Origin of the sequence: Streptomyces sp. NPDC091682 (assembly GCF_044756625.1) — a bacterium.
GTDB lineage: Bacteria > Actinomycetota > Actinomycetes > Streptomycetales > Streptomycetaceae > Streptomyces.
This window is the reverse complement of record NZ_JBIVTH010000029.1, coordinates 1-55,650: the sequence shown is the minus strand read 5'-3', so window position 1 is coordinate 55,650 and position 55,650 is coordinate 1. Positions and strand designations below refer to the sequence as shown.

The following is a 55,650-nucleotide window of genomic DNA, read 5'->3' as shown; positions in this document are numbered from 1 at the left end:
GTCACGTCCCGACGGACGCCGAGGAGGTCATGCTCGGCCGTAGGTGGTGGGTGGTGTGCGAGGTCAGGCCGGCATGTCTGGCTCAGGCATGCTCTGGTGGGGGACCGGATTGGGGGTGTGCCGAGCCTTACCGGACAGGTGCACCTTAAAACGACTGATTCTCGACGCTCTGGGGGGAACGTTGCGTGGCCTCTTTTTGGTTCATCGGAGGGAATCGGGTCGAGTTCGTGTGATCCGTTTCGACGGGCAGACTGATGGCAAGGAGAAACTGTGCGCATACTTTTCACCGGACCGGCGGCAGCCGGCCACCTCTTCCCGATGGTCCCGACCGCGCAGGCCTTACGTGCTGCCGGCCACGAGGTGCTGTTCGCGGGTTCGCAGCCTCTCGACCAACTCCGCGAGAGTGGCTTCTCGGTCGTTGAGATCGGTGACGGCCGTAGTATCCGCGATGTTTTCGAGCAGTCCACGGGCGAGGAAGTGCGTTACGTCGCACCGGACATGACCACGGACCAGATCCTTGACCGGGCGGCCCACGGCTTTGCGCTGGTCTCCCGTTCTACTGTGGACGGTCTGTTGGAGGCTGCCGACAGCTGGCGTCCTGACCTGCTGGTTTACGACTCCTTCCAGGCTTCGGCCCCGCTGGTCGCAGCGAAACTCAAGATCCCGTCGGTGGTCCACAATTTCGGCGTCACCTCGGGCCTTGACATGGTTGCCCGGCTGGCCGCCCGCTTCACCGAGGCGTATGGGACGTATGGGGTGGCCGGTCCTGCCGAGCCTACCGCGCTGAACATCGTCCCGGCATCGCTGGGTGGCGATGCGGGCGGTCTGCGCATGCGGTACCTCCCCTACAACGGCGGCGGCGTTGTCCCAGCCGAATTGCTCCGGCGCGGTGGCCGTCCGCGTGTCGCCATCACCCTGGGTACCGTGCTCACCGCGATGGACGGTGTCCGTGCCATCGTCCGTCTGGTCGAAGCCGCCGCGTCGGTGGATGCGGAGTTCCTGCTCGCCGTCGGTGACGCTGACCTCGGCCCGCTCGGAACTCTCCCGGACAACGTCCGTCCGCTGCCTTGGGTCCCGCTTGCCGAGCTGTTGACCACCTCTGACGCGCTGATCCATCACGGTGGTTCCGGCACTTTGCTGACGGCCTTGCAGGCCGGTCTGCCCCAGCTCTTGCTGCCCCAGGGCGCCGACCACTTCACCAATGCCGCGGCGCTCACCGCCAGCGGCGCCGCCCTGCGCTGCGCCTCTGACGACGTCGATGCTCCGTTGCTGACCCGCCTGATCACTGACCCGGCGCTGCGGGAGGCTGCGGCTCGTCTCCGGGCGGAGAACGCGGCCTTGGCGACCCCGGCCGAAACGGTTCCCGCGTTGGAGGCCCTGGCCGCTTGCTGAGGAAGGTCCGCGACGTCGTCGGCTGGACGGCACGGCGGGGTCCATGGGGCCGTCGGGTCCGGCCTGACGGCTCTCGGACCTAGGGCGTGTATCGGCAGTGGATCTCATCACGTGTCGAGCGGAAGTTCCAGCAGTTCCTCTGGAGCCTGGAAACCGGAGCGCCGATACAGAGGGGTGCTGCGTTCTGACGGCCATACGATCAAGCCCTCGAGGCCGGCGCTGCGTGAGTGCTGCTTCAGCGCCTCCAGGAGTGCCGAGCCGGCTCCTTTGTTCCGTTGTGATGGCATGACGAAGAAGTTGGTGACATAGCCGACCGGGTTGTTGTCGCCATAGGGCTCCGGCATCCTCTCCACCAGACAGAGGAAGACGTGTCCGCAGATTTCGCCCCCGGTCTCCGCGACCCAGGCCAACCAGTGGCCATCGCTGAGCCGGGTGCGGATCCACTGCTCGGCCTCTTCCAGGAGGCGAGCAGGAGCCGGCGGTTGCCCTTCGTAGTCCTCCTGCTTGAACGTCCAACGTAGTTCGGCCAAGGTCCGCGAATCGGCGGGCCGGGCCGGACGCACGATGAGGTCTGCCGTCATGGGGACGAGCTTCAGTCCTGTAGCACGGTGATGCAAACCGATTACCGCGTCGGTCACAGCCACTCGTTGATGGCCGCAACGAGGACGGTCGCCTCATAGCGGACCGCGAGTGCGTCGTATCTCGTGGCCACCGCCCGGTTCCTCTTGAGGCGGTTGATGCCGCACTCGACTGCGTGGCGCTCCTTGTAGTCGGCCGGGTCGAACTTCGGCGGTCGGCCGCCGAGTGAGCCGCGCTTCTTGCGGTTGCGGGCCTGAGCGTCACCCCTCCACAGAAGTTGGACCAGAACCCGTTGTCGTGCGAAGCCAACCTGACATACGGCGCCGACCGCGGCACTCAGCCACAGTGAGGTGTTCCTAGAACTCGGTACGTTCCAGAGCCAGCCCAGCGTCGGATGATCCTGGAACCCGCCGACACTTGTTCTTGGTTCGCTTGTCGCCTACGCAGCCACACCAGGCAGCGCCCTCGGGAGACTCTTTTCCGGAGAGTCTCTACGGGTTCTCACGGTGCGGTTCATGAAGCTCAGCAAGGTCCTGTCCGTGTGGGGAGGGTCGAGTGACCGTCGTGCAGGTACACGGGACGCCCGATCTTGCTGGCCTGGACGGCGGCATCGAGCCGGTTCCGCGTCCGGCTGTGAAGAAGTATGAGGGCTTTGTCGATAGGGAGGAACGCGGCCTCGGAGAGTTCGTCGTCGTGGGGGCGGACCTGGGCGGCCTGGGCGTCGTCCAGGGTGCCGGCGTCGAATATGAAGGAGAGCTGGTCGTCCCATGGGCCGTGGGGCGGTACCCAGTCGACGACGAGGAGTCCGCTGAGGGCTGGGTCCAGGCCGAGTTCCTCTCGCAGTTCGCGTGTGAGTGCGGCTTCGGGTGCCTCGTTGGCTTCGGCCATTCCGCCGGGGAGGTCCCAGCCGGGCTTGTAGGTGGGCTTGACCAGGAGCACGTGGCCGGCCCGGTTGCGGATCAGTGCGTCGGCTGCCGAGCTGGTGGATGACGCGTACGGAGCTGAGGGTGGGGCTGGTGGTGAGGAGGTCGTGGCTGACTTTCACGGCGGAGTCGAGGTCGCCTCGGCGGATGTGGATGTCGGCCAGGGTGATCCGAGTCAGGGCCAGGGAACGAGCACGGCCGGCCTCGCGCAGGGCGAGGGCATGCTCGGCCTGGCCGAGAGCCTGGTCGTAGCGGCCGAGGTCTTTGAGGATCAGCGCGGATTCGCTGGCCAGCGCGGCTGTGTCGAACGGGCTGAGCCAGGGGTGTACGGCGTCCGCGGGTTCCGCGATGGCCGCTTCGGCCTGGTCGAGGGCGCGCCGGGCGGGGGAGCGCTGGGCTGCTGCGGCCAGCGCGCGGGCAGTCGTGGTGTGCAGGCGGGCGGTGAGGGAGGGGATGCGTGGGCCCTGGGCGGCGAGGTGGAGACCGGTCCTGGCCCAGCGGGCTGCTCCCGGTCGGTCGTCGGTGTGCAGGGTGAGGTGACTGGTGCTCGCGGCGATGTTGGCGGCGAGCGGCGCGTCGCCGGAGACACGGGCGAGCGGGAGCGCGCGGGTGAGGTGTTTGACGGCGAGGTCGTCGTGGGCGGAGTCGTGGGCCATCCAGCCGGCCATCTCCGTGAGGGCCGCGGCCGCCGCGAAGACGCCGGGACCGCTGGCCGTGTCGACGAGGCGGGGTGCGATCTGGTCCGTCAGATGCCGTGTCACAGCCGCGTAGAGACGGCCGCCACCGATTCGGCGGTCCGATCGCGGAACGCGTCGATCGCCTCAAGGTCACCAGTGTCCGCGGGCAGATCACTGATGGCCGGTGCTGAGGGCTTGGGCAAGGGTTCCCAGGGCCTGCGGGCAAGGCCGAGGAGGTGGCCGGGAATGCCGAGCCCGTCGGCGATCTGCTCGAAAACCGAGAGCTTCTCCACGCGGCAGTTGCCGTTCGTGTAGTCGTAGAGGCGCCCCTGGCTGACGTCCACGGCGGCGGCGAGCTTGCGTGTGCTCACGCCGCGGGAGTTGAGCAACGTGAACAGGGTGCCCATGTCACGCCCGGCCAGGGCCTTGAGAATCCGCTCGTCGTCGAGGAGACCGGCGGCGACAGTCGGCGACGGTCGGCGGATCCAATCCCTGACTGCCCATCATGAGCCCCTTTCACACGACTGGTTCGATGCTAGGGTCAGGCGCCGACAGCCGACTCCGGGTTGGAGTCACCTGCTGGAGTCTCTTGCACGGCGTGTGGAGGCGTTCACTGGCTGTCAGCCGCCGAATCCGGACGGCCTCCCCTTGAAGCAGCCGGCCGCTGGCCCCAAGGCACGGCGGTCCGATGCCCCCCGTTTCGTCCGAGGAGGGACACCCATGCCCGGACCGCCCTTTCCCTCTCCGCCAGGTCCCAGCGCGGAGTTGCTCGCCCGCGCCGAGGCCGGATGGGCCCGCTTCCTCACGCTCGACGACCCCGACGGCCCTGACCGGCTGGCTGCGGACGAGGAGGCAGTGATGCGGGGTGCCGGACCCGGGCCCATGTGCGGCGCTACGCAGCCGCTTCCCGCCCCCAGCGCGCCATTCGACGGCTGAGAAGGATCGTCCCCCACCGGTCAGAAGCGGGATGGCGGGCAGCGGCCTGCCGCACGACCCCTGCCGCACGACCCCTGTGGGACGCCCCCCATGGAACACCCCGGGCCAGTACCGGTCGGCGTCCCCGGCGCCGGCCAGCCGCCCCTCAGGGGTTCATCCGCGGCCGCGCGATCGGTGCGACCACCCTTGTCACTGCCCACCCGCTTCGGCCTGCCCGCCATAAACGGGCAGGCCTCGGAGGCTTCCGTGAAACAGGACGTCCACAGCACCACCGGCTACACGAACGCCGACGGCATCTTCGCCTCGTGCGGTGCGCCGTACGTCACCTACCGCCGCCCCCACCCCTCAGCCGTGGTCGACTACATCGCGAGCCAGTTCGGCAGCGCGACTGCGCCCCACATCCTCGACCTCGGATGCGGGCCGGGCACCTTAGCCCTCGACCTGGCCGAGCACGGCGCATCCGTCACCGCAGTCGGCGTGTCGGAGGAAATGCTGGCCGCCGGCCGCGACTGGGCGGACGTACGCGGCGTCCGGTCGGTCATCTGGTGCCAGGCCAACGCCACTGAAGCGGCGGCCCTGACGAAAGACACAGGGCTCTTCGACGGGGCCACGGTCGCGGACGCGTTCCACTGGATGGACCGGCCGCGCGTCTTGGCGGCCCTAGACCAGGCCGTCCGGCCAGGCGGGTTCGTAGCCGTCGTGGGGTACCGAGCTCCCGGTACACAACGCGAGTGGTGGCATCCGCTGCTCGAGCAACTGCGCCTGCGCTGGCTGGGATCAGTGAACCTCGCGGGCCCGGCCACCACGTACGTGGAGCCGGCCGGTGGCCACGAGGAGGTCATGCGCCAGTCCGTCTTCAGCCAGGTGTCCGTCCTGCGCGCGGACTACCGGCGGACCTACACCCTCGATGAGTTGGTCGGCCTGCAGCGCACGTACGCCTACTCGTCGGCGGCGACGCTCGGTGACCGGCAGAGCGCGTTTGAGGAGGACATGCGCGAGACGCTGACGGCCGCGCGCCCCGACGGCGTCTTCGAAACCGACCTCCAGGCCGCCGTGATCGTCGGCCGCCGCCCAACCAACGCCGGCTGAAACCGCGCCCGCCTACGGCGACCACCCCGCGATGCCGGATCTGGCATCGCCGCAACCACAACCCCGCGCACGGGTGCGGGATCACGGGAGAAACAGGATGAAGCTAACCGTCATCGGCATGGGCCGTTTGGGTGTGCCCTACCTGACCGCCCTGGCCGAGCTTGGGCACGACGTTCTCGGCGTCGACATCAACCCGGAGACGCTGGAGCAGCTACGGGCCGGACGCTGCCCGTTCGACGAACCGGGCGTCACGAACTACATCGCCAAGCACACCGCGGCGGGCCGGCTGCGCTTCACCGACTCCTACGACGATGCGGCGGCCCACGGCGAGGTGCTCTTCCTCGCGGTGCCGACGCCGCAGCACGAGGGGGCGATGATCATGGACCTCAGTGCGGTCGAGGATGCCATCGTCTCCGTTGCCCGCCGCCTGAGTCGGGACGCCGTGCTGATCGGGAAGTCGACGGTGCCGGTCGGGGCCGGTGCACGGTTGGCGGCGCTCGCGGCCGCCGAGGCCCCCACCTCAACCTCCTCCTGCAGGCCGTCGCCCTCCTGCGCGACCGCACCGCCGTACGCCCCGCGCTGCTCGTCCTGGGAGGCCACCCCGGCGAATGGGAGGGAGACCACCCCCACACCCTCGCCTCCCACCTCAGCATCACCGACGACGTCCACTTCGCCGGATGGCGCCCCCACCACGACCTCATCGACGGCCTCCACTGCGCCGACCTCTTCGGCCTGATCTACCTCGAAGCGATGGCCTCCGGCACCCCCGTGATGGCCTCCGCCAGCGGCGGCCCCCTCAGTTACGTCACCACCACGGGCCCTCACGCCACCGGCTGGATACCCACCCCCGGCGACCTCGCCGACCTCGCCGCAACCATCGAGCAGGCACTCACCAACCCCGCCGAGATGACCCGCCGCGGCCAGGCCGCCCGCCGGTTCGCCCACGACCACTACTCCTGGCGCTCCCTCACACCCCGCTATCACGACATCTATGACCGCGCCCTCGCCGACCGGCGCTGAACCACCCGGCAACCCGCACTCGCACCCTGCCGTTCCACACCCTGCGACGCGAATCCGGCAGTCCGAGCACAGCCGAGTAGCGTGTCGCCCGTGATCAGGGTGGCATCCGGGCAGATCAGAACAACTCGCCTGAACCGGCACGAAGAGAATGGACAGACCATGGCAGAGCGACGCATTGCGGTGTTCGGCGCCGGATACATCGGCCTGGTGACCGGCGCGTGCCTCGCCGAGCTCGGCCACCACGTCACCGTCCGGGACATTAACCCCGAACGCGTCCGCATCCTCCGCGCCGGCGACGTCCCGATCCACGAACCCGGACTTGGCGACATGATCGCCCGGAACAAGGAACGCCTCACCTTCACCGAGGACCTCGCCGAGGCCGTTGCCGGCGCCGAGATCGCCTACGTATGCGTCGACACCCCGCCATCCGCCTCCGGAGACGCCGACCTCTCCCGCGTATGGGCCGTCGTCCGCTCCCTGACCGACGCCTGCGACCTGAAGGCCGTCGTCATGAAGTCCACCGTCCCCGTCGGCACCGGTTCCCGCGCCCGCGTCCTGCTGGACGAGATCGGACTGGCCCACGTCGGCTACGTCTCCAACCCCGAGTTCACCGCCGAGGGCCGGGCCATCACCGACTTCATGGCCCCCGACCGCATCGTCATCGGCCAGGACAACGACACCGCCGGCGCCCTCGTCGCAGCCCTACACGCCGGCATCAACGCCCCCATGGCCACCATGGACGTCAAGTCCGCCGAGATGGTCAAACTCGCCTCCAACGCACTCCTCGCCACGAAGATCAGCTTCGCCAACGAGATCGCCACCCTGTGCGAGAACACCGGCGCCGACGTCACCGACGTCCTCGGAGCCGTCGGCATGGACCACCGCCTCGGCGCCCACTTCCTGCGCCCGGGCATCGGTTGGGGCGGCTCCTGCTTCCCCAAGGACAGCGAAGCCTTGCGCCAGATGGCCTCCAACACCGGCTTCCATCCCCAGCTCCTCACCGCAGTCATCAACGTCAACAACATCCAGAAGCGCCGCGCGATCCAACACCTCAAGGACGAACTAGGCGACCTCGCCGGCAAGCACATCGCCCTCCTGGGCATGGCCTTCAAGCCCGGCACCGACGACATGCGCGAGGCGCCCTCCACCGTCCTCGCCAGCCGCCTGCTCGCCGAAGGCGCACACGTACGTTCCTGGGACCCCCTCGCCCGCCCCGCCGCCGGGGAACCGTGGGACTCCGTGACCCGCGCTTCGACCCCACAGCAGGCACTCGCAGGCGCGGACGCGGCGGTGATCGTGACCGAATGGCCCGAGCTCACCGAGATTGACTGGGAACAGGCGCACAGCATGATGCGCATGCCGGTCATGTTCGACGGCCGCAACCTCCTTGACCCCGCCCACCTGCGCGGGATCGGGTTCCGGTACACCTCCGTCGGCCGTCCCTGAGCGCTCATCCGTCAACGGGGCCGCCAACCTCTACCGCCTCCATCGGATCACACGAAGGGCGTCACCCACCACGTGGAGGCGCCCTGCGGCCGCGAGTGGATCAGCAGCGAGTCGCAACAAGCCGATCTGGTTACGCTCATGGAGCAGTCAGGCGGCGTCGTCTGGACTGATACCGGCGACGTGCGGCCGCGATCCTCGTTTCCAGATGCATGGCCGGCGGTGGCGACGGGTCTGACCCGCAATCGGAGACTGCGGACCTCGGACTGACCGGTGACCTCCACCGCGCCGACTTCTGCACGATCGGGAGGCACGCCACAGCGGCCGGGAGACCGTCCCGATCTCCGACCGGCGGCTGCCCCTCCAAGTGTTCCGGCGCGCGCCCGCCGTCGCCGGCCCGGGCGCGTAACCGGCCGACGGTACAGCTGACCCACCGATCCCTGGGTCCGAGTACGCGGTACGGGTCCGGGCTCCCCGGGCCCGTGCACGGCGCCGGACCTTCAATTGAAGGACGACCCGTCGGCCTCCGCTGGGAACGTCAGCAGGAAACCGCAGGTAGGGACCGTGAACCCGGTTCGACCGGGTGCCACAGACCGGGCACGCGGCGCCGCCGGCGGTGCATTGCGCGTCAACGCGCACTTTCGCGATGTTCACGTCCACCGACAGCACCGTGACGTCCGCGATCGACGGGAACAACTATCCCTTGAGCCGGAGCAGGACTTCTTCCACGGCCCTGAACCTTCAGCCCAACTGCGTTGCCCAGGGATCATTTTCAGGCGACTTCACCCACAGCTCGAAGAGGTCGAGCGATCACTGACATTGACCGGGTCACAGAACTTGAGCCAGAGCCACAACCCGTGAATAGAGCCACCCGCCACTGGCGGGATGCCGTAGACCAGGGCGATCCATCTCCCAGCACTGGCCGCGCAGCGCGTCCGGGCGCCACAGGTACACGGAGGCTGTCCGCCGGCCGGAGTCGCCGATCCGACACGCGGCCCGCCCGGCCGGGGTCAGCTCCTCGCCAAACGCCCGCTGCAACGTCCGCAGCGTCACCAGCCGCCCGCCAGCCCATCCCTCGGCCAGGAGAGCGGGCACCGGCGCACCAGCCGTTGCGCCGTCCCCGGCAAGCGCAGCCTGACGCGCTCGGTGCATGGATGTGATCTTGCCCCGGTAGAACGTGAATGCCTCTCGGTCGGTGCCGCTAGGCTCGTAGCGGGCGCGGCCGGCTCGCTCGGCGACCTTAGCTAAAGACCGAGCATGCGCGAGGGTGGTTTCGACTGTCAGTTCACTTGCCGTCCAACGGAGAGTCGGCGATCTTGCCCTTCCGGGACGCCTTCTTCTCGACATCGGAGTCGCGGCTGGTAACGCGCGAGTTCTTGATTGAGCCGTGTGGCACCTGCCGCCGGACGGGGCAAAGAGCTCCGGCCCTCGACAGTTCGCTTATCTGCGGTCGGCGTCACGGAGAGCACAAGCGCCGGTTTCCGCTCTGGTGTTCCTCAACCCCGGACCGCGTGCACGCTGAGTGGGGCGCACCTTCGTGGGCCAAGGCCAAAGGCGCGCCGGCAGCAGAGGCGGGTTGCTGTTGGCGGCGAAGCCGAGGTCGGGCGGATCGCCAAGGCGCTGCACCTGCTGCGGTGGTCGATCCGGTGGACGACACCTACCGGCGCCAGATGAACCGCCAGCTCACCGTCCAGGAGTCGCGGCACAAGCTTGCCCGGGACATCTGCCACGGCAAGCGCGGGCAGATCTGCTCCCCTCCTCCGGGAAGTGGTGTTGCCGAGATCTGGGAACGCCCACGAGCTTGTGCCAGGACCATGGTTGTACTTGGCCCGGGGGGTCCTGGTTTGACTGGACATGGTGTCCACGGGGGAGGGTGCGCGGTAACCCGTTCGCGTGACGTGGTTCCGGCCGCGTACGTTCCGCGTATGACCAGGACAACGCCGGCGAGGCCGGTTGCCGTGGAGGCAGCGCCCCCGGAGCTGGCGGCATATCGGGGGTGGACGACCCGCCTGCACCCGCGGCCGGGCCAGCCCGGGCGGCACGACAGCCATGTCGGCGGGCCGCTGCTGTGGCCGAGCGACGAGCCGTGGCCGGTCTGCCGCGAGCTGCACGAGCCCGAGACCGAGGGGTACGCACCAGAGGAGATCCGCGCTGCCCGGGCCGCGGGCGTGTGGCCTCGGAGTCGTTCGTGGCCCGGCGCCGGCAGCCCGGGTACGGACGGGCCGGTGGCCTTCGTGGGGCTCGCCCAGTTCTTCGGCCGGGACGTCCCTGGGCTGGCCGCTGGTCCCGGCGGCGCTGACCTGGTGCAGCTCTTCCGCTGCCCGCACCCACGGCCGTTACCTGGAGCGCCGATACCTCCTGCAGTGGAAGCTGGCCGCGCAGACGGTGAGCACGTGCCGCTTCCTTGCTGCCGAGCCTGAAATGCCGTTGCTCCGGTGGGAGGACGAACTCCCCGAACCCTGTGTCGTGCACCCGGAGGAGGTGGACACCTATCCAGCGAGACACTCGCCAGGAGAACATGGCGGTTTTCCTCATTACCGTTCGCGTCGCATTTGAGTGCGGCACATAGCCGATCACTCTTTCTTAAATGGGGCGTTGACCGGTGCGCCCCTCCAATCGTGGGGGATGGAAATTGGGTCCGACGGCAAAGAAGGATGAGGATCGCCTGCAGTGGACATGGATCCCGCTGGTGGCTGTGGGACCTCTGGAGTTCGGGATGAGGCCGGACGAGGTTGCAGCAGCACTCGATGGGCCGACCCGGCGAGACCGTCTAGGCGTCAACGCGGACACATATTTTCCCGATCCGGGCGTTACTGCCTACTTCACGGATGCGGGCCATCTGGCCGCCGTGGCCCTGTGCGCCTCCACCGGTCCCCAGGTATCCCTGGAAGACGTGCCGTTGGTCGGTCAGGTGCCATCGGAGACAGTGGAACGAGTTTTCAGCTATGCCAACTGCCACGGTATCAAGGCAGCTTGGGGTCCATCCGGAGATCCGGAGCTAACAGACCTCGGCCTCTTCCTGCGTGCACAGAGAGTTGGCGATATCGTACTTTCCCGTCCTCTGTTCCTGTTCAGCGGATGGGCAGGAGACATGCTCGAGGAGTGCATTCCTGACAGTGAGTGGGTGGCAAGCTGCTGAAAGCTGGCGACGGAGCGCGACTGGAGGGGGTTCAGCGGCTGCTGACAGGAACCTGGAACCCCCGGATGTAAACGGAACGAAATGGGTCGGGCGTTGCCGTGCGTGGCGGCGGCGGGTGGTCGAGGCGAAGGGATCGACAGCCCCTCGTCGGTGGGGCGGCAAGTCATGGATGTGGGTGGGCGTGTGAACGGTGTGGTGGAGCCTCCTCTGATCGCCGCTGTTCGGGCGGGGGACATGTTCTTGGTGAAGCGGCTTCTGGAGGAGGACGGGGATTACGACGAGCGGGCCGCGGCGTTCGGTGTGGCTGTCCAGGCGTTCCGAGGGGGCATTGCTCAACTGCTGCTCATGCGTGGCGCCGATGCCAGCCAGTGCGCGCCGGAGGATCTGCTCTCCCTGCGCGAGGCGGTCGATTCGGGTTCGCCCGCGCTGGTCGGGGCACTCCTGGACAACAGCATCCGGGACAGGTACCCCGCGTCCGAGCTGCTGGAGATGCGGGATCTCGCGCGAAGCTGGCACGAGATGGGGGCCGAAGCCGAACTGCGGCGCCGCACGCGCTCCCAGGACGATCTCGTCCGTACCAGGGTTCAGGACGACGAGTACTACGTAGTCGGCGAGCTCACTCTCGGCGGAATGACTGTACGGGACGGACACGGGGCGATCCTCACGGACCTGGAGAATCGGCTCGGCATCCGTGCCTCGTGGGAGGAGCTGGCGGCACCCACGCAGCCAGCCCGTACTGCTGCGCGCGTGGGGTGGCGTCGAGGCGGGGTGTCGGTGGCGGAGGAGAGCATGGGGAGATGAGCGCCGGTATCGCGTCCGAGGGCTCGCACACGGCCGTCGGCGGGTTGTGCGAGGACATCCGGGGCGCCCTCGAAGGGTGGGTGCCCGGGATGCTCGGCGTCCACGTCCACTGGTCGGTGTCGGGGCCGGCCGAGGTGGCGCGGCTGGTCGGTGCGGTCGCGGACGCCGCCGAGATCACGGTGCTTCCCGGCGACGGTGCGACCGAGCGGGCTGAGCTGCACGCGGCGGCCGCGGGATCCTCCACGGCTGCGGCGGGTCGGGCGGGGACGGATGTGCGGGCGGAGCTGGCTGGTGTTCGCGCGGGGTGCAGGCGCGCGGCGGTTGCCATCGGTCTGCGCGTTCCCGTCGCCTCCTGACCTGGGCCGCAGGGCCGCCCCTGCCCGAATTGACGGAACCCCCCTGCCCGGCGCCCCGTACGTGGGCACCTACGCCGCAGACGACCGACTACCTGTAGGCCGCCCGAGGGAGGAGCGGGGCCGCCGTCGGCGGCCCCGCTCCTGTGCGTCAGGAGCCGGTTCGCCTCACCCGCAGGGGTGATTTTCGCCCTCGCGTACGCGTAGGCGGCTTGTGCGATACGCCCTCAACTCACCCTTAAATAGCAGCTATTGCAGCAAATGGGATCTTTCGGCATGTTTCGGGCGTGGCCCGGTCCTCGGGCCGTTCGGTGCGTGAGGTGTTTGACGAGTCCGCGGCGGCGGGCCGGCTGCGGGTGCGGGTGCGGGTGCGGGTGCGGGTGCCGGTGCCGGTGCCGGTGCCGGTGCCGGTGGCGGTGGCGGCGTGCGGTGGTGGAGGCCGCCGACCACGAGGCAGTGCGGGCGGCGCTGCGGGGGATCGAGGCCGGGGCGGCGGCGGACCGGCTGACCGAGGCCTTGGGCGTGCCGCTTCCGATCCTGCGGCCGCGGGTGACCGCCTCGGCGGTCGGCCGTCTCGTCCGTGCCGGCCTGCTGGTCTACCTCGGCGGGGACCCGCAGTTCCCCGTCGTCCATCCGGACCAGGTGGCCGCGCTGGCTCGCCGGTGGGACCTGCCCGCCGTCCTCGACCGGCACGTGCCCCTCGGCCCGGACCAGGCCGCGGTGCGCCTGGGCGTCCGCCGTACCGACTTCGATCAGGTGGTGCGGCTCGGGTGGCTGGCTCCGGTCGGCTCCACGGAGGTCGACTACAAGCGGCAGGGCGGGGTGACCACGGTCCCCCTGTACGACGCCCAGGAGATCGCGCTCCTGGAGGTGGTCCGCCCCTGCATGGACTGGCGGGCCGTGCGCACCGCCCGAGCGGGCCCCCGCTCCCCGCTCGCCGTCCTCACCCACCACCCCTCAAGATCGGAACGGCAACAGCTGCCAATGCGGACGGTACCGGTCCGCAAGGGTGATCAGTATGTGCGTGCGGCCGGGGAGACCGGCATCGGACGATGTGGAGAGACTGGCATGACGTTTCTGGTGGTGGGCGCGACCGGCACGGTCGGGTGGCAGGTTGTTGCGGCGCTGCGGGAGGCCGGTGCGCCGGTGCGGGCGCTGACCCGGCGGCCCGGGGCGGCGACGTTCGGTCCGGGCGTCGAGGTCGTCGGCGGAGATCTGACCGACGCGTCGTCGCTGGCATCGGCGCTGCACGGCGTGACCGGTGTGCACCTGATCAACTTCGGGGGCGACGACTACGCCCCGCTGGAGAACGGCAGGGATCTGGTGGCCATGATCGAGTCGGCGGGGGTGCGCCGGGCGACCATGCTTGCCGGCTGGTCGGAGTCGACTCTGGAGCCGGCCGTGCGGGCGTCGGGTCTGGCGTGGACTACGGTGTCGCCGACCGAGATCATGGCCAACGCCTTGGAGTGGGCGGACGAGGTGCGCCACGGACGGGTCGAGCGGCCGTACGGGGACTCGCGTACCGCGATGGTGCACGAGGGGGACATCGGCTCGGTGGCCGCAACGGTGCTGCTCGAGGACGGGCACGCCGGTGCGGAGTACCTGCTTACCGGCCCGGAGCGGCTCTCGATGCGGGAGAAAATCGCCACACTGGGCTCTGCGGTCGACCGGAAGGTGGAGTTCGTGGAGCTGACGCCGGACCAGGCGCGGGTATCGATGCGGGCGCAGGGCGTGCCGGAGCACATGATCGACTTCCAGCTGGAGGTGTTCGCCGACCCGCCGGCTGAGTACAACACCCCGAACGGCGTGGTCGAGAAGGTGACCGGAGGTAAGGCACGCACTTTCGCGCAGTGGGCCCAGCAGAACGCGGCCGTCTTCCGCTGAGCCTCTTTCGAGCTCGGCCTACATCCGGTCGGCTTCTTCACACAACCCGTCCACGCGACGGCGGGCGGCAAGCTCTTGCTGTTCCTGCAGTCCGACAACCACCGGCATCCACGACCTCCACGAGAGCGGCGAAACGACGATCCGAGTGGGGGAGGCCACCGCGAGCATCTCCCAGCGACGGGCGAGCGAACCGATCCGGCCTCACTCGAAGGCCAGAACCGCGTCACGGGTCCGGCACAGGTGGTAGGCCCGCGTTGCCACCGCAAGCAGCGGTCCCCAGGCGAGGATCGGGGCGTAGCAGGCCCACAAGGCCCATGCCCCCGGGCCGCTGGTGGGGAAGGCCTCACCGGTGTGGTTCAGCGGGGGAACGAAATGGAACTGGTAGTTCAGGGTGGCGTACGCGGCCAGGACGGTAGCCAGAAAGGCACCGACGCAGGCCGGGATGACGACCGCGCGGACTGGCAGCACGCGGCCGCCTGCAAAGGGAACCCAGGTGGACAGCCGTTCGCCCCAGGGCTGGACGAGCCCCAGGGCGAGCAGCGCCAGGCACTCGGCGATCAGCGAGAGCGAGAGGACGTACGGCCGTTCCCCCGGCAGTCAGTCGTGCCCGGCGTACCAGTCGGGCCAGCCGGTGACGAGCGTGATGCGCCACAGCCCCGAGGGGAGGGCGCACAAGGGGATGGCGTATGCCGTCCACTTGATGCGGCGCGGCACGTCGAGGTTCACGCTCGTGGCTCGCGTCTCGCGTCCTCCGGTGGTCCCGGCCGCCTCCCCCGAGTGGGGGAGGCGAGGGGTACCTGAGAACCGAACTGCCCCCAATCCGTGTGCGGAGCACACTAGGACCGCCCCTGTGCGGGGGCGCCGGACCGGGTAGTTCGGCGCCGTGACCATGGGCTTGGGACCATCCCTGCGTGCGCGGGCGCCGGACGACGGGGGGCCTCTGCGTAGCGGCGGGCGGTGGGACGCCCCCTGCGGGGGCGCCCGCGTTCTGGAGGGCCGCGCCTGTGCCGGATGGCGCGCTTCGACCGGCGCGTTGGAACACGCACCGCGCGCCGCCCGCGGGGGAGATGCCGCGGTCGTCCTCACCCTGCTGATCGCGCTTGTAGGGGCGGTGGAGGCCGCCGCCGTCCTGCTGCGCGAGGCAGCCGGCCTGGCCGGCAACCCGCTTCCGACGACGAAGCCGCGCACCGGTCGAGTGGTGCGCACGCCGGGCCGTGGCCTGCCCGCCGCCGGACCCGTTACCGGTGTACCGGCCCGCCCGCGCCCGGGGCAGGGTCCGCCGGACCGGCCAGGCCCGTCCCGTACGCGCTGACCCGATCCGAGGAAACTGCCGATGACGTACCCGCCTCAGCCCGAGCCGTTCTCCGAAGCCCTCGGGGAGGCCGCGCACACCGCGGCGATGGCCTACCGCCTGGTGCTGACCATCTCCGCCGCGGTCCGCCGCGCCGCCCAGAAACGCCTCACCGGCCGGGAGGAGGAACTCGGCGAGGACGCCGGGAAGATGGCACCGGGCTGGTCGGCCGACCAGCTGCGCGGCCACCTCGGCGACGACGTGATGGCTGTGCTGATGCGGGACACGGACTGGCCGCAGATGGCCCGCCACCTGGTGGGCACCCTGCAGAACGTCGCGGACCAGCGCCACTTTGGGTGGGACCAGCTATTGCTGGGCCGCGGAGGCTGTGTCAGTGCCCCCTGCGATCCTTCTTCGATGATCGACGAGTACGAGAAGTTGCTGGCGGGGCTGGACGATGTGGACTGGGCCGGCCTGTCGCACGCCTACCGGTCGGCGCATGACGTTCCAGGGCATATACGCGCCCTGTGCGGGAGCGACGACGAGGCGCGAAAGGAGGCGTTCAGCAGGCTATTCAGCAGCATCTTCCATCAGGGCAGCCGGTATTCGGCCTCCCCGTTCGCCGTGCCGTTCCTCGCGAGGATTGCCGTCGGGGGACCCGCGGCCGCCCGTGAGAACGCCATGTGGCTGCTCACTCGCCTGGCCGTGGACTGGCACGACGAGTACGACGTGACCACCGGTATCAACGTGGCCGGATGGCGAGCGGCCGCGGCCGAGGTCGGACCCGAGGTGTCCCTGCCGTGGTACGAGGAGCAACTGGCCGCCGAGCCGGATCCCGACAAGCGCGCAGAGCTTCAGGAGATGCGGGACTGGGTGGCCGCCGGCAACTCGCCCGACTCCCGGTGGTCGGCGCTCCAGTCATACGACGCGGTCCTCGCCGAACTCCCAAGCCTTCTCGTCCTACTCGATGATGCCGACGCCTGTCTGCGGACCCGGATCGCCTACCTCCTGGCCTGGTTCCCCGAATTCTCCGCCACCTCCTTGCCCCGCCTCCTCGCCCTCGCCACACACGAGAGGGACCCGGTCACCGCAGCCACCGCGCTGCTCGCCGCCGGCCTCCTCGGACCCTCTTCCACGGCAGAGGACATCACCCCGTACCTGGACGCCGCAGACCCACTGATGCGATGGGCTGCGGCCACTGCCCTCATCCGTCTCGCCGCCCTCGACGGAGCCCCTGTCGGCCCCAGCCTGCTCAGCCGGGCTGTCACGGAGCTCACGGCAGCTGCCCGCAACCCGTTCGATCGCGTAACCGACTACTGCGGGGGCGACCTTCACGGCCACATCGAGCGCACCCTGCACTCCCTGCCCGCCGGCTCGGACCCGGCCTCCGTGCGCGAGGCGCTCGACGCGTGCCTGCCCCGCATCGTCTGGGACTACTACGGGTCCCGCACCCGCAGGGCGATCGAGGCGCTCTTCCTCGCACCGCAGCCGCACCCCACACCCCGCTATGCCGACCTGACAGCGGCGCAGCAGCAACTGCTCGGCGATCTTGCCGGCCAACGGCACCCCTGGCTCATCCGCTCGTCCGCCGACCGGCTGCGGGACCTCGGCCTTCCACACACGCAGGAAGCCCTTCAGCACTTCGTCGGAGCGCACCGCACTGCCTGAAGCCCCATGCCCCGGCCCCGGGCAGCCCGCCCGACGGATCCCCGCCCTTACCCCCAGCCCGGCCGGGCGCGCCCCCGCTGCGCTGGCCGCCCCGAGCACCGGCTCCGCCGCGGCAGCGACGCCACCGGGCATGGCGGCCGTCGCAGCGGGCACGGGGCCTGCCCGATTGCCACCGTGGCGACTTGATCAGGTGGTGCGGCTCGGGTGGCCGGCCCCGGTCGGCATGGTGGAGGTCGACTTCAAGCGGCAGCGCAGGGTGACCGCGCAGCCCCCTGCACGACGTTCAGGAAGTCACGTTCCTGGAGTAGCTGGTCCCGGCCTCCGTGGACTGGCGGCGGGCACGGGCGCGTCCTTCCGTCAGGCCGTGGGCACGGCCCGTTCGGCGGGCTCGGCGAGGGCACCGCATCGCCTGGTCGAACTACGGTCCCCGCCGACACTCTGCTGGTGACAGGGAGAGATGATGCCGCCATGCCGAACAAGCCGAAGCGCCCCCTCAGCGAGCTTCACCCGGGTGAGCCCGTCCAAGCGACCATCACCAGCCACCAGCCATGGGGCATCACAGCGAAGCTTGACGAATACGAGCCGGTCGGCGCATCCCTCGACACCATCCGCCGCGGTGGCGAGCCAGGTGTGAGGCGACTGGCTCAGGACCTCCCGCCGGTGGGAACGGTCATCGAACTGGTCGTCGGCGAAGTGCGCTCGTGGGACCACGAACCGTGGGTGTGGGTGGACCTCACGAGCATGTGACGGGACCGCGGCCAACGCAGCCTACTCACGACAATCTGAGACGCGATGCCTGCAGTAGCCCTGTCGTTCTCGCAGCCCACCGCGCTACGCCGACATCACCGCCCTGAGCTGGCACGCCGATCAGGACGACCGTCGGGCGGCCGCCCGACGCAGCGCCAGTGCGTCGGCTCCGCCGCCGCCCGCTCACTGCCGAGGCCGAGAAGGCAGCCCGCCGAGGCCTGGCAGGGACCGCCCGCGAGTCCCTGCAGCGCACCGTCCGTACCGCCGCCGCCCACGCCCACGACGATGCGGATTTCCTCGACCGGCTCCGCGACACCGGCCTCCTCGTGCGCGAGCGCCTTGGCGAGGCGGCGCCCTGGTCGGGTATGCGGTGGTGTTGCCCGGGGACCGTGCGGACCGCTGGTTCCGGCCGGTGCGGTTCGCCGGCGCGACGCTCGCCCACGACCTGTCCCTGCCCCGGGTCCGTGAGCTTCACCCCGTACGCCGCGCCTGTGGGCCGGGTGTTGGCCGAGCGCCGGATCTGGGAGGTTTCCGCACGCCTTGACCGCGCCGTAGAAGCCGACGGGGCCGGGGATGTCGCCGTGCTCGGCGACCTCCTGGCTGCGGCCTGCCGCCCGCGGGCCCGTTGCCGGCATACCGGCCCGCCCGCGCACTGCGTCAGGCTGCACCTGCCTTGGAACTGCCAGAAGAAGAGGCCCTCGAGTTCACCCAGCTCGCCACACGTCTCGAAACCGAGGCCGCCAACGGCTCTCCCGACCCCAGCAGGCTCCGACGCGGGGGTGGATCCGTCGTTGGCATCCTCAACTCTCCCGTGGTCAGCTGAGCCCTGGGAAGCGTGCTCGCTGCGTACACCGGGACGGTGCTTCCGGGCCTACCTCCCGCGTAAGACCACAACCCAAAATGACCACGGGGTGAGGCTCAAGAGGAAACGCTTTCGGCCCACCCCGTGGCACTACGCACTCCCCATCAGAGAACTGCGGCATGTGCATCGAGCCTGCGCTCAGGCGCCGCTACACCGGCTGCGTCCGCTGCCTCCCGTTTCTGGGCCGATACTTCTCGCATGGGGGATCACGACACCGTCCGGGTACGTCTCCGCGCCGCTCTGTGCGCCGACGACCCGTGGACTGCGCTGTACGCGCTGCACTCGCCGAACACCGACCGGCCCGGCCCTCTCGCCGAGGCGGTCGAGGAGCTGTACCGATCGGAGACGGACCACACGGCCTTCCGCCCCTACCTCACCTGGTTCCTGCGAAGCCTCGGTGAGCCGGGCGACGCGGTGCTGCTGCGGTTGTTGGCCATGCCCGGGCTCGCCGGCGACGACGGCAAGGACCTCCTGAGGACCGCTGTGCTGCGCGGGCTGCGACTGCCCGCCGAGCTCCTGCGCACCTACGTGCAGGACGCCCCTGCATCCAGTGGGGGCAATGCCGGAACCGGCGGCTCGCCCGCCCCCGAGCTCGTCGACGCCATGGGGCTCTCCGGCGACCCGTCTTTCGCGCCGCTCCTCGGCGCCCTCCTAGAGGACTCCGCGGCGCCGCGCGGCCGTGCCGCGCTCGCGCTGGGCCGCCTCGGTGCCCGCGCGTGGACGGCGCCAATCGCCGGGAGACTGTCCGAGGTGACCGGACTCGACCACACCGCGTTCACCGTCGCCCTGGAGCTGATGGGCGATCCCGCCGCAGTACCGCACCTGCTTCGATGGCTGGCCGAGAGCGCCGAGGAACGCGTGTACGACGTCCACCACGCACTCGTACGGCTCACCAGCCGCGACCCGCTTTTGCCGGAGCGGGCAAGCGGAGCGGCGTACGCGGCGGCCGTGCGCGCCGCCTGGGCCGACGGCCGCATCGAGCGCGCGCCCGCAGCGGTGCGGGACCTCGTTGTCGAGTCCAGCGCGCGGGCCCGGTTCTCTGTCGACGAAGGCGCCGGCCGGATCCGCGTCGCCTTCGACCCACCGTCGCCCGGCTCCTCCTGGCCGCGCTGGGACCGGTGCCTGACGTTCGACCGAAAACCGCTGTACCGGGTCGGCTCGTTGTGCGACACGTGCGAGCTGGGCCTGACCTTGCTGGACTGGCCGGACGACGAGGCTGCCCGGATCGCGGCCCGCATGCGCGGGCGGCTGACTGACCTGGATCGGCTCGACACCGCGCTGCTCGCCGAATGGAGCCCCGTACTCGGCGAGTTGGAGACCGGCCACTACCGCGCCCTCCTCCTCGATCTCCCCCTGGAACGGGTGGCCGAGCCGACCCGGTCGTGGTGGTACCGCCGTGCGGCAGCCCGGTCGGAGGCGGACGGCGACGACGGCGACCGCCCCGAGTACGACCGCCCCGGGGACTACTGGCCCGGCGTCGCGCACTTCCAGCTCACCGCGCCCGTTCCGGGAGGCCGGGTGCCGTTCACCTATGGCGCCTTCCTGCCCTCGCAGCCGCCGGAAGCGCTCGACCCGGCGGCCGTCGCCCGGCACGCGACCGCTGTAGCGGCGGGGGAGCGGCCCGCCGCGGTGGTTCTCGGCTGGATCGACGACCGGTACGTGGACGCCCTGCACGAGGAGCGGTGGCTGGTCGGCGCGATCCTGGACGGTCATCACCGGCTTGCCGCATACGCGGCCGCAGGCGTGCCGGCCCGGGTGCTCCTGCTCGCCCGCGTGGGCGAGGGAAGCGGCGCGGACGGCGGCCTGGAGGGGCTGGCGGAGGTGGCCGCAGCGTACGGCTGCCGGGAGTGACGGCTGCGCAGCAGGCAGGCAGGAAACGGGCGAGGCCCCGTATCCATCCGGCCGCCGACCTGCCGGTCGACGCCGAGGGCCTGGACTCCGACGACCTCTCATGGACGCTGGTCGGCGCCCTGCGCCGCGCGGAAGCGGCGAAGAGCCCCGCGTGAAGGTGCTGTTCCGCCCCGTTTGCTGCCGCGCCCGCGGCGCCGCAGCAAACGGGCCCCGGGCTGCGGCATCCGTCCGGACCTCCCCGGCCTGGGCCACGGCGCCCTACCGTGACGGGTAGCACCTGCGAGGAGGAGCCGATGAGCGCCGAGCCCGACCACACACCTGCCACCGCCGCCCCGTACGCGCCCGCACCCGGCGCCGCGGCCGAACTCCTGGCCCAGCTCCGCGCGGACCGGCGTGCCGAGCAGTGGGTGCCAGCCTTCGAGCGGGACTGGACGAAGGCGCTTGAAGACGCCCGCCACGCGTTCAGCCTCACCCCCCTGCACGAGGTGGTCCGCACCTGGCAGCTGCGCGTGGCCGCGGCCCCGGACGTCGATGCCTTCATGGACTCCGGCCAGGACGACGCCGACTTCGTGGACCTGGAAGATGTCCTCGGCGGCCGCCCGTGACCGGAGAACAGCCGTGGGCGGTGCGCCTGTCCCCGCAGGCCGCTAAGACCCTCGCCGAGCTCCCCGAACCGGCCCGGGAGACGGTCCGCGACGTCCTCGATATCGCGGTGCGCGCCCCGTGGGGCTGGCCGCAGTGGAACGCCGGCGACCCGGAGGGCGAGAACGTCCGCGCCGCGTCCGTGGGCCGGCTCTCCGTCGTCTACATGGCGAACCGCCTCACCCGGCGGCTGTCCGTGCTGGGCATCGTCTGGCTGGGCTAGGCCGGATCGTCGCTGTGCCGGACGACCGGTGTCGGCGGTGGCTTGTCGCGGGCTGATGCTGGCCTGCTCCTGCGACGTCGTCGGCGCCGCGCGCCGGAACATTGGTCGCGACCTCGGACTCGGACACGAGGAACACCCGCTGCTCGGCCACCGGGTTCGCGACATCGCCTCCGGCACCGAGGGCGAACTGATGGCCGTCGTCCTCGAGGAAGTCGCCACCCACACCGGACCGCGCTGGACCCGCCGCGCCTACATCCGCCCCAAAGCCGGCGGCCGCGAACTACCGACCGCCCTGGACAACATCGAACCCCTCGGAACGCCCTGACCGCGCCGGGACCGCCCTCGGCTACGAAGGCGCCGCCCTTCCGATTGCGGAGTCCTCGCCGACCAGGCCATGGCCATCGGCAACCGGCCGGCCCTGTGGCTGCTGAACACCGTCTTCGGTAAACCCCACGCCGCGGCGACCACACCACTGCTCGCGGGCTCCTCGCCAGGGCCAGCGCATCTTCGACCAGACCGGGTCCCACGAGATGAGGAGCGGGACGCACACCGCTTTGGGAAACTCCATCCGTTCCCCGGGTCTGCCCGGGCTGGCTCAGGCCCCGACCAGCGGGCGCGCTTCTCGGCGGCGTGGGGGAGCCGCGACGTCCTCGACACCACCCTCGTCCAACCCGCCCTCGTTGCCGAGGTCAGTGCCGACCACGCCATCGACCACGGCGGCGTCTACCGCCACCCCTCCGCTTCCAGCGGCTGCGCCTGGACGTGACCACGCAGCACGTCCCACGGTTTGGGGCGGGAGGGGGGAGGGCCGCCGCCGGGGTGCGTCACTGAAGCGCCCAGTGGGGTCCGGAGTATCACAGTGCTGCAGGTCAGGGGCTACTTCGTTGGCTTTTCCGCGAGTGCTACTGGGATCCCGGCGGCTGCGACGCCTCGGCCGCGGGGTCTTCGAGCGCCCGGTGGCGCCCGACTGTGATTAGATCTATTGTCTATGTTTAGATAGTGCGTCTAGTGTGGGGGTGGCAGGACGCCCTGGTCGTAGGACCCCAGCGACAGCACGTCGACCAATGGAAAGCCGGAGACGCCCATGAACGTGGAACATCACTCGGCCGCCGCCGACCTCTACGACCGGTCCGGGGAGCGCTACCGCCTGGACGACCCCCGATGGCGGGGCGAAGACGGCAGCCCTCTCGCAGTCAGTGCGCTGCCGGGCCTGCGTCCCGAGCAGATCGACACCGGCGAACGGTCCCTGTGGCGCTACCACGCTGCCCTGCCTGTGCCCGCCGCCCGCCGGGTGAGCCTGGGTGAGGGGTGTACGCCGATGATCCCGCTCGACTGGGCCGGCCGGCGTGTCCACTTCAAGCTGGAGTGGTTCAACCCGACCTCCAGCTTCAAGGACCGGGGCGTATCGGTGATGATGTCTCACCTCGCAGCGCACGGCGCCACCCGCGTACTGGAGGACAGTTCGGGCAACGGCGGTTCTGCGGTGGCCGCCTACGCAGCCGCCGCCGGTATCCGCGCCAAGATCATCGTTCCCGCCGCCACCTCGGCAGCCAAGATCCTCCAGGCCCGCGCCTACGGAGCAGAGATCGAGTTCGTCGGCGGCACCCGTGACGAGGTCTCGGACGAGGCGATCCGCCAGTCGGAGCAGATCCCCTACGCCAGCCACAACTGGCACCCCATGTTCATCCAGGGCGCCAAGACCATCGCCTACGAGATGTGGGAGTCTCTCGGCTTCGCCGCGCCCGACAACGTGGTCCTCGTGGCCGGGGCCGGCAGCAACATCATTGGATGCGACCTCGCGTTCGGTGAACTGCTCGACGCCGGCCAGATCGACAGGCGCCCGCGCCTGTTCGTCGGGCAGCCCGAACACTGGGCGACCATCGCCGACACGTTCAACGGCATCGACCCGGCCAGCCGAGGCGAGCGGATGCCGACCATCGCCGAGGGCGCATCCATCGCCCACCCGGTCCGGCTGCCCGAGGCAGTGGCGGCCATCCGCCGCTCCGACGGCGCCGCCTACGCCGTACCCGAGACGGAAATCCACGCCGCGGTCCGCGCACTGAGCGCGCGAGGCTTGTACGCCGAGCCGACCAGCAGCGTCGCCGCGGCAACCCTCGACCACTTCATCGCGACCGGAAAGATCGCTCCGGACGAGACGACCGTGGTCGTGCTCACCGGTGCGGGGCTGAAGTCCGCCGAAAAGATGGCCGCGGTGTTCGCCGGACACAGCGACGGCGCTCCGGGACCGGGCAGCGCTCGATGACACACCCCACCGGCCGCCTGCCGGACGGCACCAGCGCTGGCCAGCCCGCCGTACCCGAAGACGACCGCGACGTACCGGAGGACGAGCACCTCCTACGGGAAGCGGAACGCATCGCTGTCGCCGTCGGGCGTATGTTCCCCGGTTTGTGCGAGGTCGTCCTGCACGATCTGCGCCGGCCCGACAACGCCATCCGCGTCATCGAGAACAACCTGTCCGGACGGCAGGTCGGCGACTCCGCCACCGAACTGGGCTTGCGCCGCATCGCGGACCCCGACTACCCCAGCGTCATCCAGAACTACAGCAACCAGTTCCCCGATGGACGCCCGGCCAAGAGCACCTCGATCGGCATCAAGAACGCCGAGGGCCGTTACGTCGCCGCCCTGTGCCTGAACCTGGACATCAGCGCACTGTCCCCGCTGGCCATGGTCATGGCCAACCTCGTCGCCACGGATGTCGAACACCAAGGTGAGGCCCTGGAGACACTGCGTGACCGCAGCGGACGCGAACTCCGATCGACCATCGACGCCTACGCGGCAGAGCGCTCCAGCACCCCGCGTGGTCTCAACCGTGACCAGAAGCGCGAGCTGGTGCGACAGCTGCATCGCGAAGGCTTCTTCGAGACCCGGAGTTCCGCACAGCTCATCGCCGACCAGCTCGGTGTCTCACGGGCGACCGTCTACAACTACACGAAGTAGCCGTACCGAGGAGCGCCCTCAAAACCGGCCGCGACATGCCCCAGGAAGAGCATCCATGACCAACTCGACGCACCGGACGATCGAATCCAGCACCATCCGCCTGGCCAACAGCACCGCCATGACCGCCCCACTCGGCCACTACTCGCACGTAGCGGTCCACAACGGCGTCGCCCACATATCCGGCCAGCTCCCGCTCCACCCGGACGGCACCCCCGCAGCGGACGAGCCATTCGACACCCAGGTGCGGATGGTCCTGCGCAATCTCGACAACTGCCTGGCCGCGGCCGGCACGGATCGTGACCACTTGATCTCCGTGACCGTCTATGTCACTGACATCGCCCAGTGGCCCGAGTTCGACACGGTCTATGCCGAATGGCTCGGCTCGTACCGGCCCGCCCGCGCGGTCGCCGGCGTGAGCAGCCTGCACTACGGTGCCGCCGTCGAGGTCCAGGCAATCGCGGCTGTGGGCACAGGGAGCCAGGAATGACCGAGCACGCGGCGAACGCCGCCGGATCGAAGGTCTACGTGCTGACCACAGGTGGCAGCATCGACAAGATCTACACCCTCCAAGGTGAAATGGAGATCGGGCCACCCGCCGCGCGAAGGCAGCCGACACCTCCGACGACCTCGACACCCGCGTGTGGGTCCGCGGCCGCGCTGCGATCGCGCTGGGCTACGAAGGCGCCGCCCTCCCGGTCGCGGACGTCTTCGCCGACCAGGCCATCGCCCTCAGCAACCGCCCCTTCCTGGGCCTGCTGAACGCCCTGCTCGGCAAGGCCCACGCCGCCGCGCTCCGCGGCGATCACACCACCGCACGCTCCCTGCTCGCCGAGGGCCGGCGGATCTTCGACCGGGCCGGCTCGCACGAGCAGACCTCCGACTACGCCGTCCCCCACTGGCGCCTCAACGTCTTCATCTCCCTGCTCGCCGCCCGCCTCGGTGACGAGGCCACGGCCGTCGCCGCTCAGGACGCCGCGACGGCGGAGCTCCCCGCGACCCTGCCGCGGTTCGCGACCCACCTGCAACTGCACCGCGGGCTGATGATCGCCCCTGCCGGCGACACTGCCGCCGGCACCGCGCACGCCCGCGCGGCGCTGGACGTCCTTCCGCCGGAGAAACATTCCCTGACCCTGCGCCTGCCGACTGCGGGCAGGACCCGGCTGCCGTCACACGTTGCCGGTTTCCGTCCCCGGTCGGCAGCATCCAGCCGGGACTTGGCCGGCCAGGCCGCCGTGGGGCGAGCACCCTTGCCGCCCTACACCCTGACCGCCTACCCGGCCCCCCGCCGGGTCTGGGCGCGGCCCCGACCCGGCCCTCCCCCCGGCCGGTCGGGGCCCTTGTGTCCTTCCGCGCGGCAGCAGCGTTTTGCCGCGCAGCCGCGGCGATCAGGTCGGGTGGAGGGGAAGGTGCTGCGTCAAGCGGCACGGCGCGCCGTGCCTCGTTCGGGGGAACCAGGCTGTGGTGGCCAAGCTGGTGGGCGGGCTGCGGCGAAGACGGCGTGTGCGGGGATGCCGGGAGGTCTCGTTCCCGCGCCGGCGGTGCGGGGTCTCCGCAGAGCCGAGGCACCTTTTCGGGAGGTAGTTGACATGGTTCGTGTGCGACGAGTTCTGGCGGTGGTACTGGTGGTCGGTGCGGTCGTGGTCGGCGGTGCGTCGGCGGCATCCGCTGACGCGGGCGCGCAGGGTGTGGCCGGGTACTCGCCGGGCGTGGGCTCGGGCAACCTGATCCAGGTGCCCATCCACATCCCGGTGAACGCCTGCGGCAACACCGTCAGCATCATTGGGCTGCTGAACCCGGCATTCGGCAACACCTGCGTCAATGCCTGATCCGGCACCACCTCGAAGGCCCCCGGTCCGCGCAGCCGAGTAGACGCGGCGGTGTGGACCGGTGACCCGCCGGATGCAGGACTGGGGCGCGTCTCGGGCGCACCCCCTGTGAGCCGTCGGGTTGGCTGTGGGTGGCTGTCGGCTCAGCCACCCACAGTGCCTCTCGCCGGGACGCGCTGATCACCAGGTGTGTGGGGCTTCGGGCCGAACCGCGGTGTTCGCGTTCGACCTCTGAAAGCGCCGGAATCGAGCAGGCCACTCGTTTGGGTGTCCGGCCAATCCGCCAGGTGGATGCTGCCGAACCCGGCGTGTGAACCAGGTCCGCAGCCCCCTGCCCCGCGCCGCCCTCGGCGGGGCGGCAGGCGTTGCAGCCGCTGTGATGGTGCTGGCTGTGACGGAGCTGGTTTGCCGGTCTGGTGCGGCTGGCCGCCGGGGCGAACAGGGCCGGAGCAGGCGCGGCTCGTCATCGCACCTGGCGCGGCCCACCACGAAACGCCGGTCCGGCAGCACCACCCCTGAATCCCACATGACAGACCGACAGAAGCTCAAGGGGAGCAACTGATCATGAACACCCTGAAGATCCGCCGTACTGCGATCGCCGTTGCCGCAGCCGCCCTGCTGCCGTTCACCCTTGCCGCGTGCTCAGACTCCGGTGACACCAAGGCCGCGCCTCCCGCGGCTGCCGGGGACCAGGCCAAGACTGGTGAGAGCACCCCGGCGGAGGAGTCGATGACCGGTGACAAGCCGTTCGGGGCGGCGTGTGCCGGTGTCCCGAAGGAGGGCGCGGGCTCGTTCGACGGCATGGCCAAGGACCCGGTCGCCACCGCCGCCTCGAACAACCCGGCCCTGTCCACCCTCGTTGCCGCGGTCAAGCAGGCCGGCCTCGTCGACACCCTGAACAACGCGAAGGACATCACGGTCTTCGCCCCGACCAACGACGCCTTCGCGAAGATTCCGAAGGCCGACCTCGACAAGGTCCTCGCGGACAAGGAGCAGCTGACCAAGATCCTCACCTACCACGTGGTCGGTCAGAAGCTCAGCCCGAAGCAGCTGGAGAACGGCAGCTTCGAGACACTGCAGAAGGGCATGGTCAACACCTCGGGCTCCGGCGAGGCCTACATGGTCAATGACACCTCGAACGTGGTCTGCGGCAATGTGAAGACAGCCAACGCGAATGTCTACATCGTCGACACCGTCCTGATGCCGAAGTAGTCGGCACACACGGCGACGGGAAACGGCCGGTGGCCCCGCCCTCCGAGTGGGCGGGGCCACCGGCCTGTCCGGGTGACATCACCGCGCGGTGATGTCCTGCCGGGCCCGGCCCTGGCGGTGCCCCGTCGTCGCCACGGGAGCAGCGTGCGGGCAGGACCCGGCAGGGGTTCGGTGGCTACTTCTGGTTGATGGGCAGGGCGAGGTCGATGACCTGGTATCGGGTCGAGAAGGCGCCCTTGTCGGTTGCCTTGCCAGTCAGGACATCGACCGCGTAGAGGCGGTAGGTGCCGGTCGTGCCGATGGCGGCGAAGCCGCGGTTCACCCCGGTGGCCGGGCTGTAGTGGATGTCGAACCCTGAGTCCAGGTCGGCGTTGACGCCGAGCATTCCGGTGGGGGAGAGGGTTCCGGCGTTCGCGGGGGACTGTAGAGAGATTCGGTCGGCCATCGTGTCCAGGTCGAACAGAGTGGTGGCCGTCGCAGCGTTCAGGTCGTTGTTGGTGTAGGCGGCGCCGGTGACACCCATCGCGGTCGACGGCGGCATGGTGGGGTTGGTCAGGGTGCCGTCGACGGTCGTCGTCAGCGGGGCGGCGGGGTCGTCGATGTTGTGGCGCAGGTTCTGGCCGGTGTTGGAGATGACCCGGAGCCGGTTCGCGGCCGGGTTGAAGTCCACGCCGAACGCGGTCCCGGCCAGCGCCACAGTCAGCTGCGACACCTTCACCGCCCGCGCGTTCGTAGTGTTCAGGGTGTAGACGCCGCCCCGGTCGCCTACGCCGTACAGCTTCTCGTTCTGTACCCGGAAGTCGATGCCGACCAGCTTCGTGTCGCCGGACAGACCCGAGACCCTGCCCAGCGACCAGGTCTTGGACGGCTTGTTCACATCGAACTCGACCAGGCGCTGATCTCCGGTCAGACCGATCGCGCTCAGGCCGCCCTTGCCCTCCATCGCGGGCAGGGTCTGCGGCGGGGTGTCACTGGCGGCGAGCGCGGGCGCCGCGCACAGGGCGGCCAGTACGACGGCGGTAGCGGCGGGGGTGGAGTGGTATCGCATGGGTACTCCCGGATCGGATGCATCGGCCGGGTCGGCCGACGTCTCGTCCCGGGTTCGTCACCGAGTTCACGCCAGACAGGTCCAGGCGCCGCAGGCCACTCGCATGGCTCACACAAGACGGCCCTGGTTACTCCAGCCGGGCTGCCCGCCGACTTCCGAAGCGCCCCAGCCCCAGGCCGGTCGTCGTTTGACCCGCAGCCGTCCCCGGGATCCGCTCAGTCACCGCTCGTGGCCTGGCTTCTGGCCCGCGACAAGATCGGAGTACCCACCGGACCGACGCTCGCCACGCTGGTGCTGGCCGGGGCCGGCGGCGCCGCGCACCGGTTCCGCCTTGATGACCCGTGGCTCACCCTGGCCGACGATGCCGGCGGCGAGGACGCGTTGTCCGGCTGGGCCACGGACGAGGACGCCGAAGCGGTGGCCGCCCTGGCGGCCGGGGAGTTCGCTGCGTCGGCTGATTGCGCCCGGTACCGGCCCGTTGGCGGCGCCGGGGGAGGTGCGGGTGATCGACCGGTTCCGGTCGGGGTCGGGGGTCCTGCGCCTGACGCTGGCCTGGCCCGCCGGCCTGCGCGGCACCGCCGCCCCGGGGCCGGCGGGCGGGGTGGTTCGCCACGGGGTTGCGTACGTGGGTCCGGGTGAGTCCTGCGTGTGTGCGCGGCACGGCTGCGGTGGCGTGGTCCCGGTGTCCTGGTGCGCCGAGCACGGCGACGCGGTGGGGCCGGTGTTGGAGTGGCACCCCGGAGGCGGGATCCGCTGCACCGACCTGTCCCGCGCACGCGGCCTCGCGGCCGCCCGGGGTCGGGCAGACTAACCGGCACGACGGATGACGAGAAGGCCGACGTCCTGCGCGAGGGCATCGAGGACTACCTGAGCGAGGTCGACGCCGAGGACTTGGACTCGGATGACCTGGCGTGGTCCCTAGTGGATGACCTGCGCCGTGCGGAAGTGGCGAAGAGCCCCGTGAAGGTGCCGCTGCCGACCTCGTTTGCTCCCGCGCCCGCGGCGCGGCAGCAAACGAGGTCCCAGGCTGCGCATCCGTCCGAACCTCCCCGGCCTAAGCCACCGCGTTCTACCGTGGCCGGTAGCACCCGCGAGGAGGAACCGATGAGCGCCCAGCCCGACCACACACCCGCCCCCACCGCCCCGTACGCACCCGCACCGGGCGCTGCGGCCGAACTCCTCACCAAGCTGCGCGCCGACCGCCGTGCGGAGCGGTGGGTGCCCGCGTTCGAGCGGGAGTGGGCGGCCGCGTTGGAGGAGTCGCGTCGAACGTTCTCCCTGACCACCCTCTACGAGGTCGTGCACGTCTGGCAGGCCCGTCTCGCCTCCGCTCCTGCGGTCGACGCGTTCACCGCTTCCGGCCGCGACGAAACGGGGTTCGTGGGCATGGCCGAGCTCCGCGGCCAGCGGCGCCGGCTGGACGAAGGCAGCGAATCCGACCCCTCCCACTGCCTCTGTCTCTTCGAGATGGACCAGGTCGCCGACGTCTTCGAGGAACACGGTGCCGAGAGTAACGGTCATGGGTGGGCGAATTGCTGCTGCCGGTGTATGGGAATCAGCGCATGGTTCCTGCTCACTGGTGGCTAGCGGCGGCCGTGCTGCATTCAGCTTTCACTTGGCTGTCGGGAGGATTGCCCAGTAGGTGATGGTGTGCGCGAGGATGCGGGTGCCGTGGGCGCTGGCGAGCAGGGTGATGATGGCTACGCCGCGGCCGTGTTCTTCCGGTGCGCAGCTCACGGTCCAGGCGCCCTCGTTGTGGGTGGGGCCGCCGTCGTCGACTTCGATGCGCAGGGTGTTGTCGTCTTCGGCCCGGTGCAGATGGAGGACGACTGGTGGCAGGGCGTGTTCGAGGGCGTTGGTGACGAGTTCGGAGACGACGAGCAGTGCGTGGTCGATGGTGTCGTCGTCCACGTTCCATGCGTGGAGGACGGTGGTGGCGATGCGGCGTGCGGTGCCGGCTGACTCGGGGCAGTGCGGCAGCCGCCAGGTGCAGGGAGTGTTGGCCCGTGTGCGGGTTATGGGCTGTCGGGGTGCAGTGGGGGAGGGGGCTGCTTCGGTGTGGGGGCTGGCGTCCATGGCAGGGTCCTGCCGGTCGGGTGTGTGAGAAGTACGGGTGAATTCCGGCTTGTGCGGCTCTGGGAGTTACCGCAGGAGCTGGTCGAGGACGGCTGAGGCGAGTGCCGCGTCGAGCGCGCCCACGCCGGTGAGGTCGGCGACCGTGATTGCTGTGTCGGGGCGGTCGAGGGGCGCTTTGAGGAGTTCACCCGCAGGGATGTCGCTGTCCTGGGCGGTGGCTCCGGCGCGGACGGCATGGCCGAAGTCTCCGTGGTCGATGCACTGGGCGTGGTCGTCCGTCGCGATGACCTGTGCGCGGCGGAAGAGCGCGGGTGGGAGCTCGTTCTTGTGGGGCATGTCCGTGCCGATGCCCGTCACGTGTGCGCCTTCGCGCACGTGGGTGGCGTCCAGTACGGGGGTTGTGGCCGCAGTCGTAGTGATGATCATGTCGGCGGCGGCCGCGTCCTGAGCTACCGCGGGTCGGGCGTTCAGTCCGTGTACGCGGAGCCGTTCGCACAGGGCGTTGGCTCTGTGCAGGGTGCGGCCGTGAACGAGCACGGTGCTGATGGTGCGGAGTTCGGCCAGCCAGGTGGCCTGGAGGCGGGCTTGTTCGCCGGTGCCGAAGACGGCCAGCGTCGAGGCATCGGGGCGGGACATGGCGTGGGTGATGAGCGCGCCCGCTGCCGCGGTGCGCCAGGCCGTCAGCAGACCGCGGTCGTCGAGGACCGCGCGTATCTGTCCGGTGCGGGCGCTGACGACGCAGACCAGGCCGTGGTTTGAGGGGATGCCGAGGGCGGAGTTGCTGTAGAAGCCGGTCGCGATCTTGACGGTGAAGTTGGTGGCGCCGGTGATCCAGCCGGCTTTCACGTGGCAGTCGCCGTCGGCTTCGGGGAATGCCATGTGCAGGGGGTGCGGCACGCCGGTGCGGCCTTCGGCATGGGCGATCAGCCCGTCTTGGACGGTGTCCAGGACCAGCCGCGAGGTGACCGTCCGCTCGATGGCGGCCAGGTCGAACACGGGAAGAGTCATTGACGGGTCCTCATCCACGAGGCGAAGGCGGCCAGGCCTTCTTCCGGGTTGCGCCGGCCGATTCCGATACGGAACCGGTCGGCGGGGGTGGCGGTGAGTTCGGAGTGGTAGATGCTCGCGGGCAGCAGCAGGACTCCGGCTTCCTCCACCAGACGGGTGCAGAACTCCTCCACCCCCTCGGCGCCGAGATAGCGGGGATAGGCCACGCATCCGCCGTCCGGGGCCCGCCACTCGAAGTCGTCCGCGAACTCGGCGAAGAACGCCTCGAACGCGGGCAGGTTGGCCGCGATCCGTCCCCGGTTGCGGTCCAGGAGTGTGGCGCGGGCCTTCAGCGCGATACGGGCCAGGACCTCGCTGGGCGCGGAGTTGCAGATGGTCGTGTAGTGCTTGGCGCGCTCCAGACGAGAGCGCAGCTCGCGGTCACGGCAGGTGATCCAGCCGATCCGAAGCCCGGGCAACCCCAGGGACTTGGACGTCACGTTCAAGGACAAGGCGCGCTCGGAGAGGTCGGTGGCCTGCGGCAGGGTACGGGCCGGGTCGTACTCCAGACCTCGGTAGACCTCGTCGCTGAACAAGTGGATGCCCCGCTCGTCGCACAACCGGGCCAGCGCGGCGAAGTCGGCGGCGTCGATGACCTTGCCGGTCGGATTGTTGGGGAAGTTCACCGAGACGACCCGGGTGTTCGGCCGTATCGCCGCCGCCACCTCGTCGAGATCCAGGGCCCAGTCCCGGTCCGGGTCCAGGGCCACCCCGGTGACTTCACACAGCGCCATCGGCACGGTTTCGGCGGCCTGGTAGTTCGGGGTCATCACCACCGCATGGTCGCCCGCGCCGAGCAGCACGTTCATCGCCAGGTAGAGGGCTTCCTCCGCACCGGCGAAACAGATGACGTCGTCCGCGCCGGCGCACTCGTACATCTGCGCGATCACTTCCCGCAGCGCCGGGTCGCCGAACGTCTCGGTGTAACCCAGGGACAGGTTCTCGAAGGCGTCCCGGTCCTTGTCGTCAGCCAGCGCGAGGAGCTCACTGAGCGTCATGGTCTGCACGTCGGAGGCGGTCAGGTGATGGTGGGCGGTGAACTCCCACCGCGAGAAGTACGTCTCCAGGCGGAAATCGGGGAGGCGGGTCATGGTGCATCAGTCCTTTGCGCTGGGTGCTCTGAGCTCGGCCAGCAGGCCGTAAACGGTGGAACGGGACACCTGCAGCGCCGCGGCGACGACCGGGGTGGCGCGGCGCACCGCGAAGACCCGGGCCTCGTCGAGGCGGCCGAGGACGACCAGGCGATCCTGGCGGGTCATGCGTTCGACGGGGCGGCCCGACGCGCGGACGTAGGAGCCGATCACATACTGGATGCGCTCGGACCAGTCCTCCTCGAACAGGGGCTCGGGGCGCTGCACGATCGGCGCGCCGAAGGCGGACAGGACCGCCGCGGCCTGTTCCAGCGGAGTGCGGTCGAGATTGATGCACAGGACCGCCGACGGCCGGTCCTGTGCATCCCGCAGAACCGCGCTGACCGAAGACAGGCGCCGGCCGTCCACCAGCATCTTCTCGTACGGCCCGTACACGTCCTGAGCCGACTGGGCGAGCGCGTCCAGCTCGCCGAGCAGCGAAGGATCTCCCGGGCGGCGGGTGGTCATCGGGTTCCAGATCTCCAGCACCCGGTCGGTTTCCGGATCGTGCAGGACCACCTCGGCATACGGGCCGAGGAGCAATGCGACGGCCTGGCACACCGGTCCCCACATCCGAAGACGAGGGTCGTGGTCCGCTTCTGTTCCACTCATTTCTGAACTGTACGTCCAGTCTGGACATAGTGTCCAGGCCGGCGGGGGGATTGCTTCCGCGGGCCCGAAAGTGGGGCCGCTCGAAGCAGGCCTCGTCGGCACGGCGGGTGCACGGCCCGTCCCTGAAAATGCACCAGAGCTTTCCGGTGGCAGGTTTCCCCTGGTCCTGACACATGACGGCCCCCGCTGGCCTGGCCTCGGTACAGGGCACCTGACACCGCACCCCGGTGCTGATGTCAGGGCTGCCCGCTCGGCGTCCGATGCCCTGCGTGCGCGGGCCGGGGCGGCATCACTCGGGTGATCTTGCCGGTGCGATCCGGCTGCCCCGTGCAATTGCCTTGTTGATTCACACCAGCCGCCGGAACCGTGGTGGACGCAGCGCCCGGTTGCCCGATCCGGACAGCCAGCGACCCTCACGTACGGGAAGCGGCCCCCTCACGCGGGTGGCCGTACGCCTTCACCCGCCGAAACGATCACCCAGAACGGAACCGGGCTGCCAAACCGGAGCCGGGCCGGCAGCTACGCCACCAGCGCCGTAGCTGCCGGCCCGCCGGGCAACCAACCGGGTGCCCGTCGACGGGATCACTCGCAGGCGACACCGTCACCATCACGGTCGAGATGCGGCCCGAAGCCAGGATCGCCACGCCGGATCGGAGCCGCCCCCGCCTGCCTGACCGCGGTGCAGTTCCGGTACGACACCGAACCCCCGTCCTCGGAGCCCGAGCTACTGCTTCCGCCGGTACCGGTGCGGGATGAGGATCCGCCGACGGCAGAAGCGCTGCCGGAAGTCCTGGCCTTGCCGTCACCAGCCTCCGCCTGACGCCCCGGCTCCGCCGCGCCCTCACCCTGAGGCGGCCGGGCAGCACCGGCTGCCCCCTCAGGCGCAACAGGAGCCAGCACCTCCGCTGGCGGCAGCACCGGTGGGGGCGCCGTCGGAGCAGTCGACGCGGAGATCGGTGCGGAAGCCGCCGGGGCGGGGGCAGTAACCGTGACCACGACCACCGGCTGCGCCTGAGGCTTCCGCTCGGCGTCCACGCCAGCGGGTTTCGGATTGGCACCGGCCACCAGCAGCACTCCGAACCAGACCGACGCCAACACGACCGTCACCGCCCTGCCGGCCTTGTCCCAACGCGCCATGAACGCCAGCGCGGCGCCGAGCGGGGGAATGACCAGCGTCGCGACGACCACGGCAGGAACCGCCAACGCGGGATGCCAACGGCGGCCCGGAACGGGCGAAGACAGGCTGGTGTCAGAGGGTGGGTACACGCGTCTCCAGACTGAAAGCACGAAGGAAGGGCGAGTCACGGGAAGGTGAACGACCACCGACCACCGGGCAGCGCCACGATCAGCCCCGCCCAGGGGCCGGGACACCCCCACGCCGCACGGCATCGGCACGCAGGGATACACCAGGTCAACGTCTCCACCCGCCCCTGGTCACCGGACAGCACCGAGTAATTCCCGAAGGACACCGCACTCGCCAGCCGGACTGCCGACCCGTGTCGGAGCGCTCGGCCCGCAGTGAGTACCACACCATTCGAACGGGACCCCCGCCAGCCGGGGCTTCCGCCTGGACGGTTGCGCGGCGGGAGGCGTACCGGTCTCGCTGCTGCCGAGTGCGGTGGCCACCTGCTCGAGCGGTACTTCCTCGACGGCGAGCTCGCCCGCGCCACGTGCCGGCCGGCCCGTGCAACTGCCTGTCCAAACCGGCTGCCGGAACCCTGGTGGACACACGGCCGTGCCGCCCGACCAGGAAACGACCGTGACGCGTCGCCAATGCCGGGACACCTGCCTGCCCGCGGTCTGGCTGGCCCCTTTTGAGAGGGTCAGCGGATCCCCGACTGCGTTCGATGGTGCGGGGTCAGGTGCGTGGCATCTGCTCCCGGACCCAGACAGCAATCTGGGTGCGGGAGGTGAACCCGAGCTTGGCCAGGGCTCGCTGGACATGCCCCTGTGCCGTGCGATGGGAGATGACCAGCTGAGCGGCTATCTGCTTGTCCGCCAGCCCTTGCGCGACTAGCTTGGCAACGGCCGTTTCCCGCGGAGTGAGGGGCGAGGCCGACGCTTGGGCCGCACCAGGACCGGGTACTGGCCGGCCAAGGGCACGGGCGACAGCCTGTTCCGTGGTGAAGGCGGCTCCCACCCGAACCCGGACGGTGAAGCGGGCACGGCCCAGTGCCTGCAGAAGCAGGTCCTCGCATTCGGTGCGGTGATGCAATAGCCGCCCGACTCCGGGAAGAGTGGCGCCTACCTGATGCCAGACGTTCTGAGCCGCCCCCAGAAGCTCGGCGCCTTCCTCACGGTGCCCATCACCAGCCCGGGCCCACGCCAGCACCTCCAGGCACTGAGCCAAGGCCAGACGGTTGTCTGTAGCACGTGCGATACCCAGCCCCTCCCGGAGAGCACTGACAGCCCGCTCAACGTTGCCTGTCAGCCAGAGACGAAGCCCTGAGATCCACAGTGAGAAGGCGCGGGACCACTGAGCATCGTGCGTCTCGCACAGAGCCAGGCCCTCTTCGCAGAGGGCGGCAGTACGCGGCTCTGCGGACAGGCAGCAGGACAGGCCGAGGAGGAACAGCGTCGACCAGGTGTCGCCCGGGTCGCCGTGAGCCCGATACTGCTGAAGAGCCGAGTCGAGAAGGGGCACTGCACGCGCGAAGTCATCCTGGAACAGGGCGATCAGGCCTTCGAACTGCGCGGCGTGCGCCTTCACCAGCAGATCGCCGAGCGAATCGGCCAGCGTGTGGCACTCCGCCAGCCGGGCATGCGCCGACGCGATGTCTCCGCGCAGCAGAGCCAGCCACCCGTCGGCCCACAGGGCTTTCACCCTCGCCGGGCTCGGCGTACGGTCCGATGCCAGATTCCGGGCCAGCCAGTGGCGCTCCTCCTCCAGACTCCCCGAACCCAGCCGGTGGCTCCACAGGCCTCCGCCCATCTCCAGCCCTGCACGGGCCTCACCGGTATGGGACAGGCAAAAGTCGAGGGCGGTGCGCAGGTTCGCCCGCTCTTGGCGGAGGCGGGCGAACCACTCGGTCTGCCTCCCGGTGAACCACTCGGCCTCGGCGAGTAGGACCTGGCTCCGGTAACGGTCGCGATGGCGGCGACGTACCCCCTCTACCTCACCCCGCTCGCCAAGCCTTTCGCGACCGTACTGACGCAGTGTCTCAAGCATCCGGTAGCGCGCACAGGTGATCGTCCTCCCGGTTCAGGACCGACTTGTCCACCAGGCCTGTCACGGCATCCAACGCCTCTTTCGCGGTGAGACCCTCGGCGGTACACACCGTCTCCACCGCCTCAAGGTCGAAACTGCCGGGGAAGACGGACAAACGGGCCCCACAGCAGCTGCTCCTGCGGCCCACACAGGTCATAACTCCAATCGACCGCTGCGCGCATGGTCTGCTGACGAGCCGGTGCGGCCTTGCTTCCACCCGTCAGCAACGCGAACCGGTCATCCAGCCGGTCCAGGATCTGCTCGCACGTCAGCACCCGCATACGAGCGGCAGCCAGCTCGACAGCCAGGGGAATCCCGTCAAGACGATGACAGATCAGAGCAGCCGCCCTGCCCAACTCAGACAGCGCGTGCTCGCCCAGAGTGGCAGCTGCCCGGTCCGCGAACAGCCGCAGCGCCTCACTCTGGCCAGCCGCTGTGACCTGCCCGGGATCGTCCGGATGCGGAGCAGACAGAGGGGATACCGTCAGCAGGTGCTCTCCGGCCACGCCCAGGGATTGCCGGCTGGTGGCGAGCACCTGCAGGCCCGGGGCTGAAGCCAGCAATGCGTGGACCAGCAGCGCACAGCCGTGCAACAGGTGCTCACAGTTGTCGAGCACCAGCAGGAGCCGCTTGCCCTGCAGGAAATCGGTGAGGGCGGCCAGCGGATGCTGCCCCATGTCGTGGCCCGGTTCGAGCGCAGCGAGCACGGCGTGTTCGAGCAGCTCCTCCTTCTCCACTGCTGCCAGGTCCGCCAGCCATGCCCCGTCAGGGAAGGAACGGCGCACTTGCGCCGCCACGCGCAGGGCAAGCCGGCTCTTTCCCATCCCGCCAGGTCCGGTCAGGGTCAACAGCCTTGTTCGGCCCAGCAGCTGCCGAGACCGTGCCACGTCGTGCTTTCGCCCGACGAAACTTGTCGTATCTCCCGGGAGGTTTCCGGATTCCTTGGGTATACGAGCCACCCGACGCCCTATCCATTCCGAGTACATTCGCCGACCCGATGGCTACTCAGGCCGTGCCGCTGGGCTGCGTACCAGCCTGCAATTCGCGGAGCATGTGGTTTGCAGGCCGTGGCCCCGCTATGGCCTAAGGGTTGTCCCGCAAATGATCTCCGAACGGGGGATCCGAGTCTTGCGACCATCAACGGCCGCTGCGATCGGCAGCTGGCTCCCCCGTATGGGGGATCGTGATCATCCGCACGGGCGACGCCCTGTCGTCAGAGGTTCGGCGACGTTGGATTCATGCCGATCAACCTTGCTCTGGGTGACACCGAGCGTCCGGTTCCGCGTTGGGCACTCCGGTTCGCGAAGGCCCTTCCGTTCGTCGTGCTGCCGCACTGCCTGTGGCGGCTGCCGTTCGCCTTCGACTTCTCGATGGGAACGGTAGATCCGTCGGCACCGCCCATGCCGTGGTGGGCCCCGGCCTACGTGTTCGGGTTGAGCGTGCTCACCGAGGCACTGGCACTGCTCTGTACCGGCCTGGTGAGCGGGTGGGGCGAGGTGGTGCCGCGCTGGGTGCCGTTCATCGGCGGCCGGCGCGTGGCGCCGCTCGTAGCGGTGATCCCGGCGGTCCTGGGAGGCCTGGCGCTGGTGGCGATGTTCGGCCTCTTCCCGCTTGCCTGGGCGGGCGTCTTGCCCGAGGTGGGGTACAGCAATGGATGGTGGATGGCTCTGGCCCGGGTCTGCGTCACTCCAGCGATGCTGTGGGGGCCGATCGTGCTGGCCCTGGCCTGGGCCTACTACCGGCGTTGCCGACCTGCCTGATGGGCTCGTCGTTCCAGACCGGCCGAGCCCGGATGGCTCCGTGCATACGAGCGAACGCAGGGCCGGACAGCATGATTCGCCGCGGCACAGTGGCCGCGATCGCCCGGCTCCGGGCAAAGGAGGATGAGATGATCTCGCGGTGTCTGGTGTGATCACGGCGTCGGAGCCGTCCTGGATAGCCCCGTTCACCGGGCTGAGCCCTCGCAACTTCGGCAAGCTCGTGACGGTGCTGCGGCGCGAGGGCGCGGATGCGGTCCGCAAGGGTCGGCCGTGGAGTCTTCCGCTGGAGGACCGGGCACTGCTCGTCGCGGCTTACTGGCGCACGAACCTGACCATGCGCCAGCTCGCCCCGCTGTTCGGGGTGTCCAAATCGGCGGCGGACCGCATCATCGATCACCTCGGGCCGATGCTCGCGCTCCAGCCTCGAGAGCGGTTCGCCAAGGACACTGTGCTCATCGTGGACGGAACCCTGGTCCCCACCCGCGACCACACCATCGCCGCCCAATCCAAGGACTATCGCTACTCCACCAACCACCAGGTCGTCATCGATGCCGACACCCGCCTGATCGTCGTGGTCGGCCGACCGCTCGCCGGCAACCGCAACGACTGCAAGGCATGGGAGGAGTCCGGCGCCAAAGCCTCAGTCGGCAAGACCCTCACGATCGCCGACGGCGGCTACCTAGGCACCGGACTTGTCATCCCGCACCGCCGTGAGCGTGGCCAGACCGAACTCCCGTACTGGAAAGGGGAACACAACAAGTCCCACAAGCAGGTCCGAGCCCGGGTCGAGCATGTCTTCGCCCGTATGAAGACCTGGAAGATCCTCCGCGACTGCCGCCTCAAAGGCGACGGCGTCCACCACGCCATGCTCGGCATCGCTCGAATGCATAATCTCGCCCTCGCCGGATAGGCCAGCGGGCCGCGCGGCGGCCAACCTTGTCCGAGGCGTCTCGGAGATCATTTGCGGGACAACCCTTATCCCCCCCGAAGGGGTGGGGAGCCACACGAAACTCGATTGAATGCATGCCGGTCACACTAGCCGGTTACCGATCCGGTGTACGGCCGCCTGAGCGGCCTGTTGAGTTGAGTACCGGCTACTCATGCGGATCATCCGGCAGTCGTGGTCGTCTGTGACCGGGCGTCGATTCGACCGGACGTGGAAGATCAGGCAGCAGGGGGAACGGCCATGCAGGAACTGCCCGTCGAAGCGGGACACATCCAATCGGTCCAGGTACATTTCGACGACCTGGATTTCCTGGGAATGGTGCACAATTCGCGCCATGCGCTGTTCGTCGAACGAGCGATCGCGACCTATTGGCGAGAACAGGGCTGGAGCACGGATCCTGATCGCTCACGGTATCGCGACACGCATCTCGTCGTGCGTGAATTCATGGTCACGTACGAGGAGCCGATTCGCGGCACGGGGGACGTGGGCGTGTGGTTCCGGATTTCACGGCTCGGCCGCACCAGCGTGATGTACGAGTTCCAGGTGAGATCCGGCGACGGCCGCTGTGTGCATGCTCACGGTCATCGGGTGCAGGTCCGGATCGACCCGGAGACCCTGAAGCCCCTCGCCTTCAGCGACGAGCTGCGGGAGACCGCGCACGGCCTCATGCGGGAGCCGGCCCGGTAGCAGGTCGGTTGCGCGCAGGCCGGCCGCTGGCACGGTGCGGAGCGCCGGGCTCCCGGCGCGCGCGGCGCCGGCCGACCGCAGCGCGTGCAGAGCGAACCGGCCGGCTCCGGCGAGGCTCCGCCTACTGGATCAAACCGCCCCTAACGGTCCGTGAACGCGGCGGTCCGGGCTGAGTAGGTGCTGCTCACGACACCCGGCCGGGTACGCGCAAGACTCCAACCGAACGCCTGGCGTTCACATCTTCCAACCCGTGCCGGCATTTTCAGGACAACCCTAAGGAGTGCGTTTCCCTCATGCTGAACAGTAAGTCCTCCGTAGCGGCTCTGGCAGCTGCAGCCCTCTTGGGGGAAACGTTCTCCGTGTATTCCATCGCCTCCGTCTCGTACAGTCCTGACATGGCCTGGTCGATGGGATGGATCGCCACGGTCTTCACGTTGAGCATCACGATCTCGGTGATGCTTGCCATACGCGGAACGACTGTGATGGGCACGGCATCCGTTGCCGCGGCAGGGCTGGGCCTGCTGGCGTCAGGCATTGAGCGCGGAGAAACCGTCTTCTCGACCACCGGGGCGGTATGCATCATCGCCGGTCTGGCGTTCATGTTCCTCCAGGCACGGTTCTCGCCTTTTTCCCTGTACGCGCAATGGGGGCTGGGGGCGGTCGCCGGCGAGGGCCCGAGGGAGCGTCACACCAGGCTGTGCCGCATTACCGAGCTCGATGAACGCCTCCTCCCCCTGCTGGAGGACACGGTGCACAGGTACTCGTTGGGGGATCTCCGCGCCGCTACAAGGCTGTGCTGCGAAACGCGGTATTCGGACAACGGCGTGCTCCCGCGAGGCGCATATGCCGGGCCGGCTCCCGTGATCGAGGCATGCGTTCTCACCGAGAACCTGGTCATCATTTTGATAGCGCACACCGAAGGGCGCGGAGTCGCTTTTGTCGGGAGACTTCAGCAGACCATGGTGAGCGAGACGCCTCGCCGGGAGGACAGTGAGGGGGAGCGTGAAATCTATGTGAGGTCGGCGTGGCTGGATTCCAGCGAGTCGTCCAGCTATCCCTTCCCCCTCGACGACGGTGCGGCCGGCCGGGAATTTGTGGAAGGGTTCCGTGAAATGCTCACGGCGACCCGGCAAACCTGACGGAAGCCTCGCTGCACGGTCACGGAAGCAGTCGGTCGGCCAGTTCCTTGCGCGTGGTGATGCCGAGCTTGTTGTAAATGCGTTGCAGGTGGTTGTCGACGGTGCGTACGGAGATGGTCAGCGCGGCGGCGATGTCCTTGCTGAGCATGCCCCGGGAGGCGAGCAGGGCGATTTCGCGCTCCCTCACGGTGAGTTGCACGACCTCCGCGCACGCCATGAGGGCAGGGGTTCTCGCTCCCTCGCAGCGGGCCGCGAGCTCGTCGGAGCGGACGGCGGCGGCGTTGGCCCGACGGGTCTGTCCGGCCGTTCGCAGGGCGGCGGCAGCGGTGCTCGCCGCCTCGGCTGCCAGCAGGTCCGCTCCCATGGCCTGCAGAGCGTCCGCGGCGGCGAGCAGCCCGTCCGGGTCGCGGGTGGACCATGCGACGGCCAGATCGGCGCGGGCCCGGTGGAAGCGCCCGGTGCGCTCCTGCGCTATCTCGGTCAGCCGCACGGCGGCTTCCCCGGCTTGCCCGAGGCGGACGAGGTCGGTCAGCAGAATCGCCTCGGACGCGGTTTCCCCGCGCTCGAACGCCTCCCTGGCGGCCGCCGTCAGGACCGTTCGAGCGCGGGTCAGCTCACCGCGGGCGACGTACAGCCAGGCCTCGCCCAGGCTCTCTTCGGGGAAGAACCCCGCGGCGGGAAGCCGATCGCGTTCGGCCAGGGCTGCTTCCGCCGCTTCGCAGTCTCCCTGCAGTGCGGCGGACGCCGCCAGACCCGCCAGCGCCATCGACAGCACGACGGGGGTGTACGGGCGGGACGCTCGGGCCACCTCCGCGAACCAGCGCCGCGCCTGAGCCGGGTGGCCGGCGGTCCATGTGCCACGGGCCAGATAGAAGGCCAGCAGTCGACGGTCCGCGGTCGCGCTCGCGTCCGTGAGGCCCGCGAAGGCCCGCTCACCGACCTCTTGCGCCTCGGCCAGACGGCCGCTCTCCGCCAGGGCGAGGACGAGAACCGCCCGGTGGGCCACCTCGTGCGTGGCCGCGGAGTGGGTTTCGCCCACGGCCGCGCTGAAGGCCATGACACGTCGGATCCAGCCCTCGGCCTCCTCCCCGCGACCCGTGACCGCAAGAGCCGTGGACCTGGTCATGGCGGCCCACAGCCATGTCTGGCCGTCGGGTGCGTGCGCGCCCTCAAGTTCGAGGTCCGCGCTGAGGGCAAGGCTGTGTCCGACGTCTCCCACGGTGAGCGCGCTGGCGGCTTCGTTGGCCAGCAGGACGCGGTGACCGAGGGCACTGGTGACCCGGCTGCGGACGGATGCGAGGAGGTCGAGAACCTCCTCGTAGGGTGTTCCCACGCCCCACAGGAGGTTCTGTATCCGGACCGGCAGTACGGACAGAACGTCCTGTTCGGTCGTGGCCATGACGTCGGCCCGCGACAGCGCGTCTTCCGCCTGCTGGTACTCACCGGCCTCGTACAGGGTGTTGCCCAGTAGCAGCTGGACCTGGAAGCTCTGGTGCTGCTCCGGGATCGCCCGCAGGAGATCGAGCGCGCGGGGGTACTCGCGGGCGTGCGCGGCCAGGGCTGCCGCGCGGACGAGCAGACCCGGATTGGCCGTGCCGGTGGCCGCGAGCTTGTACGTGGCGAGGTGGACCGCGTCCTCGCGGCGACGGGCCCCGGTGCGCTTCAGCAGATGGACCTGCCGGAGCAGGGTCTCCCTGCGGCGCTGGGCCGTCATGTCCGCGCGCAGCACCTCACCGTAGAGGGGGTGGGCCAGCCGGACCGCTGAGCGTCTTTCCTCCTGGACGACGACGATCAGCCCCGACTGCTCCAACTCGTTCAGCACCTGCGGTTCGGTGTCCATCTCCAGGTGGCCCAGGGAGAGCGGCTCGCACAGAGACAGGACGTCCAGTACCTGTCGGCCGGCGGGTGCGGCGACGGAGAGCCGGGACCGGATCAGATCGGTCAGGCGCCGCGTGCCCGGCAGCCGGTCCGCGGTCATGTCCCAGATCTCGCCGTCGCAGGTCAGCACTCCGGCGGCCACGGCTCCCACCACCAGCTCCCGCAGGTAGAGGGGATTGCCCCCGCTGTTCGTGAGGAGGTGGTTGACCGCGCTCCTCACGACCGGCCCCTCCAGGACCTGTTCCAGCACCGTCACGACCTGCCCACGGGTGAACCCGACGAGGTCCACCTGCCGTACGGCGTCCCCGTGTCCGAGCGCGGCCACCGCCAGCGCCTGGCTTTCCTCCGACCGAACCGTTCCCAGCAGGAAGATGACCCCGGCGTCCATCAACTGCCGCAACAACATGGCCGAGGTCGCGTCGAGCAGGTGGACGTCGTCGACCAGGATCACCATGCGGGGCCGCGCCGTACCCGGCCGCGACAGCAGCCTGGCCACACTGGCGAATCCGGAGACCGGGTCGGACAGATCGACGCCGTCGGGCAGCAGATGGGCGATGGCGCCCAGCGGAACCGACGCCGCCGCCGAGGTGGCAACCGCCCTGCCGATCCGGTGTCCGAGCACGACGGCACGGTCCAGGCACTCCTCGGCCAGCCGGGACTTGCCCACTCCGGCCGGCCCGAAGACCAGAAAGGCGGCGCTGCGAGGTTCCGACACGACCTCGTCGAAATCCTTCAGCTCGGCCTCGCGCCCGACCAGCGGCCACCGTTGCACGACACCGTTTCGATTCATTCCTCTGCCCCCACTGGTTGGCTCCTGCCCGGTTTCGCCGACGCCCGCGGCCTTCGCGGCCGAGCTCGCCGACGCGACCCGATCGAGCGCTGTTCACGTCCGACCGCCGGCGTGCGGCAGTTCTCGTTTGACACCACCGAAAGGGAAGGCGGAGGAGAATGCGCGAAACGGGCTGCTCAAGCACGCTGCGCCACGCGTTGATCACGAGGTGCGCCCATGGCCTGACGGCGGTCCGTGGCGCTCGCAGGCGGTGAGTTGCGGGCTGGCGTGCGGAACCGGGTTGTGGCGTCAGGAGAATGGATGGCGTATCGGCCGCTGAAGCGGATCATATCCGAACGCGAGTTGGCCGATGTCGCACGGGAGGGGGCGTCCGCGCGGGCCCGAAACCGCCGGGTTTTCCGCGCCGTACGCATGCCGGGCATCACGGCCTCGGGTGGACGGGATTCCCGGCCGCGCCGAGCGCTGGGCGTCGGAGCCCGGCGTCAAGGTCGGTTTCCCCACCGGCGCAAGAACCTGCACGACGAGAGTACTGAAACGAACCCACGTACATGAGGATGGACAGAGGATGACCTTCGGCATTGAATTCAGAATGCGGCTCACATTTCCCTCCGTCGAGAATTTCGAGGCGTGGCGCGGGCACATACTCATTGAACAGCGGGCACGACTTGAAACCCTTCCCCGGTTCTCGGAAGAGTTCGATGAGTTCGATGAGGACCTGCTGACGGATCTCGTCATCGAGGATGCCTCGACCCTGGAAGAAGCACTGGACGGACTTCGGAGCGTCGGCCATGAGATCACGGCGGAAGACGTCGTGGAATGGAGGCCGGCAGTGGACGACGAGGGGAATCCCGGCATCTACCTCCTGGAGGCCAGAAAGCTGAGGAGGGACTCTCGGGTCGAGGCCCTCCTGGATCATCTGCGCGTCAATCCGGCCCCGAGTCTGCTGCGGGTCCACGTCCTGTCACTGCACGATCATGCCGATGTCGTCGTGAGCGGAGCGTTCCGCGACCATGACACGTACTGCGAGTATCGTCTTCCCTTGATCTTCGCAGGGACCTCCGCCAAGGAGCTCGGCGGTGCAGGCCGTGTGTCGTTCTTCGGAGTCGAGGACATGGAGCCCGTGGCCCTGTTCGTCGACGTCCGTCAGAACGCTGTGGAAATCAACGGACCCGATGTCCAGGACGCGGCCGCCTGGAACGTTCCCGAACGTTGTGAAGCATCGGATTGACCAACTTTCGCGCTCTCTCAGCAGTCCTGCGACCATCAGGGAGACGACGACTGCCGCCGAACGTGCGCAGTCGATTCACCGTGGGCGGGCGCGAGACGGTGCGCCCGCGCAGAGGTACTCGCGGGACCTGTCGCACGGGTGTGCGCAGCGGCTGAGGGGCCCCGCCCGGCCTCGTGCCACACGCGTCCCGGACTCCTCCACGGACGACCCCGGTGGCACCGGGATGAGTAGTGCTTGCTCATGTGCCAAGGCTCCGGCGCTCGGTTGACTCTTCCGAGGCAGCCGGCCACCCGGTCGCGGTATGGCCGCTGCTTCCAGCCCTGAGCGCAAAGGACCCCCCTGTGCACGACCAGCAAGCCCCGCGTCGCCGTCTCACTCAGCTGACCGCCCCCGAGGTACGGTCCATCGACTACATCCCCGTGGACGAACGTCACGGCAAGCTCTGGCACCAGGGCCCGTTCTGGTTCTCCGGCAATTTCGTCCTGACCACCCTCGTCATCGGATTCATCGGCCCCTCGATCGGCCTCGGCCTGGGGTGGTCGGTGGCGGCTGTGGTCCTCGGTGCCTGCTTCGGCACGTTCTTCATGGCGGTCCACGCCAACCAGGGGCCCCGTATGGGCCTGCCTCAGATGATCCAGTCCAGAGCCCAGTTCGGGGTCCGGGGAGCCGTCGTACCGTTCACGGCCGTCGTCTTCGTCTACCTGGGCTTCAACGTCTTCAACACCGTGCTCGCGGCCCAGGGACTGACACAGATCGTCGGCGGCGGCCCCTGGCTCTGGTACCCCGTCCTGGCTGTGGTGTCGGTGGTGTTGGCCTTGGTGGGGCATGACCTGATCCACCTCGTACAACGCGTCCTGACCGGACTTCTCGTCCTGGTGTTCGGGATGCTCACCGCCGGAACGGTCGTTCAATGGTGGGACGCGCCGGTCGTCACCCCTGCGACCGGCAGCCCGTGGACCTCGTTCCTGACCGTCTTCGCAGCTGCAGCCGGCTACCAGATCAGCTACGCCGTCTACGTGTCGGACTACTCCCGGTACCTGCCCGCGGACGCCAACCCCCGCCAGGTCATCTGGTGGACCTACGCGGGTGCGGCCGGCTCCGCGGTGTGGCTGATGTCCCTGGGCGCGTTCGTCGGCAGCCGTATGCCTGCCGACGATGCCGTCGCCGGATTGCTCCGGACCGGCAACGGCATCGTCTCGGGCTTCGGCTCACTCGTCGTTCTGGTATCGGCTCTGGCCCTGATCAGTGTCATGGGCGTCAACACCTACGGTGCGATGCTCACCGCGGTGAGCGCGGTGGACGCCTTCCGGCGGGACCGGCCGACGAGTCGCCTGCGGACCGTCGTCGTCCTGTCCGTCGGCGCCGTGGTGCTCGCGCTGGCCCTGTCCCTGCCCGACGACTACGTGGCCAGCTTCAGCAGCTTCGTCCTGCTGATGCTCTACTTCCTGGTCCCCTGGACTGCGGTCAACCTCGTCGACTACTACGCCATCCGCAAGGGCCAGTACGTGATCCGGGACATCTTCGACGACCAGGGCATCTACGGACGCTGGTCCTGGCGCGGCCTGGTCTCGTACGGCATGGGTCTCGTCGCGATGGTCCCGTTCGTCTCGACCGGCCTCTTCCGCGGACCGGTCGCCGAGGCCATGGACGGCGCCGACGTCTCGTTCGTCGTGGGGCTGCTGGTGAGCGGTGCCCTCTACGCGGTGCTGGCCGGAAAGGGCGAGGTCACCGCTGCGCCTCGCGGAGGCCGTCCGTTGACGTCCGTAGGACATCGGTGAGCGGTCCGCGGCCCGGCGGGGCGAGAAGGAATCAGGCAATGCGCCCCTGTCCGTGCTCGCAGACGACTTAGAGGATTAGTGCGCGAAATGTTGATCAGTAAATGGCATTACGGGACAAACAACATCTATTCACTTCTCAAAACGGCTGCAATCGCCGCCGAATCAGGCGAAATGGAGCGCTTCACTGCCTGCTTGAAGCAGGCGGGCGAGTTCTCTAAGGACGGCCCGGGCCTGGGCGACTATTTCCTCGCCGGTCTGGCTGCCCGCCTCGGCCAGGACCGGCCCGCCAATCTCTACCTCCGTGCCGACGGCATGCCCCAGATCGACCTGTTCTACCTGATGCACCAGCACCTGCCGTTCCTGCGGGCGGGGAGGTTCGCCAACGATGCCCTGTTGAAGTACTGCGCGGACCGGCAGGAGGCGACCGTTCTCGCTCTCGGAATCGGTCAGGGCCGTCAGGAGCTGGACCTGGTGGCCCGCGCGGGGCTGGAGCGGGTGACCGTCATCGGTGCCGATGTCGCCGCGGAGAGCCTTGACGCGGCCGACCGGGCCCTGAACGGACCGGAAGTGCCTGAAGGAACCCGGGTCGACTTCCGTCCGATTCTCGCCGCGAGCGAGGACACGGACGAGAGCGTGTGGGCGTTGGTCGAGCATGCGCCCCGCCCTCTGCTCGTCACGGCCTCCTTCGCTCTCCACCACATGCTGAACCACTCAGGTGAACAGGACGCACGCGCCACACTTCTGCGGCGGCTGCGCGCCCTGGAGCCGGCCGCGCTGGCACTGTGCGAACCCGACAGCGATCACCACCTCGTCCCGTTGCCGGTCAGGCTGGCCAACGCCTGGCACCACTACGGCACGGTCTTCGCCGCGATCGACGCCACCAGCGCCACCGACGGGGAGAAGCGCGAGATGAAGCGCTTCTTCGGCCGCGAGATCGAGGATGTCGTGGGCGCCGTCTGCGAGACCTCCCGCTTCGAACGGCACGAGCCGACGCGCACGTGGATCAACCGTCTGACCGCCTGCGGATTCACCCCCGTCCCCCTGCCCCGACCCGCCGGCGAGCAGCCGGAAGGCTTCACGACCACCGCCCATCCCACCCACCTCGAACTGGCCTACAAGCAGACTTCCGTCGCCGCGGTGATCGTGGCCGAACCCACCCGCTGACCGGGGAAGCGGTGGTGGAGGTGCCGGCCCGCGCCGGACGGGACGCGACCGATGCCGCACGTCGGATGAGTACCGGTTGCTCACGCGCCTCGACGAGGCCGGCCGGTTGACTGGCCGCAGCAGCCGGCCGGGCCGGCTGCCCGCGCGGTGGGAGGCATGCTCCCGGGCGCGCACGGCGACGACGCAGCGAGGGCAACAGTGGACGACGGGGACATGGGCGCGACTCGACAGTGGGAGGTGCCCGGCTACATCCATGGCAGGGAACTGGGCGCCGGCGCCTGCGGGAGGGTCGTCGAAGCTCTGGACCAGGTGTCCGGCACCCGGGTGGCGATCAAGTATCTGACCCACGGCGCGCGCACCGCCTTCCGTGCCGAGGCCCGTCTGCTGATGGGCTTGCGGTCACCGTACGTGGTACGGATCGACGACTACGTCGAGCACCTCGAAGGCGCCGCGATCGTCATGGAACTGGTGGACGGGGTCTCGCTCAGGACGCTGCTGCGCCAGGAAGGTCCCACGGGTCCCGAAGCGGCCCTCACCGTGCTCAAGGGCTCGTTGCTCGGACTTGCCGCAGCTCACGAGGCGGGGCTGGTGCACCGGGACTACAAGCCGGAGAACATTCTGGTCGGCCTCGACGGCTGCTCCAAGCTGGTGGACTTCGGGATCGCAGTGGCCAGCGGGGACGCCTCCGACATCGCCGGCACCCCGCCCTACATGGCTCCCGAGCAGTGGACCGGGCACGCCGTCACCCCCGTCACCGACGTCTACGCCGCGACGGCCGTCTTCTTCGAGTGCCTCGCCGGCTCCAAGCCGTACCCGGGCACCACGGCTGCCGAACTGGCGGTTCAGCACATCGAGGCGCCCATACCCGACGACCGAGTGCCTGAGGCGCTGCGGCCGCTGATCCGCCGTGGCCTGGCCAAGCGGGCCGTGGAACGGCCGCCGAGCGCCGCCGCGTTCGTCCGGGAGCTGGACGCCCTGGCGTCCCGCGCGTACGGCGAGGACTGGGAGGTGCGAGGGCAGCGCAGAATGGCCGCGCTCCTCACACTCCTGCCGATGCTGGTGCGCTCTGCGGACGACGCCGTGACCGCGACGACGACCTTCGCGGACACCACGCTCGCCGAGACAACCACCACTGCGGGAACGGGACGTTCCGCAGCGGCGGCATCGGGTCGGCCGCGATCCCGCGGTCTCCTTGCCGGCCGACGCCCGGCCGCAGTCGTCGCCGCGTCTGCCGCCCTTCTGCTCACCGGGGTCCTCACGCTGTCCGCGATCGCTGAAGAGGACGGCTCGGAGGCCGGCGCCGCAGGCTCCGCTCCTCAGTCCGCCGACGCTCCCGGCGCTCCGGGCGCTCCCGATGCCGCAGGCTCGACCGTCTCGCCCGGCGCGCCGGGCTCCCCGACCGGCACCCGCCCCACAGGACCCCGCTCCACCACCGCCCCCGGTTCCGAGCAGTCGGGGACTACTGCCGGTCCCGCTGCCGACGGCGGAACCGGCACCGGCGGTGCCGTGGAGGGTTCCACGACGGCCGGGGGGCCGTCGTCCGCTCCGGGTGCGGGACCCGCTTCCACGGATGCGGCAGCACGGCCGACGCCCTCCACCACGACCGCGGCCCCTGGGTCACCACCCGTCGCACCGCCGGTCGTGTCCCCCACCGTGCGGGTGCTGGCCGTGTCCCTCTCCCAGTACGGCTGCTCCGGCAAGTTCGGCACCCAGGCTGTCGCATCCGTGAAGACCGACGGCGCCTCCACCGGAACGCTGATCCTCACCTGGTTCCACAGCAACACCCGTGGGCCGGGCCCCGCCGTGGCGACGGACAGGATCACCATCCCTGCCGGGCAGACCTCGTTCAGCAAGACGTACGCCCACACGTTCGGACCCTCCGACCCCTTCCCCTACTGGGGTGTCCAGGTGTCGAGCAGCCCGGCGGCAGCGACGGGTACCGGCACGTACAAGGTGCTCTACGCCGATGACTGCAACCCGATCCTCTGAGCCGGCCATGGACCACCGACCGCACGACGAGGACCTGACTGTCTTCCTCCCCCGCTCGCACCCGGCTGACGAGGCCACGAGCGCGACCCTCCTGGACGATGCCGCCTGGGGTATGCCACCCGCACAGAAGACCGTCCACGCCACCACACCGGACCCTGCGGCCGCACCGGCGTCGGCCGCTCCTCCGTCCGGCGGCCGGGACAACCTCACCGCGCTGTGGCACGGCACCCGCACCGACTCCTCGGGCGCGCCGTACACCGCCGGTGCCGAGCGCGGACGCGGCGTCCTTCGGGGCTGGCCGGTCGTGGCGGGGGCGGCGATCGTGGCCCTGCTTCTCCTCATCGGGCAGCAAGCCGGCGATCCTCTGTCGGTGACGGGAGTCACCGTACGTCCCGGTTCCCCAGCCGCCGGCTGCGACAGCGTCGTCACCGTGCTGGGGACGATCCGCAGCAACGGGGAAGGCGGAACGGTGAGCTATCGCTGGCGCCGCAGTGACGGCACGGGCACCAGCCCGGTGCGGCAGCGCGTCGCACCGAGAGCACGGCTGACCGAGGTCGCGCTCCAATGGGCCTTCCACGGGCCCGGCTCCATGCAGGCCACCGCCGTACTGGAGGTGCTGTCACCGAACCCTGCCCGCGCCGAGGCCACCTTCACCTACAGCTGCCGCCTATGACCCTGCGGCAACAGGGCGCACGAGACCGGCGGCAGGCTCGGACCCGGCCCGATCCTGGGGTCGGTCACCGGCGCCGTCAGCGGATTGAAGTGTCGTCCCGGCCGGCCCGGCGCAGGAACTCCGAGACGTCCCCGGGCGTGCAGGCCCGGCCGGGGTCCGTGTCCACGCCAAGGGTGGCGTGCACGGTGACTTCGCGCCCGACCCGCGGCGATGCGGGACGGAGCACGAACTCCATCCGGTCCGTTCTCCCGGCGTCCGGTGATGCCTCATGCGGGTGGTCCAGTAGAGTGGCGGCGGACGAGAGAAGCGATCCTCCGATGGACTCCCGGATATCGCGCATATGCTCCAAGTTGGCCAAGGTGCCCTACCAGGCGCGGCGCAGCCACTCGGCGGGCGCCGAGCGCCACGCATTTCGCCTTGGCCCACGCACCAGTTCCGTGCAGGCAGACGTCTTCGAGGGCGAACACCCACATCGAATTGCCCTTGGTCTACCGGGCGTTCCTGGTAGGACTCGGGGGCAGCGGTGCCAGCCCTTCTACGGTCTGCTTCCGCTGGAGAAGCGCAGGCTGTACACCATGGACCGCCAACCGCCGGACGGCAGCCCGCGGGGATTCCACCACGTGAAGCACCCGAACGCACTCCAAGGAGACCTGTTCCTCCAGGTCATCGAGATGGGCTGCACAGACCTGTGCCTCATCCGCGTGACCGAACCCCTCACGGGCCGCGTGCTCATCGGTAACTCAGACGGCTTCTGGCCCCCGAACGTCTCTTCGGCCCGGGACTTCCTGTCCTGGTACGAACGCTGGCTGGACCACATGCGGGACGGCAAGGACAACCGCGCACTGGGGCTCACCTCCGCCAGCCGCGAGCGCTTCATCGTCCGGGTGTGCGAATGCGGCGAGCAAGGACGGCAGGGGGGACTGTGCCATGGTTGGACCCTTCGAGAGAACTGCGGGCGGCGGCTGCCGGGGCCGTACCTGGCTCGTTGAAGGAGCGAGGCGGCGGCCTGAGCGGCATGGTGGTCACGGGGCTTGGACGCGTGTGGCGATCTCGATCAGGTTGGGCTGGTATCCGTCGGAGGTATCCACACGCACAACGCGTGCGTCGAGGGAGATCTCGGCGAAGGCCTCCGGGTCGTAGGCGCCGGTGGCGATGTCGGTCAGCAACTGCTCGTCGGCGTGCGCTGCACGGTGCCGGTCCCGGGTGGCGCGTTCCCTGATCCGGCCGACGAGGGTGCGGGCGGGGGCGTGGCAGCGGATGACCCACAGGTCGGCGATGTCGGCCAGAGGTTGCAGACCGGGACGCCAGAGACGGTCCTGGTAGGCGGCCTCGGCGACCACGGTGACCTGCGCACGGAGCAGGACGCCGAGGGTGCTGAAGTACGTCTGCATGACGGGCACGTTGAGGGCGTCGGTGTCGGTCGCTGCCGGGCCGAGGGTTGCCGCCATGCCCTGCTTGACTTCGTCGCGCAGGATGGCGGGGCAGCCCAGCTCGGCCGCAAGCGCCCGGGCGAGGGTGGACTTCCCGGCCCCAGGGGGGCCAGTGACAGCGATGAGACGGGGTTTCCGCATGTGCGCGCTCCGCGAATAGGGAAATTCCGGACAGGGTGACGCCGGATTGAGGCATGGGCCGTGCCAGCCCGAGGGTTACAGCCCGGCTACTCGGGTGTGGCGGCGAGGAGCCGGCCCGCACCGGCGTCCAGGAGGGCGAGGGCTGTCTTCCGGCCGGTCTCGGCAGCCTGTTCAGCGGGGCCGGATGCTTCGGCGCGCAGGGTCGGTCCGCCGGCCGGGGCGAGGACGGCTGCGCGGACGGTGAGGCACCCGGTGTCGTCGAGGGTGGCGTGGGCGGAAGCCGCGGTGAGGCATCCGCCGCCCAACTCGGCGAGGACGGCCAGCTCCGCGTCGAGGAGGGTCCGTGTGGCGGGGTGGGTGAGGGGCGCGAGCAGCTCGCCGGTGGCGGTGTCGTCGGCGCGGTGCTCGACGACCACGATCCCGGCCCCGGCGGCGGGCAACCACACGGTGGGGTCGAGCACCTCGCTGGCCCGGTCCTCGAGACCGAGGCGCCGCAGGCTTGCGAGTGCCGCGATCATCACGTCGGCGCCGAGCCGACCGTGATCGAGGCGGTTCAGGCGGCTGTCGGCGATCCCGCGGATCGGGATGGGAACGAGTCCGGGGTAGAGGGAGGCGAGCAGGGCGGCCCTGCGGGGAGCGCTGGTTCCCACTCGGGTGCCGGGTGGAAGCTCGGCGAGGGTGACGGAGCGGTGCCCTGCCGGCAGGACGAGGACATCGCGGACGTCCTCGCGGGGCAGGACCGCGGCAACCACCGCCCCCGGCGCCCGGTCGTGGGGGCTGGGCAGATCCTTGGCGCAGGCGATGGTGGCGTCGACCCGGCCGTCGAGAAGGTAGGTGTCCGCGCGGCGTGTGAACGCGCCCTTGCCGCCGATCTGGGACAGGGGACCGAGGTGCGCGTCGCCTTCGGAGGTGATCGTGCGGATGTCGAGGGTGAGCCGTGGGTGACGGGTGCGGAAGGCCTCGGCGAAGCGGCCGGTCTGCTCCATGGCCATGGCGCTGGGCCGGGTCCCGAGCCGGACGAGGTCTGGGGAGCGAGGGTCGTCATGGGACGGATCTCTGGGTTCTCAGGGGTGGGCGAGGTGGGCGCACCCCATCGAGTGCTCCAGAGACAGGCCCGCTGCCCACGAGCGCGCCTGTGGGAGCCGGCCACCTTCGGCATCGGCGCCCGACGGCAGGAGCTTGGGCATCCCGTGGCAGCCATGGTTACTACGGCTGGGCGGCGTGTGCAGGGGCACCCCGTCGCCGCCTGGCCGACACGTGACCTGCCTCACCGAAGTTTGATCAGTCTCAGCGAAGTTTGACGGGGCGGGGATTTGTCTCATCGGACGTTGACCACCGGCGGATCCGGGGGTGTCAGGGGTGGCGGCTAGGGTGCGTGGCTGTGGACGCTGCTGATCTTGATTACCGGGCCCGGACCTTGTCGGGCGGCTGCATTCCTTCATCGCTGGTGACCCGGCTTTTGGAGCTTGGCCATGAGCGGGAAGTGGAGTTCCAGGCCGGGCGTGGGGAGTGGTTCTGCGCGCTGGAGTGGGCGCGGCTGCTTGGCGACCGGCGGCAGTACCAGCAGGCGCTGGACGTGCTCGGTCCGTACATCGCGACGGGCTGGTGGCCGGCGGCTCGGGCCCGGGCCGAGCTGCTGGAGGACTGGGGCAGGGCGCAGGAGGCGATCGAGCTGTCCCGCCCGTACGCGCAGGACGGCGACCGGCTGGTCCTGGACTTCTTCGCGCGTCTGCTGGCCCGGCACGGCCGGGCCGCCGAGGCGCTCGTGCTGCTGCGGCCCGGCATTGAGGACTGGTTCATCGCCCAGGCCCTGGTCGACGTTGCCGAAGCCGCAGGCCAGGACGAGGAAGTAGCGGCGCTGCTGAAAGCCCGGATCGAGGCCGCGGTTCCGGCCTGTGACGCCCCCGACTGCCACCGACTCCGCATGGAACCGTCCAACGCCTTCGACCTGCTCGCCACAGTCCGGGAACGGCAAGGCCGCGTCGACGAGGCGATCGCTCTGCTGCGCCGCCGGGAGGTCACGTCGGTCAACGGCCGGGACGCGCTGGCCGACCTGCTGGCCAGGCATGGACGGCTTGAAGAACTGCGCGCGTACACCGACTCCGAGTACCACGGGCACGCCGCGCGGAGCCTGGCCGAGGTACTGGAGGAACGCGGCGATGAGGAGGCAGCGATCGCCGTCTACCGGACCTTCGCCGAGAAGCCTCACGACATGTGGCGCGTGGCCCATCTACTGTCCCAGCTCTTGGTCCGGTACGGCCGCGCCGATGAGGCGATCGCGGCGATGCGCGCCCTGGCAGATTCCCCGGGCGGCGCGGACGACTGCGTCGTTGACACGCTGTGCACCCTGTATGCCGAGCACGGCCGCGCCCAGGAGGCTCTGGCCTACCTCGACGCGCTCAAGGAGCGACGTGACGGTGAGGAGGCGTGGGACTTCTTCCGGATGCGGCTGCCGCTCATAGCCGACTGCGGCCTACGCGACGAAGCGATCGAGCAGGCCCGTGCCCACCCCGAAGGCGGCACCTGGTATGCGGCCTGGTCCCTCTCGGACCTGCTTGCCGAGGCCGGCCGCATCGAGGAAGCCGTCGCTGTCCTCGAACAGCACCCCGTTTCCAACAGCACTGTCCTAGCCCACCACCTCATCGGCCTCGGCCGCATCAAGGACGCCGTCCGAGTCCTCCAGGTCAGGCCAAGCGCAGCCCCGGCTCCCGACCCCTGGGGCGGCACCATCTCCAACGAACCACCGTTCTGACGCCTCCGCGTACCCGCTCCTGCTGGTGAAGGTCGCGGTCAAAGTCCGTTGGGACTGGTCAGACTTCATTGAGTCGGGACAACACGCACCACCCCACTCGCTCTCGTGCGATTTCTCGGTTTGGGGACGGTGGTGTGAGAGACAGTGGGGTGTGAGTGTGTTGGTGCTGGTCGGGGGCTGTTTAGGCGGGGGAGGGCACTGTCATGGCAGTGAGAGATTGGTGGGAGATCGCTGTCGTAGGTCTTTATCGCGGAAGGTGTGACGCTGTCTCAGTTTCGTGAGTTCTGATCCACCGGCCGGCCTGACGCAGGCTGCCGTCGCCCAGGCCCTCGGCGTACGCATCCCCAGCATCCAGGCCTGGGAGGAAGGACGCGCCGAGCCGAAACCCGAACGCCTCCAGGCCTACCGCCGCCTCCTCGACGGCCTGGCCCAGCGCTACCCCGCCCCACCCCAGCCGTACGCCACGCCTCCCACCGCCCCCGCCCACCGTCCAGCCGCGGCCACAGACACCCTCCCGGCCCCCGACAGGCCCAGCCCGAACACCCAGGAGCCCGCCACCCCCTCGCCCGCGCTGGCTGTCCCGTCAGCCGAGCCCAGCGGTCCGGCTGTTGCCGAGGACCCGGCCCGTCCGGCGGCGACGTCACGGCGTCCCGCCGCG

The 55,650-nt window shown here is 69.7% G+C and carries 53 protein-coding genes and 5 pseudogenes (1 of these 58 only partly in view); 38 read left to right on the top strand and 20 right to left on the bottom strand.

The window, feature by feature from the left end; all coding sequences use genetic code 11:
- On the bottom strand, positions 1–278 hold the beginning of the coding sequence (locus tag ACIQK6_RS38560) for a cytochrome P450 (protein WP_402697125.1). 457 nt of this gene lie to the left of the window's left edge; only the first 278 of its 735 coding nucleotides appear in the window; it begins with the start codon at positions 276–278; the stop codon falls past the left edge of the window.
- On the opposite strand from ACIQK6_RS38560, the gene ACIQK6_RS38555 reads away from it, so the two are divergent.
- Complete coding sequence (locus ACIQK6_RS38555) at positions 271–1,392, top strand: nucleotide disphospho-sugar-binding domain-containing protein (protein ID WP_402697123.1); 1,122 nt, start codon at positions 271–273, stop codon at positions 1,390–1,392. The two genes, ACIQK6_RS38560 and ACIQK6_RS38555, sit on opposite strands and share 8 nt — an antisense overlap.
- 107 nt (positions 1,393–1,499) lie before the next feature.
- Here the strand turns inward: ACIQK6_RS38555 and ACIQK6_RS38550 are convergent, their stop codons facing one another.
- The 3 genes from ACIQK6_RS38550 to ACIQK6_RS38540 form a co-directional block, all read right to left on the bottom strand.
- Entirely contained in the window at positions 1,500–1,973 is a 474-nt protein-coding gene (locus ACIQK6_RS38550) for a GNAT family N-acetyltransferase (protein ID WP_402697122.1), read from the bottom strand.
- A gap of 520 nt (positions 1,974–2,493) precedes the next feature.
- A complete protein-coding gene (locus tag ACIQK6_RS38545) occupies positions 2,494–2,910 on the bottom strand; it encodes an NUDIX domain-containing protein (protein WP_402697121.1) in 417 nt (138 codons plus the stop codon).
- A 741-nt stretch (positions 2,911–3,651) separates the two neighbouring features.
- Positions 3,652–3,978, bottom strand: a complete 327-nt coding sequence (locus ACIQK6_RS38540) for a helix-turn-helix domain-containing protein (protein ID WP_402697119.1) — start codon at positions 3,976–3,978, stop codon at positions 3,652–3,654.
- A 775-nt stretch (positions 3,979–4,753) separates the two neighbouring features.
- Between ACIQK6_RS38540 and ACIQK6_RS38535 the strand changes: the two genes are divergently transcribed.
- The 4 genes and pseudogenes from ACIQK6_RS38535 to ACIQK6_RS38520 all read left to right on the top strand — a co-directional run bounded on the left by ACIQK6_RS38535 (position 4,754) and on the right by ACIQK6_RS38520 (position 8,062).
- On the top strand, positions 4,754–5,596 hold the full coding sequence (locus ACIQK6_RS38535; protein WP_402697118.1) for a class I SAM-dependent methyltransferase: 843 nt from the start codon (positions 4,754–4,756) through the stop codon (positions 5,594–5,596).
- Positions 5,597–5,627: 31 nt separating this feature from the next.
- Positions 5,628–6,092 (top strand): annotated as a pseudogene (locus ACIQK6_RS38530) (NAD(P)-binding domain-containing protein); the annotation flags it as partial.
- Positions 6,093–6,127: 35 nt separating this feature from the next.
- Entirely contained in the window at positions 6,128–6,616 is a 489-nt protein-coding gene (locus tag ACIQK6_RS38525; protein WP_402697162.1) for a glycosyltransferase family 4 protein, read from the top strand.
- A 159-nt stretch (positions 6,617–6,775) separates the two neighbouring features.
- The gene (locus ACIQK6_RS38520) at positions 6,776–8,062 is read left to right on the top strand and encodes a UDP-glucose dehydrogenase family protein (protein WP_402697117.1); all 1,287 of its coding nucleotides are present in this window, start codon (positions 6,776–6,778) and stop codon (positions 8,060–8,062) included.
- A 147-nt stretch (positions 8,063–8,209) separates the two neighbouring features.
- Here ACIQK6_RS38520 and ACIQK6_RS38515 read toward each other — a convergent pair whose 3' ends face one another.
- A complete protein-coding gene (locus ACIQK6_RS38515) occupies positions 8,210–8,698 on the bottom strand; it encodes a transposase family protein (protein ID WP_402697161.1) in 489 nt (162 codons plus the stop codon).
- Positions 8,699–9,652: 954 nt separating this feature from the next.
- On the opposite strand from ACIQK6_RS38515, the pseudogene ACIQK6_RS38510 reads away from it, so the two are divergent.
- The 5 genes and pseudogenes from ACIQK6_RS38510 to ACIQK6_RS38490 all read left to right on the top strand — a co-directional run.
- Positions 9,653–9,807, top strand: a pseudogene (locus tag ACIQK6_RS38510) (Tn3 family transposase); the annotation flags it as partial.
- 968 nt (positions 9,808–10,775) lie between these two features.
- Complete coding sequence (locus ACIQK6_RS38505; protein ID WP_402697115.1) at positions 10,776–11,198, top strand: hypothetical protein; 423 nt, start codon at positions 10,776–10,778, stop codon at positions 11,196–11,198.
- A 183-nt stretch (positions 11,199–11,381) separates the two neighbouring features.
- A complete protein-coding gene (locus ACIQK6_RS38500; RefSeq protein ID WP_329094728.1) occupies positions 11,382–11,999 on the top strand; it encodes a hypothetical protein in 618 nt (205 codons plus the stop codon).
- Positions 11,996–12,355, top strand: coding sequence for a hypothetical protein (locus ACIQK6_RS38495; protein WP_329094727.1), 360 nt, complete (start codon positions 11,996–11,998; stop codon positions 12,353–12,355). Before ACIQK6_RS38500 ends, ACIQK6_RS38495 begins: the two co-directional genes overlap by 4 nt.
- A 1,065-nt stretch (positions 12,356–13,420) precedes the next feature.
- The gene (locus ACIQK6_RS38490) at positions 13,421–14,236 is read left to right on the top strand and encodes an SDR family oxidoreductase (RefSeq protein ID WP_402697159.1); all 816 of its coding nucleotides are present in this window, start codon (positions 13,421–13,423) and stop codon (positions 14,234–14,236) included.
- Between the two features lie 201 nt (positions 14,237–14,437).
- Here the strand turns inward: ACIQK6_RS38490 and ACIQK6_RS38485 are convergent, their stop codons facing one another.
- Together ACIQK6_RS38485 and ACIQK6_RS38480 are read right to left on the bottom strand one after the other, a co-directional pair.
- Positions 14,438–14,704 carry a hypothetical protein gene (locus ACIQK6_RS38485; protein WP_329094724.1) on the bottom strand — a complete coding sequence of 89 codons (267 nt, stop codon included), beginning with the start codon at positions 14,702–14,704 and terminating at the stop codon, positions 14,438–14,440.
- 129 nt (positions 14,705–14,833) lie between these two features.
- Positions 14,834–14,962 (bottom strand): hypothetical protein, encoded by a 129-nt coding sequence (locus ACIQK6_RS38480; protein ID WP_329094722.1) that lies wholly within the window; start codon positions 14,960–14,962, stop codon positions 14,834–14,836.
- Between the two features lie 307 nt (positions 14,963–15,269).
- Here ACIQK6_RS38480 and ACIQK6_RS38475 point away from each other — a divergent pair, with 307 nt between their 5' ends.
- The 8 genes from ACIQK6_RS38475 to ACIQK6_RS38440 all read left to right on the top strand — a co-directional run bounded on the left by ACIQK6_RS38475 (position 15,270) and on the right by ACIQK6_RS38440 (position 21,845).
- Positions 15,270–15,548 carry a hypothetical protein gene (locus tag ACIQK6_RS38475; RefSeq protein WP_329094720.1) on the top strand — a complete coding sequence of 93 codons (279 nt, stop codon included), beginning with the start codon at positions 15,270–15,272 and terminating at the stop codon, positions 15,546–15,548.
- 21 nt (positions 15,549–15,569) lie between these two features.
- Positions 15,570–17,195 (top strand): hypothetical protein, encoded by a 1,626-nt coding sequence (locus tag ACIQK6_RS38470; RefSeq protein WP_402697112.1) that lies wholly within the window; start codon positions 15,570–15,572, stop codon positions 17,193–17,195.
- A gap of 468 nt (positions 17,196–17,663) precedes the next feature.
- The gene (locus ACIQK6_RS38465) at positions 17,664–17,942 is read left to right on the top strand and encodes a hypothetical protein (RefSeq protein WP_329094716.1); all 279 of its coding nucleotides are present in this window, start codon (positions 17,664–17,666) and stop codon (positions 17,940–17,942) included.
- Positions 17,943–19,002: 1,060 nt separating this feature from the next.
- Positions 19,003–20,655, top strand: a complete 1,653-nt coding sequence (locus tag ACIQK6_RS38460) for a HEAT repeat domain-containing protein (RefSeq protein WP_402697110.1) — start codon at positions 19,003–19,005, stop codon at positions 20,653–20,655.
- A complete protein-coding gene (locus ACIQK6_RS38455) occupies positions 20,652–20,810 on the top strand; it encodes a hypothetical protein (protein ID WP_329094711.1) in 159 nt (52 codons plus the stop codon). The genes ACIQK6_RS38460 and ACIQK6_RS38455 overlap by 4 nt, the downstream gene beginning before the upstream one ends.
- Positions 20,811–20,948: 138 nt before the next feature.
- Positions 20,949–21,260 (top strand): DUF6247 family protein, encoded by a 312-nt coding sequence (locus tag ACIQK6_RS38450; protein ID WP_329094709.1) that lies wholly within the window; start codon positions 20,949–20,951, stop codon positions 21,258–21,260.
- A complete protein-coding gene (locus ACIQK6_RS38445) occupies positions 21,257–21,520 on the top strand; it encodes a hypothetical protein (protein WP_329094707.1) in 264 nt (87 codons plus the stop codon). Before ACIQK6_RS38450 ends, ACIQK6_RS38445 begins: the two co-directional genes overlap by 4 nt.
- A 37-nt stretch (positions 21,521–21,557) precedes the next feature.
- Positions 21,558–21,845 (top strand): hypothetical protein, encoded by a 288-nt coding sequence (locus ACIQK6_RS38440; RefSeq protein WP_329094706.1) that lies wholly within the window; start codon positions 21,558–21,560, stop codon positions 21,843–21,845.
- 270 nt (positions 21,846–22,115) lie between these two features.
- Here the strand turns inward: ACIQK6_RS38440 and ACIQK6_RS38435 are convergent, their stop codons facing one another.
- Positions 22,116–22,253: a hypothetical protein gene (locus ACIQK6_RS38435; RefSeq protein WP_329094704.1), complete on the bottom strand. Its 138-nt coding sequence runs from the start codon at positions 22,251–22,253 to the stop codon at positions 22,116–22,118.
- A 351-nt stretch (positions 22,254–22,604) separates the two neighbouring features.
- Here ACIQK6_RS38435 and ACIQK6_RS38430 point away from each other — a divergent pair, with 351 nt between their 5' ends.
- The 6 genes and pseudogenes from ACIQK6_RS38430 to ACIQK6_RS38405 all read left to right on the top strand — a co-directional run bounded on the left by ACIQK6_RS38430 (position 22,605) and on the right by ACIQK6_RS38405 (position 27,516).
- On the top strand, positions 22,605–23,783 hold the full coding sequence (locus ACIQK6_RS38430) for a pyridoxal-phosphate dependent enzyme (protein ID WP_402697106.1): 1,179 nt from the start codon (positions 22,605–22,607) through the stop codon (positions 23,781–23,783).
- Positions 23,780–24,478, top strand: a complete 699-nt coding sequence (locus tag ACIQK6_RS38425) for a PAS domain-containing protein (RefSeq protein ID WP_329094700.1) — start codon at positions 23,780–23,782, stop codon at positions 24,476–24,478. Before ACIQK6_RS38430 ends, ACIQK6_RS38425 begins: the two co-directional genes overlap by 4 nt.
- A 55-nt stretch (positions 24,479–24,533) precedes the next feature.
- Entirely contained in the window at positions 24,534–24,965 is a 432-nt protein-coding gene (locus tag ACIQK6_RS38420) for a RidA family protein (protein WP_329094698.1), read from the top strand.
- Between the two features lie 112 nt (positions 24,966–25,077).
- Positions 25,078–25,617, top strand: a pseudogene (locus tag ACIQK6_RS38415) (XRE family transcriptional regulator); the annotation flags it as partial.
- 447 nt (positions 25,618–26,064) lie between these two features.
- Positions 26,065–26,304, top strand: a complete 240-nt coding sequence (locus tag ACIQK6_RS38410) for a chaplin (RefSeq protein WP_329107380.1) — start codon at positions 26,065–26,067, stop codon at positions 26,302–26,304.
- Positions 26,305–26,868: 564 nt separating this feature from the next.
- Positions 26,869–27,516, top strand: a complete 648-nt coding sequence (locus tag ACIQK6_RS38405) for a fasciclin domain-containing protein (protein WP_329094696.1) — start codon at positions 26,869–26,871, stop codon at positions 27,514–27,516.
- 175 nt (positions 27,517–27,691) lie between these two features.
- Here ACIQK6_RS38405 and ACIQK6_RS38400 read toward each other — a convergent pair whose 3' ends face one another.
- Positions 27,692–28,564: a DUF4394 domain-containing protein gene (locus ACIQK6_RS38400; RefSeq protein ID WP_329094694.1), complete on the bottom strand. Its 873-nt coding sequence runs from the start codon at positions 28,562–28,564 to the stop codon at positions 27,692–27,694.
- 502 nt (positions 28,565–29,066) lie between these two features.
- Between ACIQK6_RS38400 and ACIQK6_RS38395 the strand changes: the two genes are divergently transcribed.
- Positions 29,067–29,375, top strand: a complete 309-nt coding sequence (locus ACIQK6_RS38395) for a hypothetical protein (RefSeq protein ID WP_402697103.1) — start codon at positions 29,067–29,069, stop codon at positions 29,373–29,375.
- A gap of 293 nt (positions 29,376–29,668) precedes the next feature.
- A pseudogene (locus tag ACIQK6_RS38390) lies at positions 29,669–29,977 on the top strand (DUF6247 family protein); the annotation flags it as partial.
- A 198-nt stretch (positions 29,978–30,175) separates the two neighbouring features.
- On the opposite strand, the gene ACIQK6_RS38385 reads toward ACIQK6_RS38390, so the two are convergent.
- The 7 genes from ACIQK6_RS38385 to ACIQK6_RS38355 form a co-directional block, all read right to left on the bottom strand.
- A complete protein-coding gene (locus tag ACIQK6_RS38385; RefSeq protein ID WP_329094691.1) occupies positions 30,176–30,640 on the bottom strand; it encodes an ATP-binding protein in 465 nt (154 codons plus the stop codon).
- 66 nt (positions 30,641–30,706) lie between these two features.
- Positions 30,707–31,648, bottom strand: a complete 942-nt coding sequence (locus ACIQK6_RS38380; protein WP_329094689.1) for an ornithine cyclodeaminase family protein — start codon at positions 31,646–31,648, stop codon at positions 30,707–30,709.
- A complete protein-coding gene (locus tag ACIQK6_RS38375; RefSeq protein ID WP_402697101.1) occupies positions 31,645–32,778 on the bottom strand; it encodes a pyridoxal phosphate-dependent aminotransferase in 1,134 nt (377 codons plus the stop codon). Before ACIQK6_RS38375 ends, ACIQK6_RS38380 begins: the two co-directional genes overlap by 4 nt.
- Positions 32,779–32,784: 6 nt before the next feature.
- The gene (locus ACIQK6_RS38370; protein ID WP_329094685.1) at positions 32,785–33,429 is read right to left on the bottom strand and encodes a PAS domain-containing protein; all 645 of its coding nucleotides are present in this window, start codon (positions 33,427–33,429) and stop codon (positions 32,785–32,787) included.
- 582 nt (positions 33,430–34,011) lie between these two features.
- Entirely contained in the window at positions 34,012–34,617 is a 606-nt protein-coding gene (locus ACIQK6_RS38365) for an excalibur calcium-binding domain-containing protein (protein ID WP_329094683.1), read from the bottom strand.
- Between the two features lie 670 nt (positions 34,618–35,287).
- Positions 35,288–36,598, bottom strand: coding sequence for a LuxR C-terminal-related transcriptional regulator (locus ACIQK6_RS38360; RefSeq protein WP_402697098.1), 1,311 nt, complete (start codon positions 36,596–36,598; stop codon positions 35,288–35,290).
- A 122-nt stretch (positions 36,599–36,720) separates the two neighbouring features.
- The gene (locus tag ACIQK6_RS38355; RefSeq protein ID WP_402697096.1) at positions 36,721–37,623 is read right to left on the bottom strand and encodes an ATP-binding protein; all 903 of its coding nucleotides are present in this window, start codon (positions 37,621–37,623) and stop codon (positions 36,721–36,723) included.
- Between the two features lie 252 nt (positions 37,624–37,875).
- On the opposite strand from ACIQK6_RS38355, the gene ACIQK6_RS38350 reads away from it, so the two are divergent.
- The 4 genes from ACIQK6_RS38350 to ACIQK6_RS38335 all read left to right on the top strand — a co-directional run bounded on the left by ACIQK6_RS38350 (position 37,876) and on the right by ACIQK6_RS38335 (position 41,169).
- Positions 37,876–38,397, top strand: a complete 522-nt coding sequence (locus tag ACIQK6_RS38350; RefSeq protein WP_402697095.1) for a hypothetical protein — start codon at positions 37,876–37,878, stop codon at positions 38,395–38,397.
- Between the two features lie 139 nt (positions 38,398–38,536).
- Entirely contained in the window at positions 38,537–39,307 is a 771-nt protein-coding gene (locus tag ACIQK6_RS38345) for a transposase (RefSeq protein WP_402697094.1), read from the top strand.
- Between the two features lie 276 nt (positions 39,308–39,583).
- A complete protein-coding gene (locus ACIQK6_RS38340; protein ID WP_402697092.1) occupies positions 39,584–40,030 on the top strand; it encodes an acyl-CoA thioesterase in 447 nt (148 codons plus the stop codon).
- Positions 40,031–40,323: 293 nt separating this feature from the next.
- A complete protein-coding gene (locus ACIQK6_RS38335) occupies positions 40,324–41,169 on the top strand; it encodes a hypothetical protein (protein WP_402697090.1) in 846 nt (281 codons plus the stop codon).
- Between the two features lie 19 nt (positions 41,170–41,188).
- Here the strand turns inward: ACIQK6_RS38335 and ACIQK6_RS38330 are convergent, their stop codons facing one another.
- Positions 41,189–43,837 carry a LuxR C-terminal-related transcriptional regulator gene (locus tag ACIQK6_RS38330; RefSeq protein WP_329094664.1) on the bottom strand — a complete coding sequence of 883 codons (2,649 nt, stop codon included), beginning with the start codon at positions 43,835–43,837 and terminating at the stop codon, positions 41,189–41,191.
- A 565-nt stretch (positions 43,838–44,402) separates the two neighbouring features.
- Here ACIQK6_RS38330 and ACIQK6_RS38325 point away from each other — a divergent pair.
- From ACIQK6_RS38325 to ACIQK6_RS38305, 5 genes are all read left to right on the top strand, one after another.
- Positions 44,403–45,065 (top strand): hypothetical protein, encoded by a 663-nt coding sequence (locus ACIQK6_RS38325; RefSeq protein WP_329094662.1) that lies wholly within the window; start codon positions 44,403–44,405, stop codon positions 45,063–45,065.
- Positions 45,066–45,406: 341 nt separating this feature from the next.
- Positions 45,407–46,843: a cytosine permease gene (locus ACIQK6_RS38320; protein ID WP_329094660.1), complete on the top strand. Its 1,437-nt coding sequence runs from the start codon at positions 45,407–45,409 to the stop codon at positions 46,841–46,843.
- A gap of 87 nt (positions 46,844–46,930) precedes the next feature.
- A complete protein-coding gene (locus ACIQK6_RS38315) occupies positions 46,931–48,007 on the top strand; it encodes a GRAS family protein (RefSeq protein ID WP_329107378.1) in 1,077 nt (358 codons plus the stop codon).
- Positions 48,008–48,220: 213 nt separating this feature from the next.
- Positions 48,221–49,996 carry a protein kinase gene (locus tag ACIQK6_RS38310; RefSeq protein ID WP_402697088.1) on the top strand — a complete coding sequence of 592 codons (1,776 nt, stop codon included), beginning with the start codon at positions 48,221–48,223 and terminating at the stop codon, positions 49,994–49,996.
- Complete coding sequence (locus ACIQK6_RS38305) at positions 49,974–50,669, top strand: hypothetical protein (protein WP_402697087.1); 696 nt, start codon at positions 49,974–49,976, stop codon at positions 50,667–50,669. The genes ACIQK6_RS38310 and ACIQK6_RS38305 overlap by 23 nt, the downstream gene beginning before the upstream one ends.
- A 76-nt stretch (positions 50,670–50,745) precedes the next feature.
- On the opposite strand, the gene ACIQK6_RS38300 is transcribed toward ACIQK6_RS38305, so the two are convergent.
- Complete coding sequence (locus ACIQK6_RS38300) at positions 50,746–50,904, bottom strand: hypothetical protein (RefSeq protein WP_329094654.1); 159 nt, start codon at positions 50,902–50,904, stop codon at positions 50,746–50,748.
- A gap of 340 nt (positions 50,905–51,244) precedes the next feature.
- Here ACIQK6_RS38300 and ACIQK6_RS38295 point away from each other — a divergent pair, with 340 nt between their 5' ends.
- Positions 51,245–51,658, top strand: coding sequence for a hypothetical protein (locus ACIQK6_RS38295; protein ID WP_402697085.1), 414 nt, complete (start codon positions 51,245–51,247; stop codon positions 51,656–51,658).
- 33 nt (positions 51,659–51,691) lie between these two features.
- On the opposite strand, the gene ACIQK6_RS38290 is transcribed toward ACIQK6_RS38295, so the two are convergent.
- Together ACIQK6_RS38290 and hemC are read right to left on the bottom strand one after the other, a co-directional pair.
- Positions 51,692–52,240 (bottom strand): AAA family ATPase, encoded by a 549-nt coding sequence (locus tag ACIQK6_RS38290; RefSeq protein WP_329094651.1) that lies wholly within the window; start codon positions 52,238–52,240, stop codon positions 51,692–51,694.
- A gap of 86 nt (positions 52,241–52,326) precedes the next feature.
- Positions 52,327–53,247, bottom strand: a pseudogene (hemC, locus tag ACIQK6_RS38285) (hydroxymethylbilane synthase); the annotation flags it as partial.
- 476 nt (positions 53,248–53,723) lie between these two features.
- Here hemC and ACIQK6_RS38280 point away from each other — a divergent pair.
- Positions 53,724–54,992: a hypothetical protein gene (locus ACIQK6_RS38280; RefSeq protein ID WP_329094649.1), complete on the top strand. Its 1,269-nt coding sequence runs from the start codon at positions 53,724–53,726 to the stop codon at positions 54,990–54,992.
- A gap of 277 nt (positions 54,993–55,269) precedes the next feature.
- On the top strand, positions 55,270–55,650 hold a 381-nt coding region (locus ACIQK6_RS38275), incomplete at its 3' end, for a helix-turn-helix domain-containing protein (protein WP_402697082.1).

Excerpts from the sequence above, each read along its gene's own strand:
- ACIQK6_RS38340 (WP_402697092.1), top strand. The coding sequence starts at position 39,584 with ATGCAGGAACTGCCCGTCGAAGCGGGACACATCCAATCGGTCCAGGTA.
- ACIQK6_RS38405 (WP_329094696.1), top strand. The coding sequence starts at position 26,869 with ATGAACACCCTGAAGATCCGCCGTACTGCGATCGCCGTTGCCGCAGCC.
- ACIQK6_RS38490 (WP_402697159.1), top strand. The coding sequence starts at position 13,421 with ATGACGTTTCTGGTGGTGGGCGCGACCGGCACGGTCGGGTGGCAGGTT.
- ACIQK6_RS38400 (WP_329094694.1), bottom strand. The coding sequence starts at position 28,564 with ATGCGATACCACTCCACCCCCGCCGCTACCGCCGTCGTACTGGCCGCC.
- ACIQK6_RS38465 (WP_329094716.1), top strand. The coding sequence starts at position 17,664 with ATGCCGAACAAGCCGAAGCGCCCCCTCAGCGAGCTTCACCCGGGTGAG.
- ACIQK6_RS38430 (WP_402697106.1), top strand. The coding sequence starts at position 22,605 with ATGAACGTGGAACATCACTCGGCCGCCGCCGACCTCTACGACCGGTCC.
- ACIQK6_RS38315 (WP_329107378.1), top strand. The coding sequence starts at position 46,931 with ATGTTGATCAGTAAATGGCATTACGGGACAAACAACATCTATTCACTT.
- ACIQK6_RS38290 (WP_329094651.1), bottom strand. The coding sequence starts at position 52,240 with ATGCGGAAACCCCGTCTCATCGCTGTCACTGGCCCCCCTGGGGCCGGG.
- ACIQK6_RS38470 (WP_402697112.1), top strand. The coding sequence starts at position 15,570 with ATGACGTACCCGCCTCAGCCCGAGCCGTTCTCCGAAGCCCTCGGGGAG.
- ACIQK6_RS38310 (WP_402697088.1), top strand. The coding sequence starts at position 48,221 with ATGGGCGCGACTCGACAGTGGGAGGTGCCCGGCTACATCCATGGCAGG.
- ACIQK6_RS38325 (WP_329094662.1), top strand. The coding sequence starts at position 44,403 with ATGACCTTCGGCATTGAATTCAGAATGCGGCTCACATTTCCCTCCGTC.
- ACIQK6_RS38355 (WP_402697096.1), bottom strand. The coding sequence starts at position 37,623 with ATGTACTCGGAATGGATAGGGCGTCGGGTGGCTCGTATACCCAAGGAA.
- ACIQK6_RS38305 (WP_402697087.1), top strand. The coding sequence starts at position 49,974 with ATGACTGCAACCCGATCCTCTGAGCCGGCCATGGACCACCGACCGCAC.
- ACIQK6_RS38505 (WP_402697115.1), top strand. The coding sequence starts at position 10,776 with ATGAGGCCGGACGAGGTTGCAGCAGCACTCGATGGGCCGACCCGGCGA.
- ACIQK6_RS38520 (WP_402697117.1), top strand. The coding sequence starts at position 6,776 with ATGGCAGAGCGACGCATTGCGGTGTTCGGCGCCGGATACATCGGCCTG.
- ACIQK6_RS38450 (WP_329094709.1), top strand. The coding sequence starts at position 20,949 with ATGAGCGCCGAGCCCGACCACACACCTGCCACCGCCGCCCCGTACGCG.
- ACIQK6_RS38370 (WP_329094685.1), bottom strand. The coding sequence starts at position 33,429 with ATGAGTGGAACAGAAGCGGACCACGACCCTCGTCTTCGGATGTGGGGA.
- ACIQK6_RS38385 (WP_329094691.1), bottom strand. The coding sequence starts at position 30,640 with ATGGACGCCAGCCCCCACACCGAAGCAGCCCCCTCCCCCACTGCACCC.
- ACIQK6_RS38420 (WP_329094698.1), top strand. The coding sequence starts at position 24,534 with ATGACCAACTCGACGCACCGGACGATCGAATCCAGCACCATCCGCCTG.
- ACIQK6_RS38550 (WP_402697122.1), bottom strand. The coding sequence starts at position 1,973 with ATGACGGCAGACCTCATCGTGCGTCCGGCCCGGCCCGCCGATTCGCGG.
- ACIQK6_RS38360 (WP_402697098.1), bottom strand. The coding sequence starts at position 36,598 with ATGCTTGAGACACTGCGTCAGTACGGTCGCGAAAGGCTTGGCGAGCGG.
- ACIQK6_RS38295 (WP_402697085.1), top strand. The coding sequence starts at position 51,245 with ATGGACCGCCAACCGCCGGACGGCAGCCCGCGGGGATTCCACCACGTG.
- ACIQK6_RS38495 (WP_329094727.1), top strand. The coding sequence starts at position 11,996 with ATGAGCGCCGGTATCGCGTCCGAGGGCTCGCACACGGCCGTCGGCGGG.
- ACIQK6_RS38425 (WP_329094700.1), top strand. The coding sequence starts at position 23,780 with ATGACACACCCCACCGGCCGCCTGCCGGACGGCACCAGCGCTGGCCAG.
- ACIQK6_RS38300 (WP_329094654.1), bottom strand. The coding sequence starts at position 50,904 with ATGGAGTTCGTGCTCCGTCCCGCATCGCCGCGGGTCGGGCGCGAAGTC.
- ACIQK6_RS38380 (WP_329094689.1), bottom strand. The coding sequence starts at position 31,648 with ATGACTCTTCCCGTGTTCGACCTGGCCGCCATCGAGCGGACGGTCACC.
- ACIQK6_RS38335 (WP_402697090.1), top strand. The coding sequence starts at position 40,324 with ATGCTGAACAGTAAGTCCTCCGTAGCGGCTCTGGCAGCTGCAGCCCTC.
- ACIQK6_RS38410 (WP_329107380.1), top strand. The coding sequence starts at position 26,065 with ATGGTTCGTGTGCGACGAGTTCTGGCGGTGGTACTGGTGGTCGGTGCG.
- ACIQK6_RS38375 (WP_402697101.1), bottom strand. The coding sequence starts at position 32,778 with ATGACCCGCCTCCCCGATTTCCGCCTGGAGACGTACTTCTCGCGGTGG.
- ACIQK6_RS38350 (WP_402697095.1), top strand. The coding sequence starts at position 37,876 with ATGCCGATCAACCTTGCTCTGGGTGACACCGAGCGTCCGGTTCCGCGT.
- ACIQK6_RS38330 (WP_329094664.1), bottom strand. The coding sequence starts at position 43,837 with ATGAATCGAAACGGTGTCGTGCAACGGTGGCCGCTGGTCGGGCGCGAG.
- ACIQK6_RS38460 (WP_402697110.1), top strand. The coding sequence starts at position 19,003 with ATGGGGGATCACGACACCGTCCGGGTACGTCTCCGCGCCGCTCTGTGC.
- ACIQK6_RS38540 (WP_402697119.1), bottom strand. The coding sequence starts at position 3,978 with ATGGGCACCCTGTTCACGTTGCTCAACTCCCGCGGCGTGAGCACACGC.